The organism is Bacillus sp. LNXM12-1, from assembly GCF_003004375.1.
Classification (GTDB): Bacteria; Bacillota; Bacilli; order Bacillales; family Bacillaceae; genus Bacillus.
This window is the reverse complement of record NZ_PVWX01000003.1, coordinates 56,344-113,699: the sequence shown is the minus strand read 5'-3', so window position 1 is coordinate 113,699 and position 57,356 is coordinate 56,344. Positions and strand designations below refer to the sequence as shown.

At 42.1% G+C, this 57,356-nt stretch carries 61 protein-coding genes, 1 riboswitch and 1 other annotated feature (2 of these 63 only partly in view); of the genes, 47 read left to right on the top strand and 14 right to left on the bottom strand.

Annotated elements, in window-relative coordinates; genetic code table 11:
- On the bottom strand, positions 1-261 hold the start of the coding sequence (locus C6Y07_RS12840) for a LysR family transcriptional regulator (protein ID WP_106031527.1). 630 nt of this gene lie to the left of the window's left edge; 261 of the gene's 891 nt are visible here — the first part of the coding sequence; the start codon lies at positions 259-261; its stop codon lies off the left edge, out of view.
- 127 nt (positions 262-388) lie between these two features.
- Between C6Y07_RS12840 and C6Y07_RS12835 the strand changes: the two genes are divergently transcribed.
- The 10 genes from C6Y07_RS12835 (at position 389) to hag (C6Y07_RS12785) (ending at position 10,907) form a co-directional block, all read left to right on the top strand.
- Positions 389-1,546, top strand: coding sequence for an MFS transporter (locus tag C6Y07_RS12835; protein ID WP_106156798.1), 1,158 nt, complete (start codon positions 389-391; stop codon positions 1,544-1,546).
- 416 nt (positions 1,547-1,962) lie between these two features.
- A complete protein-coding gene (locus C6Y07_RS12830) occupies positions 1,963-2,484 on the top strand; it encodes a ClbS/DfsB family four-helix bundle protein (protein ID WP_060596056.1) in 522 nt (173 codons plus the stop codon).
- A 244-nt stretch (positions 2,485-2,728) separates the two neighbouring features.
- On the top strand, positions 2,729-3,862 hold the full coding sequence (locus C6Y07_RS12825) for a Rap family tetratricopeptide repeat protein (protein WP_034663131.1): 1,134 nt from the start codon (positions 2,729-2,731) through the stop codon (positions 3,860-3,862).
- Positions 3,863-4,086: 224 nt separating this feature from the next.
- Positions 4,087-4,320, top strand: a complete 234-nt coding sequence (locus C6Y07_RS12815) for a hypothetical protein (RefSeq protein WP_106071557.1) — start codon at positions 4,087-4,089, stop codon at positions 4,318-4,320.
- 228 nt (positions 4,321-4,548) lie between these two features.
- Positions 4,549-5,007: an AraC family transcriptional regulator gene (locus C6Y07_RS12810; RefSeq protein ID WP_106156796.1), complete on the top strand. Its 459-nt coding sequence runs from the start codon at positions 4,549-4,551 to the stop codon at positions 5,005-5,007.
- A 133-nt stretch (positions 5,008-5,140) separates the two neighbouring features.
- A complete protein-coding gene (locus C6Y07_RS12805; RefSeq protein WP_060596058.1) occupies positions 5,141-5,761 on the top strand; it encodes a hypothetical protein in 621 nt (206 codons plus the stop codon).
- Positions 5,762-5,927: 166 nt separating this feature from the next.
- Complete coding sequence (alr, locus tag C6Y07_RS12800) at positions 5,928-7,109, top strand: alanine racemase (RefSeq protein WP_106071554.1); 1,182 nt, start codon at positions 5,928-5,930, stop codon at positions 7,107-7,109.
- Between the two features lie 118 nt (positions 7,110-7,227).
- Entirely contained in the window at positions 7,228-8,727 is a 1,500-nt protein-coding gene (locus C6Y07_RS12795) for a Kelch repeat-containing protein (protein WP_106156794.1), read from the top strand.
- 228 nt (positions 8,728-8,955) lie between these two features.
- Complete coding sequence (gene hag / locus C6Y07_RS12790) at positions 8,956-9,795, top strand: flagellin Hag (protein ID WP_095285038.1); 840 nt, start codon at positions 8,956-8,958, stop codon at positions 9,793-9,795.
- A gap of 290 nt (positions 9,796-10,085) precedes the next feature.
- Positions 10,086-10,907, top strand: a complete 822-nt coding sequence (hag, locus tag C6Y07_RS12785; RefSeq protein ID WP_044141245.1) for a flagellin Hag — start codon at positions 10,086-10,088, stop codon at positions 10,905-10,907.
- Positions 10,908-10,939: 32 nt separating this feature from the next.
- On the opposite strand, the gene C6Y07_RS12780 is transcribed toward hag (C6Y07_RS12785), so the two are convergent.
- Positions 10,940-12,412, bottom strand: coding sequence for an NAD(P)/FAD-dependent oxidoreductase (locus C6Y07_RS12780; RefSeq protein ID WP_106156792.1), 1,473 nt, complete (start codon positions 12,410-12,412; stop codon positions 10,940-10,942).
- A gap of 221 nt (positions 12,413-12,633) precedes the next feature.
- Between C6Y07_RS12780 and C6Y07_RS12775 the strand changes: the two genes are divergently transcribed.
- Positions 12,634-13,458: a methyl-accepting chemotaxis protein gene (locus C6Y07_RS12775; RefSeq protein WP_106156790.1), complete on the top strand. Its 825-nt coding sequence runs from the start codon at positions 12,634-12,636 to the stop codon at positions 13,456-13,458.
- A 36-nt stretch (positions 13,459-13,494) separates the two neighbouring features.
- On the opposite strand, the gene C6Y07_RS12770 is transcribed toward C6Y07_RS12775, so the two are convergent.
- The gene (locus tag C6Y07_RS12770; protein ID WP_034663103.1) at positions 13,495-13,866 is read right to left on the bottom strand and encodes a DUF5412 domain-containing protein; all 372 of its coding nucleotides are present in this window, start codon (positions 13,864-13,866) and stop codon (positions 13,495-13,497) included.
- Positions 13,867-14,113: 247 nt separating this feature from the next.
- Here C6Y07_RS12770 and C6Y07_RS12765 point away from each other — a divergent pair, with 247 nt between their 5' ends.
- Positions 14,114-14,737 (top strand): poly-gamma-glutamate hydrolase family protein, encoded by a 624-nt coding sequence (locus C6Y07_RS12765; RefSeq protein WP_034663100.1) that lies wholly within the window; start codon positions 14,114-14,116, stop codon positions 14,735-14,737.
- A 26-nt stretch (positions 14,738-14,763) separates the two neighbouring features.
- Here the strand turns inward: C6Y07_RS12765 and C6Y07_RS12760 are convergent, their stop codons facing one another.
- A complete protein-coding gene (locus C6Y07_RS12760) occupies positions 14,764-15,312 on the bottom strand; it encodes an ImmA/IrrE family metallo-endopeptidase (protein ID WP_106156788.1) in 549 nt (182 codons plus the stop codon).
- A 309-nt stretch (positions 15,313-15,621) separates the two neighbouring features.
- Here C6Y07_RS12760 and C6Y07_RS12755 point away from each other — a divergent pair, with 309 nt between their 5' ends.
- The gene (locus C6Y07_RS12755; protein ID WP_106156787.1) at positions 15,622-16,521 is read left to right on the top strand and encodes an N-acetylmuramoyl-L-alanine amidase; all 900 of its coding nucleotides are present in this window, start codon (positions 15,622-15,624) and stop codon (positions 16,519-16,521) included.
- A 220-nt stretch (positions 16,522-16,741) separates the two neighbouring features.
- On the opposite strand, the gene C6Y07_RS12750 is transcribed toward C6Y07_RS12755, so the two are convergent.
- The 5 genes from C6Y07_RS12750 to C6Y07_RS12730 form a co-directional block, all read right to left on the bottom strand.
- Positions 16,742-16,912, bottom strand: coding sequence for a type II toxin-antitoxin system SpoIISB family antitoxin (locus tag C6Y07_RS12750; protein WP_012009650.1), 171 nt, complete (start codon positions 16,910-16,912; stop codon positions 16,742-16,744).
- Positions 16,887-17,657 carry a type II toxin-antitoxin system SpoIISA family toxin gene (locus C6Y07_RS12745; protein ID WP_003211137.1) on the bottom strand — a complete coding sequence of 257 codons (771 nt, stop codon included), beginning with the start codon at positions 17,655-17,657 and terminating at the stop codon, positions 16,887-16,889. Before C6Y07_RS12745 ends, C6Y07_RS12750 begins: the two co-directional genes overlap by 26 nt.
- Before the next feature lie 146 nt (positions 17,658-17,803).
- Positions 17,804-18,802, bottom strand: a complete 999-nt coding sequence (locus C6Y07_RS12740) for an inorganic phosphate transporter (protein ID WP_034663089.1) — start codon at positions 18,800-18,802, stop codon at positions 17,804-17,806.
- Between the two features lie 15 nt (positions 18,803-18,817).
- The gene (locus C6Y07_RS12735; RefSeq protein WP_003212390.1) at positions 18,818-19,435 is read right to left on the bottom strand and encodes a DUF47 domain-containing protein; all 618 of its coding nucleotides are present in this window, start codon (positions 19,433-19,435) and stop codon (positions 18,818-18,820) included.
- 206 nt (positions 19,436-19,641) lie between these two features.
- On the bottom strand, positions 19,642-20,100 hold the full coding sequence (locus C6Y07_RS12730; protein WP_106156785.1) for an ASCH domain-containing protein: 459 nt from the start codon (positions 20,098-20,100) through the stop codon (positions 19,642-19,644).
- A gap of 227 nt (positions 20,101-20,327) precedes the next feature.
- Here C6Y07_RS12730 and ggt point away from each other — a divergent pair, with 227 nt between their 5' ends.
- The 14 genes from ggt (at position 20,328) to C6Y07_RS12660 (ending at position 34,147) form a co-directional block, all read left to right on the top strand.
- Positions 20,328-22,079: a gamma-glutamyltransferase gene (gene ggt, locus C6Y07_RS12725; RefSeq protein WP_106061921.1), complete on the top strand. Its 1,752-nt coding sequence runs from the start codon at positions 20,328-20,330 to the stop codon at positions 22,077-22,079.
- Positions 22,080-22,573: 494 nt separating this feature from the next.
- Positions 22,574-23,041 (top strand): PTS sugar transporter subunit IIA, encoded by a 468-nt coding sequence (locus C6Y07_RS12720; RefSeq protein WP_060596068.1) that lies wholly within the window; start codon positions 22,574-22,576, stop codon positions 23,039-23,041.
- A 54-nt stretch (positions 23,042-23,095) separates the two neighbouring features.
- Positions 23,096-24,469, top strand: coding sequence for a PTS galactitol transporter subunit IIC (locus C6Y07_RS12715; protein ID WP_106071550.1), 1,374 nt, complete (start codon positions 23,096-23,098; stop codon positions 24,467-24,469).
- 19 nt (positions 24,470-24,488) lie between these two features.
- Positions 24,489-24,767 carry a PTS sugar transporter subunit IIB gene (locus tag C6Y07_RS12710; RefSeq protein WP_003212259.1) on the top strand — a complete coding sequence of 93 codons (279 nt, stop codon included), beginning with the start codon at positions 24,489-24,491 and terminating at the stop codon, positions 24,765-24,767.
- A gap of 61 nt (positions 24,768-24,828) precedes the next feature.
- Positions 24,829-25,275 (top strand): hypothetical protein, encoded by a 447-nt coding sequence (locus C6Y07_RS12705; protein WP_003211419.1) that lies wholly within the window; start codon positions 24,829-24,831, stop codon positions 25,273-25,275.
- A complete protein-coding gene (locus C6Y07_RS12700) occupies positions 25,272-26,303 on the top strand; it encodes an alcohol dehydrogenase catalytic domain-containing protein (RefSeq protein ID WP_106031538.1) in 1,032 nt (343 codons plus the stop codon). The genes C6Y07_RS12705 and C6Y07_RS12700 overlap by 4 nt, the downstream gene beginning before the upstream one ends.
- Positions 26,304-26,483: 180 nt before the next feature.
- A complete protein-coding gene (locus C6Y07_RS12695) occupies positions 26,484-27,467 on the top strand; it encodes a thiamine pyrophosphate-dependent dehydrogenase E1 component subunit alpha (protein WP_066031003.1) in 984 nt (327 codons plus the stop codon).
- 31 nt (positions 27,468-27,498) lie between these two features.
- Positions 27,499-28,479 carry an alpha-ketoacid dehydrogenase subunit beta gene (locus C6Y07_RS12690; RefSeq protein WP_034620051.1) on the top strand — a complete coding sequence of 327 codons (981 nt, stop codon included), beginning with the start codon at positions 27,499-27,501 and terminating at the stop codon, positions 28,477-28,479.
- 17 nt (positions 28,480-28,496) lie between these two features.
- Entirely contained in the window at positions 28,497-29,819 is a 1,323-nt protein-coding gene (locus tag C6Y07_RS12685; RefSeq protein ID WP_106047693.1) for a dihydrolipoamide acetyltransferase family protein, read from the top strand.
- Between the two features lie 12 nt (positions 29,820-29,831).
- Complete coding sequence (lpdA, locus tag C6Y07_RS12680; RefSeq protein WP_106072673.1) at positions 29,832-31,214, top strand: dihydrolipoyl dehydrogenase; 1,383 nt, start codon at positions 29,832-29,834, stop codon at positions 31,212-31,214.
- 25 nt (positions 31,215-31,239) lie between these two features.
- Complete coding sequence (locus C6Y07_RS12675; RefSeq protein WP_223250447.1) at positions 31,240-31,941, top strand: SDR family NAD(P)-dependent oxidoreductase; 702 nt, start codon at positions 31,240-31,242, stop codon at positions 31,939-31,941.
- The gene (locus C6Y07_RS12670) at positions 31,919-32,704 is read left to right on the top strand and encodes an SDR family NAD(P)-dependent oxidoreductase (RefSeq protein ID WP_066031001.1); all 786 of its coding nucleotides are present in this window, start codon (positions 31,919-31,921) and stop codon (positions 32,702-32,704) included. Before C6Y07_RS12675 ends, C6Y07_RS12670 begins: the two co-directional genes overlap by 23 nt.
- 93 nt (positions 32,705-32,797) lie before the next feature.
- A complete protein-coding gene (locus C6Y07_RS12665) occupies positions 32,798-33,754 on the top strand; it encodes a sugar-binding transcriptional regulator (protein ID WP_034663059.1) in 957 nt (318 codons plus the stop codon).
- A 63-nt stretch (positions 33,755-33,817) separates the two neighbouring features.
- Complete coding sequence (locus C6Y07_RS12660; RefSeq protein ID WP_008358910.1) at positions 33,818-34,147, top strand: hypothetical protein; 330 nt, start codon at positions 33,818-33,820, stop codon at positions 34,145-34,147.
- Positions 34,148-34,158: 11 nt separating this feature from the next.
- On the opposite strand, the gene C6Y07_RS12655 is transcribed toward C6Y07_RS12660, so the two are convergent.
- The gene (locus C6Y07_RS12655) at positions 34,159-35,484 is read right to left on the bottom strand and encodes an APC family permease (RefSeq protein ID WP_060596076.1); all 1,326 of its coding nucleotides are present in this window, start codon (positions 35,482-35,484) and stop codon (positions 34,159-34,161) included.
- A 318-nt stretch (positions 35,485-35,802) separates the two neighbouring features.
- On the opposite strand from C6Y07_RS12655, the gene C6Y07_RS12650 reads away from it, so the two are divergent.
- Positions 35,803-36,759: a ring-cleaving dioxygenase gene (locus tag C6Y07_RS12650; RefSeq protein WP_106071547.1), complete on the top strand. Its 957-nt coding sequence runs from the start codon at positions 35,803-35,805 to the stop codon at positions 36,757-36,759.
- A gap of 32 nt (positions 36,760-36,791) precedes the next feature.
- Here the strand turns inward: C6Y07_RS12650 and C6Y07_RS12645 are convergent, their stop codons facing one another.
- On the bottom strand, positions 36,792-38,108 hold the full coding sequence (locus C6Y07_RS12645) for a S1C family serine protease (RefSeq protein WP_106156783.1): 1,317 nt from the start codon (positions 38,106-38,108) through the stop codon (positions 36,792-36,794).
- Between the two features lie 167 nt (positions 38,109-38,275).
- Between C6Y07_RS12645 and proG the strand changes: the two genes are divergently transcribed.
- From proG to C6Y07_RS12595, 10 genes are all read left to right on the top strand, one after another.
- Positions 38,276-39,100, top strand: coding sequence for a pyrroline-5-carboxylate reductase ProG (gene proG, locus C6Y07_RS12640; RefSeq protein ID WP_060596078.1), 825 nt, complete (start codon positions 38,276-38,278; stop codon positions 39,098-39,100).
- 189 nt (positions 39,101-39,289) lie between these two features.
- Complete coding sequence (locus C6Y07_RS12635; protein ID WP_066030997.1) at positions 39,290-40,114, top strand: M55 family metallopeptidase; 825 nt, start codon at positions 39,290-39,292, stop codon at positions 40,112-40,114.
- Positions 40,115-40,132: 18 nt separating this feature from the next.
- Positions 40,133-41,068: an ABC transporter permease gene (locus tag C6Y07_RS12630; protein WP_034663045.1), complete on the top strand. Its 936-nt coding sequence runs from the start codon at positions 40,133-40,135 to the stop codon at positions 41,066-41,068.
- Entirely contained in the window at positions 41,065-42,027 is a 963-nt protein-coding gene (locus C6Y07_RS12625; protein ID WP_106156781.1) for an ABC transporter permease, read from the top strand. Before C6Y07_RS12630 ends, C6Y07_RS12625 begins: the two co-directional genes overlap by 4 nt.
- Positions 42,028-42,034: 7 nt before the next feature.
- The gene (locus tag C6Y07_RS12620; RefSeq protein WP_034663040.1) at positions 42,035-43,045 is read left to right on the top strand and encodes an ABC transporter ATP-binding protein; all 1,011 of its coding nucleotides are present in this window, start codon (positions 42,035-42,037) and stop codon (positions 43,043-43,045) included.
- Positions 43,045-44,667, top strand: coding sequence for a peptide ABC transporter substrate-binding protein (locus tag C6Y07_RS12615; protein WP_066030996.1), 1,623 nt, complete (start codon positions 43,045-43,047; stop codon positions 44,665-44,667). The genes C6Y07_RS12620 and C6Y07_RS12615 overlap by 1 nt, the downstream gene beginning before the upstream one ends.
- A gap of 111 nt (positions 44,668-44,778) precedes the next feature.
- Positions 44,779-45,720 (top strand): S66 peptidase family protein, encoded by a 942-nt coding sequence (locus C6Y07_RS12610; protein ID WP_060596080.1) that lies wholly within the window; start codon positions 44,779-44,781, stop codon positions 45,718-45,720.
- Positions 45,717-46,796, top strand: a complete 1,080-nt coding sequence (locus C6Y07_RS12605; RefSeq protein WP_034663034.1) for a mandelate racemase/muconate lactonizing enzyme family protein — start codon at positions 45,717-45,719, stop codon at positions 46,794-46,796. The genes C6Y07_RS12610 and C6Y07_RS12605 overlap by 4 nt, the downstream gene beginning before the upstream one ends.
- Entirely contained in the window at positions 46,796-47,713 is a 918-nt protein-coding gene (locus tag C6Y07_RS12600; protein WP_106071544.1) for a C40 family peptidase, read from the top strand. The genes C6Y07_RS12605 and C6Y07_RS12600 overlap by 1 nt, the downstream gene beginning before the upstream one ends.
- A complete protein-coding gene (locus tag C6Y07_RS12595; RefSeq protein WP_106156779.1) occupies positions 47,703-48,671 on the top strand; it encodes an ABC transporter ATP-binding protein in 969 nt (322 codons plus the stop codon). The genes C6Y07_RS12600 and C6Y07_RS12595 overlap by 11 nt, the downstream gene beginning before the upstream one ends.
- Positions 48,672-48,710: 39 nt before the next feature.
- Here C6Y07_RS12595 and C6Y07_RS12590 read toward each other — a convergent pair whose 3' ends face one another.
- Positions 48,711-49,592 (bottom strand): dimethylarginine dimethylaminohydrolase family protein, encoded by an 882-nt coding sequence (locus tag C6Y07_RS12590; RefSeq protein ID WP_060596083.1) that lies wholly within the window; start codon positions 49,590-49,592, stop codon positions 48,711-48,713.
- A gap of 179 nt (positions 49,593-49,771) precedes the next feature.
- Between C6Y07_RS12590 and C6Y07_RS12585 the strand changes: the two genes are divergently transcribed.
- The 5 genes from C6Y07_RS12585 (at position 49,772) to C6Y07_RS12565 (ending at position 52,664) form a co-directional block, all read left to right on the top strand.
- Positions 49,772-50,293, top strand: a complete 522-nt coding sequence (locus C6Y07_RS12585) for an acyl-CoA thioesterase (RefSeq protein ID WP_106071543.1) — start codon at positions 49,772-49,774, stop codon at positions 50,291-50,293.
- A gap of 114 nt (positions 50,294-50,407) precedes the next feature.
- Positions 50,408-50,734: a PadR family transcriptional regulator gene (locus tag C6Y07_RS12580; protein ID WP_106030745.1), complete on the top strand. Its 327-nt coding sequence runs from the start codon at positions 50,408-50,410 to the stop codon at positions 50,732-50,734.
- A 4-nt stretch (positions 50,735-50,738) separates the two neighbouring features.
- Positions 50,739-51,491: an HAAS domain-containing protein gene (locus C6Y07_RS12575; protein WP_066030995.1), complete on the top strand. Its 753-nt coding sequence runs from the start codon at positions 50,739-50,741 to the stop codon at positions 51,489-51,491.
- Positions 51,492-51,611: 120 nt separating this feature from the next.
- A complete protein-coding gene (locus C6Y07_RS12570) occupies positions 51,612-52,100 on the top strand; it encodes a small multi-drug export protein (protein ID WP_106071542.1) in 489 nt (162 codons plus the stop codon).
- A gap of 18 nt (positions 52,101-52,118) precedes the next feature.
- Entirely contained in the window at positions 52,119-52,664 is a 546-nt protein-coding gene (locus C6Y07_RS12565; RefSeq protein ID WP_106036730.1) for a GNAT family N-acetyltransferase, read from the top strand.
- A 17-nt stretch (positions 52,665-52,681) separates the two neighbouring features.
- Here C6Y07_RS12565 and C6Y07_RS12560 read toward each other — a convergent pair whose 3' ends face one another.
- The gene (locus tag C6Y07_RS12560; protein WP_060596089.1) at positions 52,682-53,725 is read right to left on the bottom strand and encodes a bifunctional transcriptional activator/DNA repair enzyme AdaA; all 1,044 of its coding nucleotides are present in this window, start codon (positions 53,723-53,725) and stop codon (positions 52,682-52,684) included.
- 279 nt (positions 53,726-54,004) lie between these two features.
- Positions 54,005-54,112: riboswitch (guanidine-I (ykkC/yxkD leader) on the top strand.
- A gap of 66 nt (positions 54,113-54,178) precedes the next feature.
- On the opposite strand from C6Y07_RS12560, the gene C6Y07_RS12555 reads away from it, so the two are divergent.
- Complete coding sequence (locus tag C6Y07_RS12555) at positions 54,179-54,508, top strand: DMT family transporter (protein ID WP_034663015.1); 330 nt, start codon at positions 54,179-54,181, stop codon at positions 54,506-54,508.
- Complete coding sequence (locus C6Y07_RS12550; protein WP_034663013.1) at positions 54,505-54,819, top strand: DMT family transporter; 315 nt, start codon at positions 54,505-54,507, stop codon at positions 54,817-54,819. Before C6Y07_RS12555 ends, C6Y07_RS12550 begins: the two co-directional genes overlap by 4 nt.
- A gap of 32 nt (positions 54,820-54,851) precedes the next feature.
- Here C6Y07_RS12550 and C6Y07_RS12545 read toward each other — a convergent pair whose 3' ends face one another.
- Positions 54,852-55,037 (bottom strand): hypothetical protein, encoded by a 186-nt coding sequence (locus tag C6Y07_RS12545; protein WP_060596091.1) that lies wholly within the window; start codon positions 55,035-55,037, stop codon positions 54,852-54,854.
- A gap of 162 nt (positions 55,038-55,199) precedes the next feature.
- Between C6Y07_RS12545 and purU the strand changes: the two genes are divergently transcribed.
- The gene (gene purU, locus C6Y07_RS12540) at positions 55,200-56,102 is read left to right on the top strand and encodes a formyltetrahydrofolate deformylase (protein WP_034663009.1); all 903 of its coding nucleotides are present in this window, start codon (positions 55,200-55,202) and stop codon (positions 56,100-56,102) included.
- Positions 56,103-56,145: 43 nt separating this feature from the next.
- Positions 56,146-56,364: a binding site (T-box leader), on the top strand.
- Positions 56,365-56,419: 55 nt separating this feature from the next.
- Positions 56,420-57,356, top strand: partial view of a glutamate 5-kinase gene (gene proB / locus C6Y07_RS12535; RefSeq protein WP_106061913.1) — the 5' portion only. Its footprint extends 161 nt past the window's final position; only the first 937 of its 1,098 coding nucleotides appear in the window; the start codon lies at positions 56,420-56,422; its stop codon lies off the right edge, out of view.

Below are 57,356 nucleotides of genomic sequence, written 5' to 3'. Positions count from 1 at the left end.
AGATAACAGTTCTTTCATCGCATTTTTTGCATCTCTTTCAGCTTGAAGCATTTTCATACCATATTGATAAAGCAGAGAACCCGCTTCAGTTGCAACGACTTTTTTACCGATTCGATCAAAGAGCGGCATCCCAACTTCAGCTTCAAGCAGCCGAATCTGTTGGCTTAATGTAGGTTGTGATATCCCTAATTGCTCAGCAGCTTTTGTAAAATGTAAATGATCGAATACAGCCATGAAATATGTAATATGACGAGTATCCATTTGTCATCCTTTCATAAATAATAGTTTTTTACTATCATCATAATACGAATTATTGTATTGATCAATGAATGCAGCAGATTTATACTCAAAGTAACTTCAACAAGATGAGAGAGGAAGAAGAGCATTGATGAAAAAAATATTTTATTTAACCGCTTTATTTTTAGCTGCACTAAACTTGCGCCCAATTATTACGTCCGTGGCTTCTATGATGAGCATGATCCAAACAGACCTTGGTGTCAGTGCACTGACAGCAAGTCTTCTAACTACTTTACCGGTCTTGTGCATGGGGGTCTTTGCACCTGTAGCAACTAAACTAAGCCGCCGTTTTGGTTTAGAGAGAACCCTCTTTTTCTCGATTCTTCTCATCACGATCGCTACTGGATTACGTGGGACGAGTCAAACGGTTGCCATCCTTCTCATCACTGCATTTGCAGGAGGAGTTGGAATTAGCTTTGCAGGACCATTGTTGTCTAGTTTTATCAAAAAGTATTTCCCGAAAAACCCGGGGATTGTGAGTGTCTATTCTATTTCGATGACGATTGGTGCAGCGCTTGCTTCTGGCTTCACCATTCCGATATATCTTCGCAGTGAGCATAACCTTCCGCTCGCCTTGTCTTGCTGGGCGGTTTTAGGGATCATCGCATTGATCTTATGGCTAGGGCTGGCTCGGAAAAAACAACAGGCTGATCATGCAGTTTTACCGCTAAGGCTACCGCTGCGAAACAAAAAAGCCATTCAATTCACCTTGTTCTTTGGCTTTATGTCCAGTATGTTCTATTCGTTAACAGCATGGATTTCACCCATCGCCCTTAGTTTTGGAAATAGTCCACAGTATGCCGCCATGCTGCTGACGATATTTACACTGATTCAGATTCCGGTGGCACTACTCGTTCCAGGAGTCGTCACTCGCTTAGGAAAACCGAAATTATTTCTTATTTTATGCAGCGTGTCAGAGCTGATCGGCCTTATTTTCCTTCTACTTCCAATGCCGATTTTGCCAGCCGTCATTTTTCTAGGGATTGGGGCAGGTGGATTATTTCCTTTAGCACTTATGCTGCCCATTATTGAGACGCTTACACCGGAGGAGGCTGGTACATGGTCCGCTATGTCGCAGATGGGCGGATACATCATGGGCGGGTTTGGTCCGTTTTTCATTGGCTTGGTTTTCGATCTAAGCGGACATTTTCAAGCTTCCATTGTCGCAATGCTCGTCATTGTCTCATTGATGATTGGTGTTCAGTTATCAATGAAATTAGGTAGAAAAGAGGAAGAAGTGTCGAGTTAAATCATGCTGCTTCACATTTCAATCAAAACGGGGAGGTTTTATTGCTTAAGAAGGGGAGCCTGGGTAGAGATACTGGGTGCTTGTTTATGATGGAACGTAAGGAATGTCTTCATTTTTCGCAGCCGCTTTTATAGCTTTTCTTTATTGAGTTTGCGCAATAATGGAATATTTCACAAAATAATAGAGTCACCTAAAGGAGGCAAGTATTGTCTCTCTTTTGTTGTTTTAGGAGTAAACACCAGTGATACATTCATTTAACCAGAAATGCTATTGCTTTTTTGCTCGATTAAGAGTTTGATTATAATAGAGACTGTAAAACAGAAGGCGATAGAATAATTCAGTATCATGAGCTCCAGTTATTTTTGCAAGATATGTTCCGAGAAAAATTTGCATAAAAAGAACTAGAGGTGAATAATATGACAAGCTATGAGTCGAAAGACATTTTAAAGCAAGCAATCATGAAGACGTACAATCAATACGATGAAGAATTCAATATGATTCCAGAAGAAATGAAAGATGATCGAATAGAGGATGTAAGCCGAACTCCTGCAGAAAATTTGGCCTATCAAGTTGGTTGGACAACCCTGCTGCTTCAATGGGAGCAACACGAAACTGAAGGAAAGGTTGTCCATACGCCAGCAGAAGGTTATAAATGGAATCAGCTTGGCACATTATATTCTCTTTTTAATGAGAAGTATGCCTGCCAATCACTAGTCGCATTAAGAGCTCAGCTCAAACAGAATGTTTTAACTATTTGTGATATGTTGGATCGTATGAGTGAAGAAGAAGTGTTTGAACCTCATCAACGAAAATGGGCGGATGATGCGACAGCAAAGGCTGTTTGGCCAGTTTATAAATTTATTCATGTGAATACCGTTGCTCCTTTTAAAAATTTCCGTACTCAAATTCGTAAATGGAAACGATTAAAACAAGTATGACGTGAAGGATATACGATGTACATATTTCGTTAGAACTAAACTTGATTGTATCATCTTATTTTAGAGAGAACAGGGGGTGCTGATTCGAGCCCAGTTATTCCTTCTTATCAAAATTACGATCACTCACATGGCTTCTTTACAGGAGCTTTTTTTCTTATTTTTGCGGTTTCTTTTCGGTGTCGGACGATTCACAAAATGATAATATATGTCATTATAGGGAAAATAGAGGGAGGGGTAAGGACGGATGGAGAAAGTGCTTTCTTCTCACGTCGGCTTGAAAATCAATGAATGGTATTATCATATTCAAAGATTTAACGTACCGGACGCCGAGGCATATAAAGAAGAAATCAAATCAATGCTTGATCATATGGAAGAGAATCAGGATTTATTATTGTATTTCTCACTTATGGAGTTCAGACATAAATTAATGCTTGATTACTTGAATCCTTTAGAAAATGGGAAAGAGCGGGCGAACTTTAGGGAACTCGCAATGAAGATCAAAAGGGATCAAGAGAAATTAACAGGTTTGCTCGAGTATTACTTCAATTTTTTCTACGGCATGTACGAATTTGAAAACTATGAATACCTCAATGCGATTACCTTCTATAAGCGGGCAGAAAAAAAGCTGTCTCTTGTCAGCGACGATATTGAACGTGCCGAGTTCAATTACAAGATGGCAGAAATCTATTACCACATGAAACAAACCCATATGTCGATGCACCATATCGCACAGGCAATAGAATGTTATCGAGAAAAAGATACATACACAGTAAGAGAAATCCAATGTTCTTTTGTCATTGGATTAAACTATATAGATATGGGCTGCCCCGAAAAAGCAATACCCCATTTTCAACACGCACTAGAAAAAGCCGCCGACAACTCAACAAAACGATTAAAAGGATCAGCACTGTATAATTTAGGGTTGAGTTATTTTCATAACAAAGAATTAGCACAAGCGATTATTCACTTTAATGACTCGATTAGAGCATTTAGAGAGCAGGGATACGAGCATTTAAATAGAATCTTAGATCCGCTCATTATGTTGTCAAAAGCCTACTTCAAAATGAAAGAACAGGATTTAGGTACATACGCTTTAAATAACGGAATAGAACTATCTGAAAAGCTGAAAGATCATGTTCTATTATTGATATTCAAGTTTTTAAGATCCCTATACATTGACAACAATTTTGAGCAGTTGGAAAAAATAATGGAATTGTTAGAAATAAAGTCAATGTATCCTGACCTGGAAGATTTAGCAAAAGATGCTGCAAAATATTATAATGAGATGGGAGATAAAGACAATGCGATGCATTTCTATGAAAAGATTCTTTATTTCCAAACTCAAGTGAAGCGGGGGGACTGTCAGTATGAAATTTAAAACGTTATCAGTAGTATTCGTGATGATTAGTGTCATAAGTGTTGTTAGTTATTTTACGTCAGAAGTGACAGCAAGTCATGATGAAGCTAGGAGAGGTCATACTGCAAGTATTGGTTATACTGCTTAAGTAAAAAGCCCTTTAAGGGCTTTTTACTATAAAACGGAATATATGCTATGAATAAAGAATATTTTTTCCATAGAAAACATACTGAGGAGGAAGTAAAATGACAATGTTAAAATCAACATTATTTCGAAGGATTTTCATTATATTTTTTGCTTTAACCTTTATGATTAGTCTGTTCAATATGGCTGTGTTTCCAGGGACGCCAGCGTCTTATTATGTTGGCCTGATTTGTAAGATGTTGTTTATCGGTTTGTTAAATGGTCTATTTTTCGGAACAATTATCTATTTGATTGTCACCCTTCTCTTTGCTAAATCTTCAAAGGAAAATCAATAAACAAGTGAGCGGCTAAAGACCGTTCTTTTTTATTTTTAAAAATTGGACATGCTATTTTAAGAGAAAATGAGATGACTTAATTTATGATCTAAATCGCAATTCCTGTAAATGTTTTTCCATCATATATTCAATTATTTTTAATAACTTACTGCATTATATTTTAAAGGGTGTTACCGTTGGATGTAAGGAATGATTGGCCAATCTTCCAATAAGAGTTGGAGGGAAATCATGAATTGCAAAATTGAAATAGTAAGCAATATGAAGATGGTGTATATGAGGAATATAGGACCGTATGGAAGCAAAATGAATATAGAAATGATGAAGCATTTTAAAAAATGGATCAATAAACATCAATTAAATGATGAATTAAAGAAACATGGCATATACGGGGTTCCTCAAGATGATCCTGCAAGGACTTTACCTGAAAAATGCAGATATGACCTCATGATCATGACAAATAGAGATTTCTCTAATGATCAAATGGTTCAGGCTGGTCATTTTGAAGGGGGAAAGTATGCTGTTTTTACAATGAGGCATACAACTGAAAAAGTGAATTTGTTTTGGAGTCAATTACCTGACTATATTCAGAACAATCAATTGAACATGCGTCAGGCACCTACTATAGAGCGATATAGAGAAGAGGAAGGCGAAGATAAGGTGTGTGAATTCTTACTGCCTATCTTTTAGACAATTTATCGAACGTCAATTAAAACAGACCTTTATGGTCTGTTTTTATGGTTAAATCATCTAGGACTCGTTGCTTCAAATGCTATACTAAGGCTAAACTATAAATGAAGGGTCATGATAGGAGGAGCATTGTGTGATATTCATCATAGGCATTGTCATTGCTTTTATGATTGCTATTTTAGGTTTTACTGTTTTCGTAGAAGTAGGAAATGGACTGGGAACGGCTCTCAGCATCATCGGAGGACTGGTCATTTTATTCATAGCCGGTAGATTACAAAGACGAAAAGAACAGAATGATCCCAACATATTATTAGATAAGATGATGATGTTTTTTCACGAAGATGGATTTCAGGCATCTACATATATCTTTTCAGAGCAGGTTGATAAGGGATTTGCGATTGATGATGAGCTAGAGAAATTGCGCTATATTGAACATCAACCTGGCGGCTCATCTAGAAAATATAGATTTGCAGTCACTGAGCTTTCCTTGAAAGATTTGAAACAAGTTGAGATGTTAGAAGATGGTGTGCCAATTGAATATTCAGCTGAGAGTGATGATAAAGAAGAGGTCTCGACGCTTGAATTAAGATTAACTATGAATGATCAAGAATCATCAACGATCACGATCAACTTCTTGCAATTTGATGGACCTGTTCGTAAAAGCAACGCTCATTACTTAGCTGAACGGGAAAATTTGCAGGAGGTTTATGATGATATTGAAGCAATGATGAAATCTGCTAATCACCGCTCATAGAGAAGAAATCACAGTTTGATGTGGTTTCTTTTTTTATGTGTACCCAAGAAAAGCTGGTCCGGTCATTGTAGTTGAATGTTTTTCTCAAAAATGAATAAAGATAGACTAGACGCGAAAGCGAACATGGAGATAGAAAGAACTCTCATGTGATGAGGAGGAAAAATAAATGAAAAAGCTATGCAGGGAAGTTTGGATCGAAGTCAACCTTGACGCGATTAAAAGAAATATCGGGGCCATTCAAGCGCATATTCCGAGGAAAAGTAAGATCATGGCTGTCGTGAAGGCGAATGCTTATGGACACGGTTCAGTGGAGGTAGCGCGGCAGGCACTGGAGAGCGGTGCGACGGAGCTCGCAGTTGCTAGCTTGGAAGAAGGCATTGTATTGAGGAGAGCAAAAATTGAAGCACCGATTCTGGTCCTTGGATTTACGCCGCTTGACTGTGTGAAAAGGGCTGCAGCCTGGAGAATTGACCTTTCAGGCCTTCGTGAAGACTGGATTGTTCAAGCAAATGAGATCTTAGCGGAAGAAGAAAGTCAGCGCCGGCTTGGGATTCATGTCAATGTCGACACAGGTATGGGGCGATTAGGTGTACGAACGAAGGAAGAGCTGTTAAGAGTGGTGGAAGCCCTTGAAAAGAGTGAAAACCTTAGATGGGATGGGATTTTTACGCATTTTTCCACTGCAGATGAGCCTGACCCTGATTTTACGCAGCTGCAGCACAGCATTTTTATTGATTTTCTTCGTTTTTTGAAAAAACAAGGAATTAAGCTGCCGACCGTACATATGAACAATACAGCGGCTGCCATCGCGTTTCCTGAATTTAGCGCCGATATGATTCGACTAGGCATCGGGCTATATGGGCTGTATCCTTCGCAATACATTGAAAGCTTAGACGCTGTTCAGCTAGAGCCCGCTCTCAGTTTAAAAGCAAGGATTGCGTTCGTGAAGGAAATGGTGACAGAGCCAAGGACCGTCAGCTATGGTGCAACGTATGTAGCAAAACCTGATGAAATCATTGCCACCATACCGATCGGTTACGCAGATGGGTACTCACGTGCTTTATCAAATCGGGGATTTATGCTTTTCCGCGGAAAACGAATGCCGATTGCTGGCCGAGTCACAATGGATATGACGATGATCAGTTTAGGAGAAATGAAAGCAAAGCAAGGCGAGGAAGTGGTCATTTACGGCCGTCAAAAGGACGGAGAAATTTCTGTCGATGAAATCGCCGAAATGCTCAATACGATCAACTACGAAGTCATCGCCACCTTAAGCCGCCGCGTCCCAAGGTTTTATCGTCGAGGCGGGAAGATTATTAAAATATCGACGCCGGTGATGTATGTGTGAGGGTAAATAACAGGTGCAATTTGAGGATATTTGTTCTGGTGTACAATGATAAAAATTAAATTTTATTACAAATATGTCGATAAAAGGAGGGATATTTAAGATATGGAGGAAAGAAACGATGAAAAAAGGTTTATTTTTAGTGCTTTTGACTATTTTTATGATGGTCACAATTCATCCGTTAAAAGCTCATGCAGCAGAGACAAATGGCTGGACGAAGCGAGCGGACTTACCAGAAGAGAGACTTCATCCTAGTTCTACAGTAGTAGATGGGAAAATTTTCGTTTTTGGGGGGAGTAGTGAAAAATCATATAGTAATAAAAATACCTATATGTATGATCCTCACAAAAATGAGTGGAGCTCAAAAGCTGACATGCCTAGAGAAAGAACAGATAGTACGGCAGTGGCGATAGGTAAAAAAGTATATGTCATTGGAGGAGCTTATCAAGATAGCACAAATACGATTGATACTTATGATGTAGAATTAGATACATGGGCAGAAACATCAATTAATATACCATACTATGCTGTGACAAAAGGTGATATAAGTGCGAGTGTTGTAAATGATAAGATTTATATTCTTGCAACGAATAAAAGCCCTTATCAAGAACATAATTTTTATAGTTATGATACAAAAACGGATACATGGCAACAATTAAAAATGTTTCCTCAGCAACTTACTGGTATGTCTATGTCAGAAGTCATTAACAACAAGATTTATGCCACAGGTGGAGAAAGAACAGTTAGTAATCTCCATAATGCCCAAGTATATGAATATAACATTGAAACAAATCAATGGGTACAAACGAAATCAAAGTTGAATTTTTATCAACTAGGGGCTGCATTTACGACATATCAGGGGAAATTGTTTATGGCTGGAGGTCAGTATGACGACAGATCCAGTCTATTATCACCATACACACAGTTTTATGATGCTAAAACGAATTCTGTGAAAAGAAGCTCGATCAATTTACCAGAAGCTAGAGTAGGTTCAAGTGCTGTAACGATTGAGGATACCATATATATCATAGGTGGACGAAATTTCAAGCAAGATTATCATTCAAAATCGATTAAAAGTGATTACAAATCAGTAATCTCTATCTCATTAAAAGACTTGCAAATTGCTGAAGGTGAAACAAAGCCAGACGATGGTTCAGCAGAAGAACCAAAAGATCGAGACGGGACAAAGCCAGGTGATAGCACAACCGAAGAACCAAAAGGTCAGGACGGGACAAAGCCAGGTGATAGCACAACCGAAGAACCAAAAGATCAGGACGGAACAAAGCCAGGTGATGGCACAACCGAAGAACCAAAAGATCAGGACGGAACAAAGCCTGGTGATGGCACAACAGAAGAACCAAAGGATCAGGACGGGACAAATCCTGGAGAAGAAACTGTTAAAGGTATTCTTTCCATCACCATGATCAATGGGTTACAAAAGGATTATCTGCTTTCAATGAAAGAAATCAATGATTTTCTAAATTGGTACAAAGAAAGAAGCTTTGGAATTGGTATGAACTTCTATGAAATCAATGATGAACACAATAAAGGTCCTTTCGCAAGTAAGAAGGATTATGTGGTCTACCAAAATATCCTAATGTTTGATATCAAGCAATACTGATATTTTTAAAATGGTAATGCTGCTGATTTTAAATCAGCAGCATTTTTTATAGAATTGTTAAAGTTAGGATCAACGTCATGAAAAAAAGCGATATTTTTTTAAAAATCTGCTAAACATCCTATAAACACGTCCGATAATAGAATTGTCAGGGTTGATAAGCCCTAGAATAACGGACTTTTTTCAGACAAGGACGTCTGTCAGGTCCCAAATACATGGAGGTAATAGGAAATGAGAATTAACCACAATATCGCAGCACTTAACACATTAAACCGTTTGTCTGCAAACAACGCTTCAAGCCAAAAGAACATGGAGAAGCTTTCTTCTGGTCTTAAAATCAACCGTGCAGGAGATGACGCAGCAGGTCTTGCGATTTCTGAAAAAATGCGTGGACAAATCCGCGGATTAGAAATGGCATCTAAAAACGCACAAGACGGTATCTCTCTTATCCAAACAGCTGAAGGTGCATTGACTGAAACTCACTCAATCCTTCAACGTGTTCGTGAACTAACTGTTCAAGCGGGTAACACTGGTACGCAAGATGCAACTACAGATCTTAAAGCAATCCAAGATGAGATCGACAACCTTTTAGATGAAGTAGATGGTATCTCTAATCGTACAGCATTCAACGGTAAAAAATTACTTGATGGTACGGCTACAGATGGATTTACTTTCCAAATCGGTGCTAACAAAACTCAACAATTAACTGTTAATATTGGTAACATGGGTACTGCTGCTACTGGTCTTGATATGTTGAAAGCAGATTATGTTGTAACAACTGCTACAGCTGCTAATACAGATGCTTTATTAGACAAAGTAGATGCTGCAATCAATAAAGTATCTTCTGAGCGTGGTAAACTTGGTGCAGTTCAAAACCGTCTAGAGCACACAATCAACAACCTTGGTGCTTCTGGTGAAAACTTAACAGCTGCTGAGTCTCGTATCCGTGACGTTGATATGGCGAAAGAAATGAGTGAGTTCACAAAGAACAACATTCTTTCTCAAGCTTCACAAGCAATGCTTGCACAAGCGAACCAACAGCCACAAAACGTACTTCAATTACTACGTTAATGAAGAGCCCCTTTTATGGGGCTTTTTTTTATGCTGTTTTTTTCTTCTCATTTTCTCCAGTCTTATGATTCTTAAATCCCTCTGATAAATCATGAAAAATGACCTTTAAATTTGGCATACTCTAGCGAAACTATCATAATGAATGAGACTTATTACTTATTTATTCCTTTTTTGTTAAACAAATTCCATCAGTGTTCGATAAATGGATTGTAAGGCTTACAAAAAAATTCTAATTTAGAACTTTTGGACAAGGATGTTCAATTGGTTCAAACACATGGAGGTAATAGGAAATGAGAATTAACCACAATATCGCAGCACTTAACACACTGAATCGTTTGTCTGCAAACAATGGAGCAGGGCAAAAGAACATGGAGAAGCTGTCTTCTGGTCTTCGCATCAACCGTGCAGGAGATGACGCAGCAGGTCTAGCAATCTCTGAAAAAATGCGTGGACAAATCCGCGGATTAGAAATGGCATCTAAAAACGCACAAGATGGTATCTCTCTTATTCAAACAGCTGAAGGTGCATTAACAGAAACACATGCGATTCTTCAACGTATGCGTGAACTAACTGTTCAAGCGGGTAACGTTGGTACTCAACAAACAGAAGATTTAACAGCGATTCAAGAAGAACTCACTGCTTTGGTGGATGAAATTGATGGGATTTCACAGCGTACAGCATTTAACGGAAAGAATCTGTTGGATGGTAGCGTAGAAGATGGATTCCAATTTCAAATTGGGGCAAACATTGAGCAAAATATCAACGTACAGATCGGCAAAATGGACGCTGAAACCTTGACTGTCAAAGATATTAAAGTGAATGAAGATGGTTTTGACTTTGACGTCGAAGTAGCAAAAATTGATGAAGCAATCGGCGCAGTATCTAAACAACGTTCAGCACTTGGTGCAGTACAAAACCGTCTAGAGCATACAATCAACAACCTTGGTGCTTCTGCTGAAAACTTAACAGCTGCTGAGTCTCGTATTCGTGACGTGGACATGGCGAAAGAAATGAGTGAGTTCACAAAGAACAACATTCTTTCTCAAGCGTCTCAAGCGATGCTAGCTCAAGCAAACCAACAGCCGCAAAACGTACTTCAATTATTACGTTAATGAAAAAGCCCCATGAAGGGGCTTTTTTTGTTTCAATCTAATGAAAGTAAGTGCTGCAAACGAAAGTCAGGAACCGCTTCATGGAAAAAAGCTCGATTGTCTTCATCATCCTCTTTATCCCACTGACTCCACCATTCAGCAGTTTCTCCAGAGGCGTCGGATTGAATCATGTCATGCAGCTGTTCTAAGTTGAGGATGTCTCTCGGTTCTGTTAAGAAAGAATGCATCCGGTGATACGTCTCAAGATGTTCAGGCTGTTTTGTTACTATGGCGTATTGTACGTAGCGATTTAAAAATCCTTGTACGAACGTCAAATGGGGGATGGCTGTTTCTCCTTTTAATTCGACACCTTCCCAAGCCATATCAGCAATCGCGCAAAGCCACCAGCCAAGTTCATTGGCGTGCTGCATTTTTTGTAATGTGTCCTTTTCAAAAGATAGCTGCTTCTTTTTTTGTGCTTGTTTGAGCATACGCTCAAGAGTTTGTGCTTCGAGCGCCGCCTTTGTCATTCCTTGCCCATGAATGGGATCTAACGTACACAAGGAATCGCCCATCACCAATAATCCACTTGGCCAATCGTGCATTTGTTCATAGTGATGTCTCACGCAAGAAGAGACTCTAAATCCTTTTGGTTTTGTATAGGGCGTTAAATGAGTGATGGCTTCTGCTATTGCGGGATGAGTCAGTGCAGCGGCTTCTGAATCAAATTGATCAGCGTCCGTTGTTGGATAATGTGAACCCCCGGCTGCAGAGAGAAGAACAGCCACTAAATCATGATCTACCCGTTCAAACAGGCCTGTTGGGATTTGCTGATCCGGCTGGCCAACGACGACCATTGATTGCTGGTGTGGCGCTTCTGGTGGTATTTGGTAGTATCTTGTGCTGTAACCGAGTGACACACTTAATTCATCTGTCTGTGGTAAGGTCAGTCCAGCATCCTTTAGCCATTTTGGCAATTTAGACATTCTTCCAGACGTATCAATCACTAAGTCTGCTTTCATTTCACGAATGCTTCCTGGCTTGTCATGCCGATCCTTCACGATCAGTCCGATGACTTGATTAGTTCCCTCTTTAAACTGAAGTGAGATGGCTTCATGTTTTTCTAAAAACTGCACACGTTCCTCATTTATCATTCTTTGTATTAGCATCCACTCTAGCATGGCGCGTCTTGTGACGGCTGTTTCTTCGGTATCGGTAAGCGTTAATTCACCATCTTTTGTGATAAATCGAGAGGTTTGATGCCATGTATTAAATCCGCCTATTGCCAGTAACTCTTTTGTATAACCAGGAAATAGACGTTCAACGATTTGCTTGCCTAGTGGCAGCATTCTATGTGGATGAAAAGCTTGAGGAGTGCCGAGACGATTCTTAGGAGCGTCTGGCAGTTCGTCCTTTTCGATAATGAAAACTTGATGATAGAACGTTGATAAAACTTTTGCAGCGAACATTCCCGTCATACCGCCGCCAATGACGATCGCCCGTTCATATGTCATGGATTGTGTCACAACATGCGCCTCCAGTAAATATATAAAATGGTTACATGACCATTTCATCATATGTTGATTCTTAAATTATAGCAAATTTACGTTTTATTGAATATAGAGAGGGAATCTCCTTCTTTTTACTCGTACATATGAGAAATAACTTTAAACATCATCATTATTTTTAAAAAATAACTATTATTTTAAGAAGGACGACCGATAAATAACATAAGGGGGTAGAGAAATTGGATATACTACAGAGTATTGTGACAGCAGCACCTTATATGATGCAGATTTTAAAAAATGAAGTGACGATGGGTATCATTGACCGAGAGAAATTTTTGCTGTATTTGCCATCGAAAGATGTTGATTTTCAAATTCGAGCTGGTGAACATATTAAACCAGATGATCTGAATATGAAAAAAGCGCTGAGAGGTGAGACATCAAGTATGTTTGTACCTGAATCAGTGTATGGAGTACCATTAAATGCAATGGGATTGCCAATTTTTGATGAAAATGGGCAAGTAATTGGTGCCCTCGCTTTAGGATTTCCGCTCAAAAATCAAATAGAGCTTGAAGCGTATATGGAATCATTAAATGACATTATTCAAAGTATTCAAGAAAAGGTGCACGTGGTGGCGGCACATTCAGAGGAGCTTTCTGCTACAAGTGAGGAGATGACCTTACAAACGCAGCAAACACTTGAAAGCTCGAAACAAACAGCCGATATTACAAAAATGATTAAAGGCATCTCGAAACAAACGAGTTTGCTAGGATTGAATGCGTCAATTGAAGCGGCCAGGGCAGGAAAAGAGGGAGCTGGTTTTAGTGTTGTAGCAAGTGAGGTTCAAAAGCTTTCAAGTGAAACTTCACGTGCAACAGAAAACATCGAAAGCTCATTACAAGGAATTTCCTCCAATATACATACATTACTTGAGAGTATGGGCCATATGAAAGGTTCTTCATCTGAACAGGCTTTACTTGTGACGGAGTTTAGCGAAATTGTGGAACGATTGACGATCGTAAGTAAAGAAATGAAAGAATTCATGCAGCATGTGATGTCAACGTAAAAAACGAATCCAAGAGGGATTCGTTTTTTTGATGCGCTATTTTCTCTTGTTCTGATCAAAGCGATAATCATACGTGTCGCCCTTCACCACATTTAAAAACTCATGTCCAATTTGAACAAGCTGTCCGTTTTTCCATTTGATGAGAGGGTCTTTGTCAGGGTATTTCCAGTAAATCGTCTTCTTACGGTGGGTCAGTTTGTTTTCAATTTCTGCTCTAACTGCGTTTTCCTTTAGCTTTCCTCCGCTATGCTGATAGGTGTTGATGATGTACATTCCGTCAGGTGATGACATCGAGCGGATGAATGTTCCGTGAGACACGCCTTGAAGAGAGAAGCATTTCCAATAAATAATGCCAGCGAAGCTAAGGAGTAAGATGATAAGGATGAGGGTGGTTTTCTTTTTTAACATGAAAAATTCCTCCAGATGTAGATCACAATATTTCTAATTTATGAGAGAGAATACAAAAAGATTCATATAGTCCAAAAGTTCTATTCGTTTCAATTATCGGTCATTTTTTCTCAAAATTCAACAGAAAGCCGTAAATGTAAGGAAAATTTAAGGAAGAATTCAAGTGGTGTATTTGATTCGAAACCTCTTTACAAAAGAATAAGGGATCAGTAGACTTATGCTCATATAGAGAAATGGGGCAGATGACATGAGACAAATCATCGATACGTATCAAAGTTATGAAGAGCTTTCCGCTCATGAAAGAATAGGAATTGATTATCGAATTCTTCACGAGCGGAAAGGTGACCAGCTTCTGGTTTTGTCGCCTCATGCCGGAGGAATTGAATCCGGCGTGAGTGAGCTCATTCATGAAATATCTAGTGATTATTCTATGTATTTATTTGAAGGCCTTAAAGTAAAAGGCAATCATGTTCTTCATATTACAAGTACACGTTTTGATGAGCCGGTTTGCCTTTCACAGGTGCATACCCATCATTATACGTTTGCACTCCATGGTTACGGAGAAACAGAGGTGCTTCAAACGTTAGTGGGAGGTACGGACAGAGAAAGAGCGGCAGAAACTGTGAAACGTTTAACGCTAAATGGCTTTCACGCATTGCTGCTATCTGAATCTGATCGTTTTTCTGGAACACATCCTGATAATATTAATAACCAATGTCTGACGGGAAAAAGTGTACAACTTGAAATTAGTCAGGCGCAAAGAAGAGCATTTTTTCAAGACTTTAGGCGTCGCTATCGGCGTGATACACAAACTGAACAATTTTATCGATACACAAATGTACTCAAACAAGTATTAGCCCTTTATGAATAAACTTTTATCGTTTTATGTCCGAGTATTTACGTTTGATAAACGGCTTCTTTTTCTGCGACCCTTTCTGCTTTCATTAAATAAGACGTAAACTCCTGTTGAAAGCGAATGCCTGCTTTTCGCTGTTCGAATAAGGCAAGCCGCTTTTCAGCAAAAGCTCTAGTGACGTGAAACGTTTGAGCAATATGCAAAACGGCTTGCTGCCGAAGGGTTGGAAGCTTCATTTGCAGCAGCATAAAGGTTGGAACACAAAAGTGATACATGAATTGTTTTGCCTGAAACTCCTGCAGTTCTCGAAAAAGTTTGTTCATTTTGAAATGATTGCCTGTATGCTTTAGCACATGACAAAGCTCGTGGGCAAAATCCTGCCATTGTTCTTCAGGTGATAGGGATCTGTTTAATATAATACTGTAAAGACCTTGATGTTGGATCATCATGCTGCCAGTCTCCTCGTAGTGGACCCATACATGAAATTCAGAAGCGATCCTTTGCATCTCTCTATAAGCAGGACCGCTTATTTGTAATTGAGCATATAACCGCTTAATATCTTCTTCTAAATGGGTTAAAAAACCAGTCATTTAAAAAACCTCCATACAAACGTATGTTCTATTTTTGGCGTAAAAGAAAAGTCCATATAGGACTAAATAGCTAATTGAGCTATTACTTACTTTTTATATCGGCTTATTTTTAACAATTTTAACATAAATTCAAGGAAAAATGGAAGTAATTCCTGTTTTTTCTGTATTTTTGCACTTTCCACTACTAAAAAGAGTGATTGAATTCAAATTTTACCATAGTCTTCTCATGAAAACAAACAAGTATTGTCTTACGAACGCCACCGATTGATGAGAAAGATCAATTCAATCTAGCAAAAGGGAGTGCAGAACATGGTACAAATTTATCAAGATTTTATTCCAGTTGGAAACGGAAACCGCCCAGGATATGCGATGACACCGGAGTATGTGACGGTGCATAACACAGCAAACACGTCAAAGGGAGCGGATGCGAAAAGTCATGCGGCCTATGTAAAACGCCCAACGACAGAGGTGAGCTGGCATTTTACAGTGGATGATCATGAAATCTTTCAGCATCTGCCGTTAAATGAAAATGGCTGGCATGCAGGGGATGGACATGGGAATGGTAACCGGAAGTCGATCGGAATTGAAATTTGTGAGAATGAAGATGGAAATTTTCAGCAAGCGGTCAAACATGCACAATGGCTTATTCAAAAGCTATTAAAAGAACATCACATTCCGCTAGCAAACGTGGTCACACATCAGTACTGGTCTGGAAAAGCATGTCCACGCCAGCTTCTTTCTACATGGGATGAATTTAAAAAAGGGATTGAAACGGCAGAAGATCCGGAGCCGGTCATCACGTATGTCGTGAAAAGCGGAGATACGTTAACGAGTATTGCGAAAGCTCATGGGGTCACAGTTCAAGATTTACAGAAGTGGAATGACATTAGTGATCCGAATAAGATTCAAATTGGACAGGTTCTCAAAATTTATCGTAACGATGCAAAGAGCACGTATGAGCTGCCAGATGGGGTTTTAAAGGTGACGTCTCCATTGACAAAGGGAGAGCACGTACGCCTCGTCCAACAGGCGCTTGCTGCTGTTTATTTTTATCCTGATAAAGCAGCTGCAAATAAAGGAATAGACGGAGTTTACGGAGAAAAAACGGCGAACGCGGTAGCGCGTTTTCAGCTGGTAAATGGTCTGACAAGTGATGGGGTATACGGACCTAAAACGAAGGAAAAACTTCTGAAGCTGTTAAGTAAGTGAGTGTTTCTGTTTGTATGATTGGATGACTGCTTCACTTTGCTCATTTAATCGACGCATATAAGGCGACGACTTATATTCAGCAAACTGAACATATCTCAATTGTTTGATTTTCTTTTTCATTTATTGGCACCTCAATCGTTGCAACGTATAGATTATTGTATGCAAGTCTATGTAAAAATGGAAGCAGGACGCGGATTTTGTTCCGCGTCCTTTAGTGTAATCAAGCCCTTTTATTTTTATACTCATCCAATAGCTGTTCATTCTTTTTAAAAATACGCTCTGTATGGGGACTTACCTTGTAATCCGCCATACTGATATGTTGCTTTTTCTTTAAAATCTTAAAAGGGTTTTTCTTGCGATTGTTGTTATCCCCTTGAAGTGCGTGGTCCATCTTCATCACCTTCCTCTTCGTCAGGCAAGATTAGGTCATAAATTGTTGTAAGTGACGTCATTAATAAATAGTCGAACTCAGTGACAATGTCATCAGAGGTAAGCTTAATGACGAAGTGATCATCTGCTACAGAAAACGGGATGAGCACCAATTTGCCGAAATCATCGTAATAGACTTCCTGCCTGTCAAGCTTCGCCTGAATAAGAGCTCGCTGGTCAAGTGTCCGCAGCAGGTCATCTTTTTGTTCCTGCGTATCGTATGGACAAAGAACCGCTTGAATATTCATCTTGTCGGCAAAAGAATAAATGAGCCGTTCAATTCCCTCTATATATGCCTCTACACTTCCATAATATACATGGATCGGTTCGTTTTTCAATAGGTATTGGTACGTTTTTAGTTTGTTGAGGTAAGAATGAAGTAGATCGTTATTTTGTTCTAGGAGTTGGTGGGTGTCGGTTTCCAGTTCGTGATTTCCGAGTTTTTTAATATAGGAGCTGAGAAAGATGAATGCATCGGTTAATGCAAAAAAAACAGCAATAATCAAGTAGTGCATCCAATCGGTGAAGATTGAAGAAGGGTCATTTGTCCAGTACACAACAGCACCAGCTACATAAATCCAATACCACGTTTTACGAATGGCAAACATCTTTTCTTTTACTTTTTGTTCAAAACGCCATACGGCAAATACATATACAGCAAGGGCACCTAGCAATAACCACACGGTCAATTGAAAAAATAATAGCATGTTCTTCTCTCCCATAGACAGATGGATACTTATTTATTTCTATGGATATGATTGGAAACCCTGCTTCATGAAAAAATGGCTTGTAGGAACAAGGTGTTGAAGTGTGCGGGCAAATAAAAAAAGACCTGTCAGACAGGTCTTTGATATTAGATAATCGCATTTAACACAAAGTATATAAGAGCCCCTAGAGTTCCTGAAATCGGTAATGTGATCACCCAAGTGACAAGCATGCGTTTTGCCGTACCCCAGTTTACTCCTTTTACTCTGTGTGCAGAACCTACACCTAGAATAGAAGATGAGATTACGTGAGTGGTACTAACAGGTAAGTGAATAAATGTCGCACCGAAGATAATCGCTGCACCCGTTAAATCGGCAGATACTCCGTTTACTGGACGAATTTTCATAATTTTACCGCCGACTGTTTTAATAATCTTCCAGCCGCCAATAGAAGTACCTAGTCCCATTGCAAGCGCACAAGAGAATTGTACCCAGAAAGGAATGTCGTCTGTTGTATGCAAATTACCTGCAATTAAAGCCATCGTAATAATTCCCATCGCTTTTTGCGCATCGTTTGTTCCGTGGGTATACGATTGCAGTGCAGCAGTTAAAATTTGAACACGTCGGAATTGTTTATTTGTTTTTGCGAGATTGTTGTTTCTGAATACAAATTTGATAATGGTATACACGATATATCCCAATACGAAAGCTAGGATAGGTGAAAGCAATAGTGCTTGAATGATTTTAATGAATCCCGAATAGTTTAAAGCGCCAAAACCAGCAGAGGCAATAACAGCTCCTGCAATTGATCCGATCAGTGCATGTGAAGAACTACTCGGAATCCCGTAATACCAAGTAAGCAAGTTCCAAGTAATGGCCGCAATTAAAGCAGCCAAAATGACAACAGAACCGTTTTGAAGTGTAAAAGGATCTGCGATGTCTTTTGTGATGGACTTTGCCACACCTGTAAATGTCATTGCTCCTAAGAAGTTCATGAACGCTGCCATAATAATAGCATGTCTAGGCTTTAACGCCTTTGTTGAAACCGAAGTGGCAATGGCATTTGCTGTATCGTGAAATCCGTTGATGAAATCAAAAGCAAGTGCACAAATGACAATAAATATGGTAAGGATGAGTAATGTGTCCATGTTTAACTAACCCCGTTACGCATTCTTCATAATGATTGTTTCTAGATTGTTGGCAACACTTTGACAGGAATCAGCGATTTCTTCAAGTGTTTCGTAAATTTCTTTGTATTGAATGACCTTGATTGGATCAGTCTCTTTTCCAAACAAGTTCTTTAGTGATTTACGATAAAGATTGTCACAATTATGCTCGATCTCTTTGATTTTGATTGCGTGTGGTTGAATATCTTTTAAGCGATTTTCAGCCAGTAAATCAATTGTAATTAAAATTTCCTTTGCACATTCTCTGATGTAGTGGCTGAATTTGTCGATATGTTCGTCAGAGCTTGTCATTGAATAAATTTCCATTGTCGCTGAAAAATGCTCAATTCCATCTAAAACATCGTCGAGGCTATTCGTCAATTGAAGAATGTCTTCACGTTCAATCGGTGTAATAAAGGCTTTGTTCAGCTCTTTAATCATAGTATGAACATGATTATCACCTTTTGTCTCATATTCCTTCAATGTGTCAGAAAATTCTTTCAGAGTGGTTTGATTTGTTACTTTATAGCTAACAAAATACTCAGCAGTTTCATCTAAATTTTTAGCAATTTCCGTTAACAAGACGGAAAACTTGTCTTTTTTCCTTTTTAACATGTAAAAACCCTCCATTGTATAAATGAGACAATGCACACATCAAATAATTATATATTCTTTTGTCGAAAAAAAACAGGTGTAGTCGAAAATTTCTTCACTTTTTCTATTTGATCTTATTCTGACCTAAAGATGTGTTCTCAACACACCTTTTTCAGAAAGGAGAAAAGAAATGAAAAAAGCGGTCCATTTTTGGCGCCGCTTAAAGCTTAAGAAGCTGAATAAACAAGTTTAAATCGCTCGCAAACAAGGAGCATGTCTTCTTTAAATTCTAATCCGTACGGTTTGAGTGCTTCTGTAAAAAATTCTTGATGGGCTCTGTACCAATAGTTATATGAAAGATCGCCTTCACCTTCTGCTTGTGCAAATGATTCTGGAACCTCATTCATTGGCATGACATCTACATGCGTGATCTCTATGATGGCTTTTGGTTCGTCATGGCTGTCCAAAATGACCGCATATTGTCCTGCCTTTGGAAGCAGCTCCTGTTCCTTTTCGTAAAAAAGGTGTCCAGAACAAGTCGCTGTTTTTTTCCCTCGCAGAACAAGGTCAAGCAAATGATCTGGGTCTGCTCCAAATGCCCAAGCGGAAACAGACGCGTCAATTGGTGCACTTTCTGATTTTTCTTCCCAATATGTTTCCCAAAATAAGGTGCTTTTCTGATTCATCATTCTTCCCCCTTTGTGATGTGTTTATTATACCGTGAAATCAAATACATGGAAGTATAGTGTCTTTATCCCTACTGAGTAAGTATGTCATATGTTTTGAAAATCCGATTTATATTTGATGAATATAGGATGATAGAATGAAAATTTTAGAAATTTTAGAATAATCTATTGTATTCTGGTCAAGAAGTCGGTATGGTCAAAGTAAGAATATGGAAGGGGTGTTGTGTATGAAACGCATTTCTTTAACTATTTTGTCCATATGTCTGCTGGTTTTCTCGTTTTTTCTGCCTGTCAGTCAGGTCACTGCAACCGAAACTCATGGGAATAAAGTAGCTGTTGGGAAAGATGGCATGGTGGCTACTGCCCATCCGCTCGCATCAGAAGTGGGGGCAGATGTTTTAAAGAAAGGTGGAAACGCTGTTGACGCTGCTGTTGCCATCCAGTACGCACTGAATGTGACAGAGCCAATGATGTCTGGAATTGGCGGCGGAGGATTTATGATGGTTTATGATGGGAAGACTAAAGAAACATCCATCATCAATAGTCGAGAAAGAGCACCACAAGGCGCAACACCAGACATGTTTTTAACAGATGAGGGGAAAGTCATCCCGTTCGATGAGCGATCCACACACGGTAATGCTGTTGGTGTTCCAGGGACTGTAAAAGGTCTTGAGGCGGCATTAGATAAGTGGGGGACCCGCTCGATGAAGGAATTGATTAAGCCTTCCATTCAGCTTGCAGAGGATGGATTTGAAATCGATTCTGTCCTGGCAAAAGCCATTGATGATCATCAAGGAAAATTGAAAAAAACGGCCGCAGCGCCAATCTTTCTTCCAGATGATCAGCCGCTCAAAGAAGGGGACCTCCTAGTTCAGCCAGGTCTTGCAAAAACATTTAAGCTCATTGCGAAAAAAGGAAGCAAAGCATTTTATGAAGGAAAAGTAGCAAAGGCACTTGCAAATACAGTCCAAGATTTTGGCGGAACGATGACAACTGATGACATTGATCGTTATGAGGTCAAGACTGACAAGCCTATCTGGGGAGACTATAAAGGATATCAGCTTGCAAGTATGCCTCCACCAAGCTCAGGCGGGGTGTTTATGCTGCAAATGCTCAAAATGCTTGATCACTTTAACCTATCTCAATATGACCCCAAATCATTCGAAAAATATCAGCTGCTTGCTGAAACGATGCATCTCTCCTATGCTGACCGTGCTGCATATGCCGGCGACCCCGAATTCGTAGATGTTCCACTAAAAGGACTATTAGACGATGATTACATTTCAGAAAGAGCCTCTCTTATTGAATTAGATCAAATGAATCGTAACCCGAAAGAAGGAGATCCATGGGCGTATGAGGATGAAAAAACCCCATCCCCTATTGTCCCGCAGCCAGAAGATAAAACCATTGGTGAGACCACACATTTTACTGTTGCCGATCAGTGGGGGAATGTTGTGTCATTCACAACAACCATTGAACAGTTATTTGGTACAGGGATTCTCGTCCCGGAATATGGATTTTTCTTAAACAATGAACTAACAGATTTTGATGCAAGACCTGGCGGAGCAAATGAAGTTCAGCCGAATAAACGTCCATTATCCAGTATGACACCGACCATCATATTTAAAGATAACGAGCCTGTCATGACAGTAGGTTCACCGGGAGGAACGACCATCATTGCTTCTGTTTCACAAACCATATTGAATTTGCTTGAATATGACATGGAGCTTCAGGATGCAGTTGAAGAACCAAGGATTTATACAAACAGCCCAACTTCTTATCGTTATGAAGTAGGTGTCCCTCTCGATGTGAGGACAAAGCTTAATGATATGGGGCATCGTTTTGGCAACTCGCCTATTGATATAGGAAATGTTCAAGCTCTACTCATTGATCGAAAAGCAGGAACCTTTACTGGAGTGGCTGACTCCTCGAGAAACGGGACTGCTGTTGGCGTCAATTTAAAGCTCTCTGCCCAATAAGAACATTTCCCGGGAAAAGAAGCGCCTCTTGAGGATGGCGTTTCTTTTTTGTCTAAATATAAGGAAAACAGTAGAAAACTGAGAATAGTTTGAATCATACATAGCTGATCAGACAACCGAAGGCTCTTGGCCATTTGAAGTACAGGACTGTGATGTATTTCAATGGCTAAGGGCCTTTTTTGCGTATGAATGACAAGGTTGTTGCTGACATCAAAGAGCAAGTACATGAGCTTTTAGAGAGAGGAAGTCACATTTAATAAGAAGTAGAGCATAGTTGAAGAAAGATGCAAAAAAGACTGCATCTTTTTTTATAAAATTTTTCCTAGGAACATTGACTTATAATTTAGAATATTATAATATCTTTACAAAGGTAACAACATTGAACATTTTTCGGTAATTATATTTGTAAGCGCTTTATAAAAGGTTCTATTCCAAAATGTTCTTTCTTTTTGTTACATGTGTTCATATTTATGCCAAATGAAAGGGGTGGTTGTTTGAACAACTTGTTTGAGTTAGATGAACAGCTGATCAAGCTGCAGTACGATGCATCTTCGAGAGAGGAGGTGACCACATATTTAGCGGAGCGATTAGAAGCGGGAGGATATATTAAATCGAGCTTTTTACCTGCCGTGCTTGAAAGAGAAAAAACATATCCTACGGGCCTTCCACTTGCGACCTTTGGGGTAGCAATTCCACATACAGATCCTGAGCATGTGAACAAACCTGCGATTAGTGTAGCCACTTTAAAGGAACCTGTTATCTTTCACAAGATGGGGAGCCCTGATGAAACTGTGCTAGCCAAAATTGTGTTCGTCCTAGCAATCTCTGAACCTAGTAAGCAGCTCGTGATGTTAGAGAAGCTCATGACACTTTTTAGAAAAGAAGAGGTGATGACGAGGCTGTCTCACATGACATCGTATGAAGAAGCGGTTGCCGTGCTTGAGCAAGAATTAAACCAATAGCCTTTCACAAAAATAATGTAAGCGCTTTATCTGAGAAATCCAGGAGGTGGATGTATGATCAAGCAAGTTGTCGATTTTATATTAGACCTTGGGCCAACTATTATGCTTCCGATTATTATGACGATTTTCGGTATGATTTTAAGGCAAGGCTTTAAGAAATCCTTCCGAGCCGGTATTACGATCGGAATTGGATTTGTCGGCGTCAACCTTGTCATTAATTTGCTTGTGAGCGGCCTTGGGCCAGCAGCAAAAGCCATGGTTAATTCCCTTGGGCTAAAGCTCGATATTTTGGATGTTGGATGGCCGATTGGAGCTGCTATATCCTTTGGTACACCCGTTGCCCCTTTGATGATTCCTCTTGTGCTTTTGTTAAATGTCATCTTATTGTCCGTTAACTTTACGAAAACGCTGAATGTGGATATTTGGAACTTTTGGCATTTGATTTTCGCAGCCTCCGTGACTTACTACGCTTATCATAATATGTTCTTGGCCCTTGCTGTTGGTTTAATCGTCTCTGCTATCACGCTTAAATTAGCCGATTGGACGGCACCGACAATCGAACACCATTTTGGATTAAAAGGCGTATCGATGGCTCATGCTGAAACGGTCAACTTCGCGCCGCTTATGTATGCGTCCAACCGTATCATTGACAAGATCCCTGGCTTAAACAAAATTCATGCTGATCCAGAAACATTGAAGAAACGTTTTGGCATTTTTGGCGAACCGCTTGTGATGGGTCTCATACTTGGTATCATTATTGGTCTTCTAGGCGGCTATGATGCGAAAGGCGTCATGACGCTTGGTATTCAAATGGCAGCAGTTCTTGTACTAATGCCAAGAATGGTTGCGTTATTAATGGAAGGTCTTATTCCAATCTCTGAGGGCGCTCGTTCTTATATTCAAAAGCGTTTCCCTGGGAAAAATGTCTATATTGGTTTAGATACAGCGATTGTGATTGGTCATCCGGCGAATATGGCGGTAGCCCTTCTCATGGTGCCGATTACGATTTTACTTGCTGTTGTTCTGCCTTACAATGGCATGCTCCCGTTTGCAGACTTATCGGTTCTTCCATTTACAGTTGTTTGGGCAGTAGCAGCCGCTCGTGGAAATATTATTCGCGGTCTTATTAACAGCATTTTTACATTGATGATTGTCTTCTTTATCGCAACGAATCTCGCACCGCTTGCGACAACAATGGGGAAAGCAGTCGGCTTTGATTTCCCAGAAGGGGCCAACATGATTTCAGGTATTGACCTTGGTTCCCACGTCATTCCTTGGATCATGGTGAGACTTCTTGATCCGAGCAACCCGTACTTTATTGCAGCCATCATCTGTGCTCTGGCTTATGCGCTTCTATGGTACTGGGTGCGAAATGATATTAAAAAGCAGTATGCGAAAGAAATGGGCTTAGATAATAAAGAACAATAAACGAGCTGGAGGGATTCTCATGGCAAAGAAAATATTGGTTTCATGCGGAACGGCAGTTGCCACATCGACGGTTGTTGCAAAGAAGGTCGAAGAGACGTTAAAGGAAAAAGGCTATGATGTCGTGGTGGAACAGTGTAAGGCATCTGAAGTCCCGCAAAAAGCGGAGGGCGCCGATTTAATCGTGACGACCACGCCAGTGAGTGACACAAAAGGAACGCCTGTGATTCAAACATTATCCTTTTTAACCGGATTTGGCATTGAAGATGATATTGAAAAAATCATAGATCATATTAAGTAAACACTCATTCCATTGAGGAGCTTTCGCGGCTCCTTCCATTTACCTGAAAGGAGGACGTCTCATGCAGCATCATGCTTATAGCCGAACGTCTGCAGTGTTGTCTATTTTTCTTCCAGCCGTGCTCATCTGTCTGTTTTTCCTCTGGTCTCTTTATACGTTAATGTCAGCAGGACCTGAGCCGTTAGCTGTGTTAGGCGTTTATACGCTGCCTATCCTCATGCTTTCTAGTATTACTGGACTGAACCAGCCGACAAACGTCATCATTAGTGAAGATAAGCTGAAAATCGGAGCTTTTGGCAGATGGCACACATATGCGGTCTCTGATATTAAAGGAAAGCTTTTTATCAAGCCGTATCCTCATATCGGGAAAGTCTATGTCAGGGTGGGCCCATCGCGCATATTCGGAGGACGTTACTGGATATCCAGTGAGATGAGTGAGTACAAGCAGCTTGTGCAAACGTTGCAGGATTTTGCGAAGGGTGATGAAAAGGAGGATGCAGCTACATGAAATCAGCTGTCTTTTATTCTTCAGAGAACATTCGGTATGAGGAGCGGAACCGGCCTGCGATTGGTGATGATGAAGTGCTATTAAGAATGCGTGCCTGCGGCTTATGCGGCACGGATATTTACAAGGCAACACATGAGACGGTACCCTCTGGAACGGTGCTAGGGCACGAAATCGCTGGTGATATTGTTGAAACCGGAAAGCATGTGACAAATATCCGAACGGGAGACAGGGTTTATGTTGCGCACCATGTACCTTGCTTTACCTGTGACTTTTGTCAAAAGGGATTTTATACAATGTGTCCGCAGTTTGCGGCCACTAATGTAGAGCCGGGCGGGTTTTCAGAGTATATCCGCGTACCTGCATTGCATGTCAAGCACACAATGGGTAAGCTCCCGAAGGACGTCTCATATGAGCAAGGGGCAATGGTGGAGCCAGTCGCCTGCTGTCTCCACGGGTTTGAACGAGCACCTGTTCATCCAGGAGATTCTGTGCTGATCCTTGGAGCAGGGCAAATTGGCTGTATCCAACTACAGCTCGCCAAACATTACTTGGCTGGAAAAGTGATGATAACGGATGTGAATGAGAACCGGCTGCTGCAAGCGAGAAATTTAGGTGCAGATGTTGCTTTTCATCCAGCCTCTGAGCCGGTGGAAGACCGGGTCATGAGAGAAACAAATGGAAAGGGAGCAGACCTCGTCATGATATCTGTTGGGAGCAGTGCGCTTTTAAAAGAAGCGTTTCAAGCGGTAGCGAGAGGTGGAACGATTTTAGTGTTTGCTCATTTTCCAAAGGGAGACGTCTCCATTCCGGCTGATCGGTTTTTCCATGATGAAGTGAAAGTCGTAGGAGCCTATTCCTCGCATCCTTATCACTATCGTGAAGCCCTTGAGCTTCTAAGGGCAAAAGTAGTCAACACAGAAAATATGGTGACGCACCGTTATCCGTTAAGTCAGCTGCTTCAGGCGATAGAATGTGCAAGGCACCCTGAAGGAGAAAGTGTCAAAATCATGATGTATCCAGATGAATGAGAACATGGGAGATTGGAAGAGAAAGAGAAGTTCTTTAGAAAAGGGCTTGCCTTTCTCTTTTTTCTGACAAAAAATGAAAACGCTTAAAAATGAAAGAGAATTGCTTGACTTCAATGATACTTAAACGTATGATAATTACAAATGTAACATATAAGAACAAATGTAAAGGGGAGAGAAGAAATGCAAAAACAAATCACTTTGCCTGAACAGATTAGTCATGAGAGATTAGCAGATTTATATAAACAAATGTGGTTAGTGAGATATTTTGATGAAAAGGTCGATCAATTCTTTGCCAAAGGACTTATCCATGGAACCACTCACTTATGTGTCGGACAGGAAGCGTCAGCTGTTGGATCGATTGCCGTATTAAAGAATGAAGATAAGATCGTCAGCACACACCGTGGACATGGTCACTGTATTGCAAAAGGTGCAGAGGTCAATAAAATGATGGCAGAACTATTCGGACGTGAGACTGGCTATTGCAAAGGAAAAGGCGGCTCGATGCATATTGCTGATTTAGAAAAAGGGAACCTTGGCGCAAATGGAATCGTTGGCGGCGGTATCCCGCTGGCAACAGGCGCGGCACTTACATCTAAAATGAAACAGGAAGGCTTTGTTGTTCTTTGTTTCTTCGGAGATGGTGCCACAAATGAAGGCAGCTTTCACGAAGCGCTAAATCTTGCATCCATTTGGGATCTGCCTGTTGTGTTCATTTGTGAAAACAACCAGTACGGCATGTCTGGCCCTGTAAAAGAAATGATCAACATTGAAGACATTTCAACAAGAGCAGAAAGCTACGGAATACCAGGAAAATCGATTGATGGAAATGACATGGTCGAGATTATGAACACAGTAGATGAAGCAGTCAGACGCGCAAGAGCTGGAGAAGGTCCATCACTTATTGAAATGAAAACGTATCGCTGGAAGGGTCACTCTAAGAGTGATGCGAAAAAATACCGTACACGTGAAGAAGAAACAGAGTGGAGACAAAAAGACGGAATCAAACGCTTTAAGTCTCTCTTGATTGAACTGAATGTTTTGACAGAAGAGCAGGCAGCGGTTTTACAGGAAGAAGCGAAACAGGAAATTGAAGCGTCTGTTGAATTCGCCAAAAACAGTAAAGAACCGTCAATCGATACACTATTAGAGGATGTATACGCCTAATTAGGAGGGGAATCACGTGACAAAAACAACAGTGAGAGAGATTTCATATTTAGAAGCCGTTCGAGAGGCTATGAGTCAGGAAATGAGAGAGAACCAAGATGTATTCATTTTAGGTGAGGATATCGGCGTATATGGCGGCGCTTTTGGGGTCACGCGCGGCATGATTGAAGAATTCGGTCCAGAGCGTGTACGTAATACACCGATCTCAGAGGCAGCCATCGCAGGAGGCGCAGTCGGAGCGGCTTTGACCGGTATGCGTCCGATTTTAGAACTTCAATTCTCTGACTTTATTACAATCGCGATGGATCAGCTTGTAAACCAAGCGGCCAAAACACGATACATGTTTGGCGGAAAAGGAAAAGTGCCGCTCGTTGTGAGAACACCAGCAGGATCAGGGACGGGTGCCGCAGCGCAGCATTCACAAAGCTTAGAAGCGTGGATGGCTCATATTCCGGGACTAAAGGTGGTTCAGCCTTCAACAGCTTATGATGCCAAAGGACTTTTAAAAGCAGCAATGGATGATGACAACCCTGTCATTTTCTACGAGCATAAGCTTTTATATAAAACAATCGGCGAAGTGCCTGAAGAGCCTTATTCGATTCCTTTAGGGAAAGCTGATGTGAAAAGAAGCGGGAAGGACGTCACGATTGTAGCAACAGCGATTATGGTACACAAAGCGTTAGAAGCGGCGAAGGAACTAGAAGCAGAGGGAATCGATGTTGAAATCATTGATCCAAGAACACTTGTCCCATTAGATGAAGAAACCATAATCGAATCTGTGAAGAAAACAGGTAAATGTATCGTGGTTCATGAGGCGGTCAAACGAGGCGGCTACGGCGGAGAGATTGCAAGTATGATAGCGGAAAGTGAAGCGTTTGACTACTTAGATGCGCCGATTAAACGACTTGGCGGTCTTGCAGTCCCAATACCATACAACCCGACACTGGAAAAAGCGGTCATTCCACAAGTACCAGATATTATTGAAGCAGCAAAAGAGCTTGTACGCTCTTAAATAAAGGGGAGAAGATCATGCCAAAAGAGATATTTATGCCGAAGCTAAGCAGTACGATGGAGATCGGAACCTTGCTTCAATGGTTTAAAGAAGAAGGAGATTCGGTTGAAATCGGTGAGCCTCTTTTTGAAATTATGACAGACAAGATCAACATCGAGGTGGAAGCCTATGATGACGGCATTTTTCTAAAGAAATACTACGAAGCTGATGATCAAATTCCAGTTAATGCTGTCATTGGATATATCGGAGAGGCAAATGAACAGGTACCAAGCGAGCCGCCAGCACAGGCAGATGAAGATTCCTCAGAAAGCGGCGAATCGTCTTCACCAGACACAGCTTCATCCAGTTCTACTGAAGCCCCAAAAACATCTGATGAAAAAGTACGTGCCACGCCCGCAGCGAGAAAAACGGCAAAGGATCATCATGTGGCGATTCAAGAGGTATCTGGCACAGGGCCAAAAGGCAGAGTCCAAAAGCGGGACGTCGAGGCAGTCGTTCATTCTAGCGAGAAAGACCAGCGCGTCTCACCGCTTGCAGAAAAAGTCGCTGCTCGTGAAGGAATCGATTTAGCAGCAGTTTCTGGATCTGGCGCTCATGGCAAAATCATGAAGAGTGATGTAAAAGCAGCAGCACAAACAGCAGAGGCTTCGCCTGTGAAAACACAAAAACTAGCTGGGATGAGAAAAGTGATTGCTGATCGCATGTCACAAAGTGCCTTTACAGCACCGCACGTCACATTAACAAGTGAAATTGATATGACGAAAGCAAAAGAAGTGCGTCAGCAGCTACTACCAGCGATTGAAAAAGAGACAGGCTACCGATTGTCGTTTACAGAAATCATCATTCATGCGGTCAGCCATGTACTCACGCGCCACCCGCATATCAATATGACATTTGAACAAAATGAGCTCCATTTCCATGAAGATGTACACATTGGTCTCGCTGTTGCGGTGAAAGACGGCTTGATGGTACCAGTCATTTCTCATGCGAATCAAAAAGGATTAAAACAACTGACAAAAGAAGCGAAAGAAATTGGCAAAAACGCACGTGATCAAAAACTGCTGCCAGACCAGCTGAAAGGGTCCACTTTTACGATTAGTAACTTAGGCATGTATGCCATTGATACTTTTACCCCGATTATTAATCAGCCAGAAGTGGCAATTTTAGGTGTAGGACGCATTCAAGATAAACCTGTTGTGGTAGATGGAGAGATTCAGGTGCGGCCAATGATGGGTGTCAGTTTATCGTTTGATCACCGAGTCGTAGATGGCGCACCAGCGGCTGCCTTTTTAACAGACCTTAAAAAAGTGCTTGAACAACCATTTGAATTGCTAATGTAGGAGATGAATCGGATGACGAAAACGTATGATCTGACAGTCATTGGCGGAGGACCTGGCGGGTATACTGCCGCCCTTCAAGCAGCTGAGCGCGGACGGAAGGTTGCTTTGATTGAAGAGGATTTTTTAGGCGGTACTTGTTTAAATCGAGGCTGTATCCCTTCAAAGACCCTGCTGAAACATGCAGAAGTGATTGAATCCATTGAAAAGGCGAAAAGCTGGGGAATCGAAACAGGTGACATGATCCTTTCCTTCGATAAAATGAGAAAGCGCAAAGATGACGTCATTGAAAAGCTCAGAGGCGGAATCGCCTTTTTATTAAAGCAAGGAAAGATTGATGTGTATAATGGCAGAGGCACAGCTGTGACAAAGCATCGGATTGAGATTGAAAAACAAGGTGGATCACAATCGATTGAAACGAAAGAACTGATCATTGCCACCGGATCTACACCGGCCATTCCGCCAATACCGGGGCTTAGAGACATTCAATTTGATACAAGTGATACGATCTTTGACATCTCAGATATCCCAGCTTCTGTCGTCATCATTGGCGGAGGTGTCATTGGGCTTGAGCTTGCATGTATTTTCCAGAGTCTTCAATCAAAAGTCACCATTATTGAAGCAGCACCGTCCATTATTCCGCAAGAGGATGAAGAAGCATCTAAGCTGCTAGAAAGAGAATTGAAGAAAAAGGGCATCCATATCGCGAAGAAAACCACTGTGACAGAGGTAACGGAAAGCGAAGGAGTCAAAGCGGTTCATGCAACAGATGATAAAGGGGAGACACACATCTTTACGGCGGAAAGACTGCTTGTCTGCGTTGGAAGAAGACCGAATGTATCAGCTGTTAGCCAGCTTGATCTTCAACTGGATGGTCCGTTTATCAAGGTGAATGATCAGATGCAGACAAGTGCTGAGGGTGTATATGCAGTTGGGGATGTCGCTGGCGGCTATCAGCTGGCTCATGCGGCGATGGCAGAGGCAGCCGTTGCAGTCAGCAATATTTGTGGTGAGCATGAAAAAATGAATGCTGATATTATGCCTAGATGTATTTATACATTACCAGAGGTAGCAAGTGTCGGTCTTACGGAGAAAGAGGCAAAAGCCAAAGGGCTTCACGTACAAACAGAACGATTTGATTTAGCGGCTAGCGGTAAAGCGCTAGCGGCAGGTGTTCAATCAGGCTTTATTAAATTGGTGTACGATACAGTATATGGTGAAGTAATCGGCGCGACGATGGTTGGTCCGCACGTCACAGAGATGATTTCAGAAGCTTCCTCCTTTATGTATTTAGAAGGAACAGCAGAAGAGATGGCGAAAATGATTCATCCGCATCCGACCATCTCAGAAGGTTTTTATGAAGCAGCTCTTGATATCGTGAGTAAGCTGAGAAAATAAATGCCAAACAAGGGATAGGGAGGAGATGCATGTGCACGTCCAGCTTCATCATAAAGCGGCACTTGTGACAGGTAGCACAGATGGATTTGGAGAAGCCATCTGCCTGGCTTTAGCCCGGGCAGGTGCACATGTTTTTTTACACACATTTTATGATGAATCAAAGGCTAGATCCATTTATGAAGACATTCAAAAAATGGGCGGTCAGGCGAGTATCATCATGAACCCGCTAGAAACACCGCGTGATGCCACGCGTATGCTGAGGCAAGTGATCGATACATGCGGGAAACTAGATATTTTGGTCAATCAAGCAGCGCAAGGAGCGGAAGCGGAGCTTGATGCCGCTCACCCTGATAAATGGGTGGACGAAGTGGAATCAGCTGTGAATACTGTCTTTCTTTCCAGTCAAGCCGCCGTATGGCACATGGTGGACCAGAAGCAAGGCTGTATTATTAATATATCGTCATCAGGCAGTATTACAGGTGATGGCGGGATCTCACATGCTACATCGAATTCTATGCTGAATGCCATGACAAAAGGGCTGGCGCGAGAATTTAAAGACAAAGGTATCCGTGTGCTCGCCCTATTGCCGCCTCCTCTCCATTTGGTTTCTGACACAGAGCAAATCAAGGAGACTGTGGCCCATATGACGGTCTTTTTAAGTACATCATATGGCGCATTTACAGATGGTGCAGCGATTATGCTTGATGGGGGTGAGAGTGCTGGATAATGATCAAAAACCAGTTCTCATCGTTGGCGGTGCCCAAGGGATTGGAAAGGAAATTGCCGAGCGTTTTTTAAAAGAAGGATACAGAGTGGCTGTGTCCGATATAGATGAACAAGGACTTTCACTTTTAAAAAAACAGCACTCTGAGCTGCTGACATTTCAAGCTGACGTTTCATCGTGGGAAAGTGTTCAGCAGATGATCTCAGCAGCTGAAAGGGAGCTAGGCGGCATTGCTCATCTTGTGTATTCAGCAGGGATGACAAAATCACTTCCTTTTTTAGAAGTCGATTTTTCACTTTGGAAAAAGACACTGGCTGTGAACTTGTATGGTCTTTATTATTGCATCAAAGCGTCAGCACCTTATATATGTGAGCGGCAAGAAGGAAGCATTGTCATGATTGGATCAGGATCTGCTATAACTGGCTCAGGCGGCGGAATTCAGTATTACGCCTCAAAAGCAGGTGCTTTTGGCCTGATGCGTTCGCTTGTAAAGGAATTAGGGGCACACCAGGTGCGTATCAATGTGATTGCACCCCGTGTGATTGAATCTCAAATGCTTGATACGCTCTATCCTACTGAGGAGGAGAAAAAGCAGCTGCAATCGCTTATACCTGTTGGGAGATTAGGAAGACCTGAGGATATCGCAGGACTCACTTTATTTCTCACAAGTGACGAGGGAAGCTATTTGCACGGACAAATTATCCTGCTAGACGGCGGGAGAACGTATCAGCCAAAATATACGGAGGGAAAAAGAGCGAAGAGGTAATCGCTCTTTTTGTCATTTTCGTAACAATTGTTCCAATTAGAAACGAATGTTTGGTATACTGGGAATCATAGTATATTAAAAGGATGATGTCACATGCTGAATTGGGAAGAAAGACGACAGCTCGTCAAAGTTGCTCATCTTTATTATACAGACGGGTGGACGCAGCAGGAAATCGCAAAAAAGCTCAATGTCTCAAGACCAGTCATTTCAAAGCTCTTACAAAAAGCAAAAGATGTGGGAATCGTTGAGGTGTACATTAAGGACGAAAGTATTCATACGGTGGAGCTGGAAAAGCAGCTAGAAACAACATTTCAATTAACAGATGCTGTCGTTGTCCCAAGTGTCGGGACAATGTCTGAGATGGTGAAACGGGCAGTCGGTCAAGCAGGCGCCTATTATCTATCTAAAAACATGAAAGATGCGGAGAAAATCGGCATTTCATGGGGAACCACACTGGCTGAGCTTGTAAAGGAATACCCGTTTGAGCGAAGAAACGATGTGAAGGTCATTCCATTAGAGGGCGGAATGGGCAGGCAGGCAGTCGACATTCATGCCAATCAGCTGGCATATGAGCTGGCAAAGAAAATGAATGGCACGTGTTCCTATTTATATGCCCCGGCGATTTTAGAAACAGAAGAATTAAAAGAGCGGCTTATGGCAATGCAGGATATAGAAGCTGTGCTTGAAGAAGGTAGAAATGTAGATATTGCCCTCATCGGTATTGGCAACCCGCATAAAGGTTCAACGTTAAAAACAGTTGGTTACTTAAAGGAAGAGGATTTATCTGGTTTAAGGCAATCAGGGGCTGTTGGTGATATTGGCTTTCGTTTCTTTGACGGTCAAGGCAAACCTGTCCAAGATGAACTGAACCAAAAGGTCATTGGTTTATCACTGGAGCAGTTAAAGAGTGTCAAAACGGTCATCGCTGTTGTAGAAGGAACCCATAAAGCTGAAAGTATTTTAGGGGCTTTAAATGGCGGCTTCATACAAGTGCTGGTGACAGACGAACTAACGGCGGCAGCCATTTTAAAGGAAGCTTCCGTCCAATAAACGGCTGATAGCAATCGAATTGTATAAAAAGAGCAACATCAAACGAGAAAGGAGCTGTGTATCTTGAAGAAAACCGAAATGGAAGCAAACCTACATTGTACTCGGTGCCAAGAAGAGACCCTCCACAGCATCGTTTATGTGAATGATCAGATGAAAAGCGTTGAGTGTACAGAGTGTCATCAGAAGATCAGTGTGCAAGTCGACATCATGAAGGAATTTTACAAAGAAGTATACGAAAAAATTGCGACAAAGCCGAAGCGGATGACGCAGGAATATAAGGCGAATTTGAATGGATTTATCTCAAGACTCCCAATCCGCGTGCTTAGTAAGCCATACCGGCTCATGAGATATTTAAACGAATCATACAAAGTGATCAAGCAATATAAAAAATAGCAGAGCGCTGTTTAGCGCTCTGCTTTTTTTTGTGCTTTTTTCATATAATAATAAATAGGCAGTCCAGCAATCCCGATCAGCATGGAGATTAGACAGCTTTTCCAGTCGGTGATCATGGTGCTGATTAAAACGAATAAAGAACCGATAATCGCAACGATCGGTGTGAGCGGGTAAAGTGGTACGCTATAAGCACGCTCCATTCCGCTATTTTGTTTTCTCAGCTTAAAGACTGCGAAAAAGGCCATGACATAAAAGATGTAGATCATGAAGATCGAAACCTCTGACAGCTTTTCTGGATTACTGACGATCATAAACACAATGGCGATCAAAATTTGCACAAATACAGCAATCCAAGGTGTTTTGAAGGTAGGGTGAATACGCGAAATCGCGTTTGCGAAAGGAATTTGCTTTCGTTCAGCCATCGCGAAAATCACACGTGGGAATGAAAGAACCTTTCCGTTCAAACAGCCAAAGATACTAATGATGATTCCGATACTAATGACCTTACCGCCGATTGGTCCAAAGAGCATTGTCGCAGCAGTACTTGTCGCATTTTCACCTAGCTGGACGATTTGATCTGCTGGTAACACGTGCAAAAGAGCGACATTAATAAAGAGATAACAAGCCGTGACGATTAAAATCCCGCCTGCCATTGCACGAGGAAGCAGCTTCTCTGGGTTTTTCATTTCACCGCCAAGTGCTGCAAGCAATATCCAGCCATCATAGGCAAACAACGTAGCCAAAATCGCTGCACCGAAGTTCATTTGAGCGATACTATCGTTGACAGCCATAAAGATATTTTCGTTTCCTTTCCATAAGCCAAACACAATAATAGCGGCAATCGGGACAAGCTTTCCGATGGTGGTCAGCCCTTGTACAAAACCGCCGTATTTCGTTCCCATAATATTGATCAAACATAAAAATAAAACAGTGATAATGCCAATTGTTGTCGACCATAAAGAAGAAAGAGAAAATAAATTGGCTAATAATGAACCAAAATAAAGACCGAGCGCTCCAATGATGGCAGGTCCGTAAATGATAATCTGCACCCAGCCGCATAAGTAGCCCCAAAACTCACCGTACACTTCTTCAAGATAAGCGTACAATCCGCCAGTCCGAGGGATTTGTGTACCAATTTCAGCAACAGTTAGTCCGCCTGCAAGGGTTAAAATTCCACCTAGCAGCCAAGCAAATAAGGCGATGTCTGAGCTTCCTGAATAGGAAAGGACGTTGCCTGGCTTCATAAAGACGCCGGACCCGATAATGGTCCCGATGACAAGAGATAGGGCAAAAAATAAGCCGATGTCCTGTTTTAACGCTGGTTGTTCTTTGTTCATTACACACGACCTCCTGCATCACTTTCGTACGTTACTGTGACATGTATTTTGTTCATTGTAATACGATTTTAGGAAAACAAGAATTAAAAAAATTTTCTGATTTTCGCATTTGTATTTAAAAGTGTTCGTTTATTGGAGATATCAGGATGAACGTTGCTTTAAAAACGAACGATAAAAGATTATTTTTGATTTAATGTTAATTTTATCGTCAGAAACCGAACTTCTAGCCAAATGGTTGACTTTTCTTGAAAAATGACCTATTTTATTCATAAGGGTATTATCTTGAATTCGAGATATTTTGAAATAGGAGTGAACGTAATGAAAATCAATGGGATTCACCACGTATCTGCATTAACAGCCAATGCTCAAAAAAATGTTGATTTCTACCGCCAGATTCTTGGCTTAAAACTTGTAAAGAAAACTGTCAATCAGGATGACCCATCTATGTATCATTTGTTTTATGGAGATGAGGTTGCTTCACCGGGTACGGAGCTCACCTTCTTTGAAATTCCAATGCTTGCCCGTCGTTTGAAAGGAACAAACGCCATCACAAGCACAGGCCTTCTCGTTTCTTCTGAAGAAGCACTTTCATTTTGGGAAAAGCGGTTTGATGAGACAGGTGTGCAGCAAGAAACGGCTTCCTTGAGAGGCGGAAGACTTGCCTTGCGTTTTCAAGATCCAGAAGGGCAGCAGCTATTTTTAACAGTAGAACCGAACGCACAAGAAGCGGGCTCACCGCCAGTGCATGACGATATTCCGGCAGAGTTTGCAATTAGAGGCTTGGGTCCAGTTGAATTAACCGTTGCAGAAGCGGACAAAACGATCCGTGTTTTAACAGACATCCTTGGCTTCACTGAAAGAGCGCGTGAACAATCAAATGATGGTGAGATCGTGACCATTTTTGAGTCAGGAAATGGCGGTGCTGGAACAGAAATTCATGTGATCGAAAAAGCTGAAGGACCTTCTGAGCGTTCCGGCAGAGGAAGTGTGCATCACGTAGCTTTTCGCGTGGAAGATGCAGAGGAGCTGGAAAAATGGTATGACAAAATATCAAAAGCAGGCTTCACGAACTCTGGTGTTGTGGAACGTTTCTACTTTAAAGCCCTTTACTTTAGAGAGCCGAATGGTATCTTATTTGAAATTTCAACAGACGGCCCTGGGTTTACAGTCGATGAAGGGGTAGATGAGCTTGGTGATCAATTAGCCCTTCCGCCATTTCTAGAGCACAAACGAGCAGAAATAGAACAAAGATTAACGCCAATTCAGTCATCATAAAAAAGCAGCTCATTCATGAGCTGCTTTTTGCTTTAGGAACTTACCTGCTTAGATTCAGATTGTATTAATGTAACCTTCTTTGTTTCTTCTTTTTCGTTTCGAATGAGTGTGATGCTCACGGTGTCTCCTACTTTTGTATTCGTGTATAGCTCATGACGTAATTCACTTCCGGTTTTGATTTGTTTCCCATCGATGGCGGTAATGACATCCTCTGACTTAAAGCCAGCTTTGGCGGCAGGTGAGCCTGCGGCAATTTCTTTGACGTACACACCTTTATCCCGCTGACTATTTTTGAGCCCGAGTGTTTCTTTCTGATACACGTCCGGGACTTGTTCGAGATCCAGCATGCTGATGCCGATATATGGACGTTCAATCTTTCCTTTTGCGAGAAGCTGATCGGCGATTGGTTTGACATCATTGATTGGAAGTGCGAATCCAATGCCTTCAACACCTGTTTCAGAGATTTTCATACTCGTGATCCCCACAACCTTTCCGTCTGTCGTAAGAAGCGGGCCGCCGCTATTACCTGGGTTAATGGCTGCATCTGTTTGAATGACATTAATGCTGCTTTCGCCAGCTGATGTATTCATAGAGACTGTTCGGTCGACACCGCTGACAATTCCTTGTGTCACCGTTCTTGATAGATCTTCACCAAGCGGGTTTCCGATCGCGATGACGGTTTCCCCAGCACGCAGCGAGGAGGAATCGCCTAATGCCGCGACCTTTGTCACATGACTGCTGCTAATTTCTACAACTGCTAGGTCAGTCAGGGGGTCAGCTCCGACCAGTTTTCCTTCAACAGTTTTGCCATCGTGCAAGGAAACCATTAGTTTATTTGCCCCTTCAATGACGTGGTTGTTTGTTAAGACATAGGCTTTACTTCCGGATTTTTTGAAAATCACCCCTGAGCCTGTACCTGTTTTTTCCTCTTGACTGTTTTTGTTTTGCTGTGATTCATCAAAAGGCGTATTGAAATCGCCAAAGCTCATGTCTGTTTGACTTTGCGCTTGGTAGTTTGTAATGCCGACAATGGCTGGTGATATATTTTCGACCATGCTTGAAATACTGCTCGATGAATGTGATGTTTGGACGGCGGTTGTTTTTGACGAATTGGCACTCGTATCATTTGTCGATACAGCTTCTGTTTTTGCTGCTGAATCGTTTGCTGTGTTGTCTGATGCGTGCTGGGCATATGGCGTAAGGACGTAGACACCTAATGCTAGCGTACCACCCACAATGCCGCTGACGAATGGCTTAAACCAGCCACTGGGCTTCTTCTTTTGTTTTTGTGGCTGTTCAATTGTTTGAAGTTCATGAGAAGGGTGTTTTTCATTTTTGTGATGTGTCATTCGAATCACTCTCTTTCTTCAATTTTTCATGTATGGTTCGAGGGATTTTACCTTATGTGGTGGATACTGACTATATCGTAAGAAAAAAGTGTGGGATAAAAATGAAAACATTGTGGGAAATTGTTAAAATAAGTAGTGAATCTAAGCAAAATAGAGGAGATTAAACTGTGGAGACAATTGGAATGATTGGATATGGAAGCATGGCTGATATGATGGTGCAAAAATGGCTGGAAAAAGAGGTACTCAATGCCCATCAAATCATGATCCATACAAGAAGTGAAACGGACCGCCTGCATCAGCTCAAAGACAAGCATCAAGAAATAAATATCTGCTCATTAGACGAACTTTCTGCCTCATGTGATGTACTTTTTGTCTGCGTGCCGCCGCTTGTTGTACTTGATGTGCTCGATCAACTGCCTTCAGCAGCCAAATCGGTACATATTGTGTCAGTAGCCGCGGCTGTGACGTTAGACAAGTTATCAAAGCATACGACTCAACCAGTTTCCAGATACATCCCAACGCTCACGTCAGCTGTTGGAACGGGCGTATCCCTCGTTGCGCATGGTGAAACCGCAGGTCAGGAAGAAAAGGCGCGTTTGCACCGTCTCCTTTCAGCTTTTAGCATCGTCCGTGAAGTAGAGGAAGACCGGTTTGATGCGGCGAGTAATTTGACGAGCTCTTCTCCTGGTTTTATCGCTGCTCTTTTTGAAGAAATGGCGAGAGCGGCTGTGAGAAATAGTGAGCTTTCCTTAGAGGAAGCGTATGAATTTTTAACGTATGCCCTCTTAGGCACAGGTCAAGTCCTTGTAGAACGCGGCCTCACCTTTGCTGAAACCGTCAATAGAGTGGCGACAAAAGGGGGCATTACAGGTGAAGGCGCTGAGGTCATTCAAAAGCAGGCACCTCAGATGTTTGATGATCTATTTACACAAACCATGAAGAAATATGAACAGCTGAAATCACAGATTAACGAAGCTGACAAACACCACTAAAGACATAGTTAGTGGTGTTTTATTTGTTAAAAAAATCCTTTGCCATACAGTCTTTTGACCTGTATTAACTGAGTCTAATTTCCTTATTTTCAGACATTGTATTGAAAAATCAATCAAGTAATCATATAATTTTTTAGAAAATTTAGAAAAATATACACAAATTTTAAGTTTAATTAAAGGGGGATGGGGATGAAACTCTATGTATCTGTTGATATGGAGGGGATTACTGGTCTAGCTGATCATACATTTGTCGATGCCCGTCAGCACAATTATGAACGGGGCAGAAAGATCATGACAGGTGAAGTGAATGCCTGTGTAGAGGCACTTCTTCAGCATGGCGCAACCGATATTTTGGTCAATGACAGTCATTCTAAAATGAATAATCTGTTGATCGAAGAGCTGCATGAAGAGGCTGCTCTTATATCTGGTGACGTCAAGCCTTATTCCATGGTGCAAGGATTAGATCAAACCTATGACGCTGCTGTTTTTTTAGGCTATCATGCGAGGGCATCTATGAAAGGCGTGATGTCTCACAGTATGATTTTTGGTGTCAGACATTTTTACATAAATGATCACCCAATTGGTGAAATGGGCTTTAATGCGTATGTTGCAGGCTACTATGGTGTGCCGGTGATTCTTGTTTGCGGAGATGATCAAGCAGCACTTGAAGCGGAAAAGCTGATGCCTGGTGTGAAAACAGTAGCAGTGAAAGAGACCATATCAAGGTCTGCTGTGAAATGTTTCACGCCTGCCAAAGTCAATCAACAAATCTCGCAGCAAGTGGAAGCCGCAATGAAACAGATTCATCACATCAAGCCGCTGACGCCTCCTGATCAGCCGCTGCTGAAGATTGAGTTTGCCAATTATGGACAAGCTGAATGGGCGAATTTAATGCCGGGTACTGCCATCATAGAAGGAACAACAACGGTGACGTATCAAGCAGAGAATATATTAGAAGCCTACCAAGCGATGCTTGTCATGACAGAGCTTGCCGCACGTACAACATTTTGTTAAGCGAGGGGGAGACGGCAGATGACCAGCTTTTTGCTCAAGCGTTTTATTGCGATGATTGCCACGATCTTAACGATTACGACTTTAACGTTTATTTTAATGAAGGTCATCCCAGGATCGCCCTTCAATGAAGAACGAAATACAAACGAAACCGTCCAGCGAAACCTCGAAAGCTACTATCACTTAGATGAACCACTGTATGTTCAATATGTCATCTATTTAAAATCCATCGTTACCTTTGATTTTGGTCCTTCCATTAAAAAGCCTTCAGAAAGTGTCAATGATCTATTGGCAAGAGGCTTCCCAGTCTCATTAGAACTTGGTCTTATCTCAATATTGATTGCTGTCATCTCCGGCATCCTGCTCGGGGTCATGGCTGCCCTCCGGCATAATGGCTTGATTGATTATATCGCCATGACCATTGCTGTTTTCGGTATATCCATTCCAAACTTTATCTTTGCTACCTTATTAATTCAGCAGCTTGCTGTGAATTTGAAACTCTTTCCTACAGCGATGTGGACAAGTCCGATGCACATGGTGCTGCCAACCATCGCTCTTGCTGTCGGTCCAATGGCCATTATTGCCCGGTTAACAAGATCGAGCATGATTGAAGTGCTGTCGCAGGACTATATTCGCACTGCCAAGGCAAAAGGACTTTCTCCCTTTAAAATTGTATTTAAACATGCGCTTCGAAATGCGCTTTTGCCCGTTGTGACCATTCTTGGGACACTTGTCGCAAGCATTTTAACAGGAAGTTTTGTCATTGAAAAAATATTTGCGATTCCTGGAATGGGAAAATACTTTGTCGAGAGTATTAACAACCGTGATTATCCTGTCATCATGGGGACCACTGTTTTTTACAGCATTATTTTAATCACACTTCTTTTCATTGTCGATGTGGCGTATCGCCTGCTTGATCCAAGGATTCAGCTGCATCAGAAAGGAGGAAAGGCATGAGTATACACCTACAGCAGGATCAACCGAATCCGCATCATGAATTGCCAGACGAATGGTTTTCTCCGAGAGAGCAAAAGAAAACGGAGGCCCATGCCATTAAAAGACCCTCTCTTTCGTATTGGGCAGACACGTGGAGACGGCTGAAGCAAAATAAGCTTGCGATGTTTAGTCTATCGGTACTGATTTTTCTTTTTATCATGGCGCTATTAGGCCCATTGCTTGCGCCTAATAGTGTGACAGAGCAACGTCTTTCGATGCAAAATCAGCCTCCATCAGCTGCTCACTGGTTCGGAACGGATGAGCTTGGACGAGATGTGTTTACGCGTACATGGTACGGGGCGCGTATTTCGTTATTCGTAGGCGTCATGGCAGCCCTTATTGATTTTGCCATCGGCGTGATTTATGGAGGGATTGCCGGTTATAAGGGCGGGAGATATGACCATGTCATGATGCGAATTGTCGAGGTGCTCTACGGTCTTCCTTATTTACTCGTTGTCATTTTATTAATGGTCCTGATGGGGCCAGGGCTTGTCACCATTATTGTAGCGCTCACTGTCACCGGATGGATTGGAATGGCAAGAATCGTAAGAGGTCAAGTTCTTCAGCTGAAAAGCCAGGAATATGTCCTTGCCTCAAAAACCTTTGGTGCAAAGAGCCTGCGTATCATTCGCCGCAACCTGCTGCCGAATACGATGGGGCCGATTATCGTTCAGATGACCTTGACTGTGCCGACCGCGATATTTGCTGAAGCGTTCTTAAGCTTTCTTGGTTTAGGCATTCAAGCACCGTTTGCAAGCTGGGGCGTGATGGCCAATGATGCGCTGCCGACAGTACTGTCAGATAACGGACATTGGTGGCGTTTATTTTTCCCTGCGTTTTTTATTTCACTCACGATGTTTTGCTTTAACAATTTAGGTGATGGCTTGCAAGATGCGCTTGATCCAAAGATGAAGAGGTGATGGCGCTTTGAAAAAAGTTCTACAAATCATCGATCTGCACGTCAGCTTTCGGACATATGGCGGCTCAGTTCGAGCGGTACGCGGAGTGAATGTGGATGTATATGAAAAAGAAACCCTTGCCATTGTGGGAGAATCAGGCTGCGGGAAAAGTGTGACTTCACAAAGCATTATGAGGCTGCTGCCAGCTTACAGCGCTCATGTCGATCAGGGAGAAATCTGGTTTGAAGACCGCAATTTGCTGTCATTATCTGAAAAAGAAATGCGCGCCATACGAGGTGTCGATATCTCGATGATCTTTCAAGATCCAATGACCGCACTGAACCCAACCTTGACAATAGGGGATCAGCTCATGGAGGCGGCAAAGGAGCATCAAAAGCTGACGAAAAAAGAAGTGAAAGAAGCCGCCATTCGGATGCTTGATTTGGTCGGCATTCCGCAGCCGAAGGAAAGGTTAAAGCAATACCCTCACCAGTTCAGCGGGGGAATGAGGCAGCGGCTCATGATTGCCATGGCACTGATTTGCGAGCCCAAAGTGCTGATTGCAGATGAACCGACGACCGCGCTGGATGTGACCATACAGGCACAAATATTAGAGCTGTTTAAAGAGATTCAGAGAAAAACAGGTGTCACCATTATTTTAATCACACATGATTTAGGGGTCGTAGCCCAAGTCGCAGACCGAGTGGCGGTCATGTACGGGGGGAAAATGGTGGAGGTCGGAACGAGGCGAGATATTTTTTACAGTCCGCAGCATCCTTATACAAAAGGACTTCTACAATCCGTTCCAAGACTTGATATGAAAGATGAACTCATTCCAATTGAAGGAAGCCCGCCTGATTTATTTGCTCCACCAAAGGGCTGTCCGTATACAGATCGCTGTCCGGCCGCCATGAAGGTGTGTGATCATATCATGCCGCATGAAACGCAGCGGTCACCTACCCATACAGTGCATTGCTGGCTCCAAGATGAGCGAGCGAATCAAACGGTTTTATCTTCAACACAAAGGGGGAGTTTTTGATGAGAAAAAAAGGGTGGATCATCAGTGTATGTTTGTTCACGATCATGCTGCTCGCAGGATGTACAGCCAATGAGCAAGCAGGGAAAGGATCATCAAGCAATAAAGGTGAAAAGAAAGTGTTAACCTTAAATAACGAAAATGAACCGACGTCGTTTGATCCGCCGATTGGTTTTAATAATGTATCGTGGCAAGGACTCAATAACTTAATGGAGGGATTAACAAGACTGAATGAAAAACACGAACCATCTCCTGCAATGGCGGAAAAATGGGAGATATCAGAGGATGGAAAAACGTACACGTTTCATTTAAGAGATGGCATCAAGTGGTCAAATGGTGATCCAGTGAAAGCGAGTGATTTTGAATATGCGTGGAAGCGGCTGCTTGATCCGAAAACAGGCTCTTCTGCATCGTTCTTAGCGTACATGATTGAAGGCGGAGAGGCATTTAACAGTGGAAAAGGCAAGAAAGAAGACGTGAAAGTCAGCGCTGTAAATGACAAAACGCTTAAGGTCACACTGGCTTATCCGCAGAAATCGTTCTTAAATATGACCGCAAACCCTGCCTTTTTCCCAGTCAATGAACAGGTAGCTAAGAAGGACCCAAATTGGGCAAAAGACGCCAAAACCTTTGTCGGAAATGGACCGTTCAAGCTGACAGAGTGGAAGCATGATGAGAGCTTCACAATGGAAAAAAGTGAGACGTATTGGGACAAAAAAACAGTCAAGCTGGATCAAGTGAAGTGGCTGATGATCAGTGATCGAAACACAGACTATCAAATGTATCAATCAGGAGATTTAGATACTGCCTTTGTTCCAGCAGAGCAAAGTGAAAATCTGCTGAAAAATAAAGATGTACAAATTGAAGACCAGGCTGGATTGTTCTTTTATCGTCTGAATGTGAACATAGAACCATTTCAAAATAAGAACATTCGCAAAGCTTTTCAAATGGCGATCAACCCGCAAGATATTGTGGATTATGTGACGAAAAATGAAGAGAAGCCAGCACGCGCTTTCGTCTCGCCAGGCATCCTAGATTCAAAGGGTGAGGATTTCAGAGAAGCTGGCGGTGATCTTGTGAAGAATGATAAGAGTGAAGCTGCGAAGCTATTAGAAAAAGGGCTGAAAGAAGAGAACTATTCGAAACTGCCAGCCGTCACATTAACATATAGTACAAAGCCTGAGAACAAGAAAAAAGCGGAAGCCATCCAGCAGCAGCTGAAAGAAGCGTTAGGTGTAGATGTGAAGCTTGCAAACATGGAAGCCAATGTATTTGCAGAAGATCAAAAGGCGCTGAAATTCCAATTCTCACAAAGTTCATTTTTAGCAGACTATGCAGATCCGATCAACTTCCTAGAGAGCTTCCAAACAGGGAATGCCATGAACCGGACAGGATGGTCTAATGATACCTATGATCAGCTGATCAAAAAAGCGAGCCAGGAAGCAGACGAACAAAAGAGAAACAGCTTCCTTCATGATGCAGAGGCACTTCTCATTGAAGAAGCACCGATCATTCCGATTCATTTTTATAACCAAGTCCATTTACAAAAAGAAGGCGTGAAGGGAATTGTCCGCCACCCCGTTGGGTATATCGATTTGAAATGGGCACAGGTAGATGGAGAGTGATATTAGGATCAAAAGACGCTTTTAGATAAAAGCGTCTGTTCCTTTATTCGTTCATGTTATGAAGCAGAAGCCCATAGATTGAAAGAAACAAAGAGAAAGAGGGGATATGGCATGAGCCAGCTGCCAGTGGCACTTCAAACAGGGGATACGGTGGGGATTATTGCACCAGCAAGCCCGCCTGATGAGCTGAAATTAGCAAAAGGGATTGCCTTTTTAGAAAGCCTCGGGCTAAAGGTGAAAAAAGGAAAGTATATCGACTGCCGGTATGGGTATTTAGCAGGCTATGATCATGAAAGAGTGGAGGATCTTCATCGCATGTTTCAAGATCCAGAAGTGAAGGCGGTTATTTGTGCTTGCGGAGGATATGGGACTGGAAGACTTGCGGAAGTCATTGACTATGACCTGATTCGCCGGAATCCAAAAATCTTTTGGGGCTATAGTGATATTACGTTTTTACATACGGCCATCCAGCAGCAGACTGGTCTTGTGACCTTTCATGGTCCAATGCTTTCCTCTGATGTGGGACTTGAGGAGGTTCATCCTTATACGAAAGATACCTTTTTACAGCTGTTTGCACCGAAAGCCTTTACGTATGCGCACCACTTGTCACCCCTTCATACTTTCTATCCGGGCACCGCTTCAGGTGAGATTGTAGGAGGAAATCTTGCCCTCATCGTGACAACACTTGGTACACCTTTTGAAATCGATACGAAGGGAAAGCTTTTGTTCATTGAAGATATTGACGAAGAGCCCTATAAAATTGATCGAATGATGCAGCACCTCACATCTGCTGGGAAATTGGATGATGCGGCTGGATTCATCATTGGAGATTTTCATCAATGTGAGCCAAAAAAGAAAGATCAGTCCCTTACATTGAATCAAGTATGGGGCACCTATATTGTCCCGCAAAAGAAACCTGCACTTGGGGGCTTCCGGATCGGTCATTCTTCGCCGAACTTTGCTATTCCAATGGGCACGCAGGCTACATTAGATGCGACAGGAAAAAAACTGCACATTTCTCCAGGCGTTGCAGCGAAAGAGGCGATCAAATGAAAATCGTCGATGTTCGTACATGCAGAATGAGTGTACCGCTAAAAAAGCCTTTCAAAACCGCTTTACGAACGGTGTATGACGCAGCATCTCTGATCGTTATCATCACATATGATCAAGGTGACGTCAGCTACGGAGAAGCAGTCCCGACAACGGTGATTACAGGTGAAACGCTGGAAAGCATCGACTATGCCATATGCGAAGTGATCAGACCGATTTTGCTTGGAGCTTCCTTGTCAGAATATGAACAAATTTTTTCTCATATGAACCGAGTGCTCGCTTGCAACACAAGCGCAAAGGCAGCGGTTGACATGGCCATTTATGATGGCTTAGCGAAGCAGGCAGGACTTCCGCTTTATCAATACCTTGGCGGATATCGCAGTCAGCTTGAAACCGATTATACGGTCAGTGTAAACCGTCCGCTTGAGATGGCGGAAGATGCGAAGCAATACGCAGCTGAAGGCTTTCAGACGTTAAAGATCAAGGTAGGAAAAGATGACATAGATACGGATATTCAGCGTATCAAGCGAATTCGAGAAAAGGTCGGGCCGGATATTCAGATCAGACTCGATGCGAACCAAGGATGGACGTGGAAGGAAGCGATCATAGCCATTCGGAAAATGGAGGCGCTGAATATCGAACTAGTAGAGCAGCCGGTTCCGAAAGAAGATATCGAAGGCCTGCGCCGTGTGACAGAAGCAACAGATACATTGATTATGGCAGACGAAAGCATTTTCAGTTTTCATGATGCGATCAAGGTGCTTGAAACGAGAAGCTGTGATCTGATCAATTTAAAATTAATGAAATCAGGCGGCATAAAAGAAGCCCTAAAAATCAATGCTCTAGCAGAAGCATATGGCGTAAAGTGCATGGTTGGCAGTATGATTGAGTCAAAACTTGGCATTACAGCAGCCGCTCATCTCGCCGCCAGCCAGCCGAATATCACCCGCTATGATTTTGATGCCCCGCTGATGCTAAAAGAGGACATGGTAGACGGAGGAATCGTGTACAAAGGAAAAGATATCTTTTTCCCGCCGCATCATGGGTTAGGCATTCAAGGGGTGAAAGGAGTCTCATGATGATATTTGAATCAAAGGTTGCAGTTGCGAACGTATGGACAGCGCCGCAGTCACCGAGAGAAATCGATCAAAAGGTACTTCAGGGCTCCTTCAAAATCAAAGAGTGGATTGACAAGCAAACATATGAAGAAAAACTGGCTTTATGTGAAGAAAATCTGATCCAATCGCAAGTACTGCTCGGCGAACGAGTCATTGGATTAGAAGAGACAGACGGCTGGATGAAAGTCGTCATTCCGCAGCAGGCCAGCCGGAAACATCCGCAAGGCTATCCTGGCTATATACCTACGAACCATCTAAAGCAAGTGACAGAAGGAAGTGCGCCAGCTATATCTCATATCGTTTGTCAGAAAAAAGCCATGCTCTATCGAAATGGGCAAGCGGACATGAAAATTAGTTTTTTAACAGAGCTCGCAGCTGTAGAAGAAACGAGTGATTGCTTTCGCGTTGTCACACCAGCAGGGACGAGAGAAATCAATAAAGTAGATGTGCAGTCAGTTTCATCCATTTCTTCTATGACCGGCAAAGATGTTGTAGAGAAGGGAAAACAATTTATTGGTCTTTCGTATTTATGGGGCGGCATGAGCAGCTTTGGCTATGACTGTTCAGGCTTTGCTTACAGCATGTATAAAGCGTGCGGATATCTTTTGCCGAGGGACGCAAGTGACCAAGCAGTGCAAGGAACACCGGTCGCATCAAGCCATTTAGAACAAGGCGACTTATTGTTTTTTGCCAATGACAACGGAAAGGGAGCTGTCCGCCATGTTGGGATCTACGCAGGTGACTGTATGATGCTTCATTCGCCTAAAACCGGCAGAGAAATTGAACTTCTTTCCCTTTCTGGCACTTCATATGAAAAAGAATGGGCAGGTGCAAGACGGTATTTGCCAAGCGAGAGGAGGAATGGTCATGGCAGTTGAACCACTTTTACAAGTAAACAATCTCAAAAAACATTTTCATCTATCGAAAGGAAGAACGCTTAAAGCGCTAGACGGTGTCTCCTTTCAGCTGAAACAAGGCGAAACGTTTGGCCTTGTTGGCGAGTCTGGCTGCGGAAAATCCACACTTGGAAAAGTGCTTATGCGTCTTTATGAACCGACAGATGGGGAAGCCTTATATGAAGGGAAAAGTCTTCATCACCTTTCTAAAAAAGAATCATTTGATTTTAATCGGCAAATTCAAATGGTGTTTCAAGATCCGTATTCCTCCTTAAATCCGCGGCTGTCTGTAAAAGATATTATGCTGGAGCCAATGGAGATTCACAACCTTTACGGGAGTCAAAAGAAAAGAGTTGCCCGGGTGAAAGAACTACTTGAAGCTGTTGGACTTAGCTATGACTTTGCGACTCGCTATCCTCATGAATTCAGCGGAGGGCAGAGGCAGAGAATCGGTATTGCAAGAGCCCTCGCCTTAGCGCCGAAATTTATTGTGGCAGATGAGCCAATTTCTGCACTAGATGTCTCCGTTCAAGCGCAGGTTGTGAATTTGCTGAAGAAACTGCAAAAGGAGGAAGGGCAGACATTTCTCTTTATTGCGCATGACTTGTCGATGGTCAAATATATCAGCGACCGAATCGGTGTCATGTATTTAGGTCATCTCGTCGAATTGACCAGCAGTGATATGTTATATCAAACACCGCTGCACCCATATACACAAGCCTTGCTGTCAGCGATCCCCATTCCAGATCCTGACGTGGAGGACAAGCGCAAAAGGTTCATTTTAAAAGGAGAAATTCCAAGTCCAGTGAACCCGCCAAGCGGCTGTGTATTTCGAACAAGGTGTCCTGCAGCGATGGATGTGTGTGCTGAAAAAAAGCCAACATTACAAGCAGTAGAAGAAGGACATGATGTCGCCTGTCATTTATACGATCGAACATAAAAATAGACAGAAAAAAAGCCAGCAAGTAGACAAGCTGTTCTACACGCTGGCTTTTTTAGTGGATGAACGCCGAATCGGCAATGTGCAGCATCTAAAAGAGCCGCCAGATTTAATGATTTCTGAAAAATCCACTTCAATGACAGTGTACCCGTGAGCGGTTAATGCAGCATTTGTTTGTTGATTGATGGGCAAACTGATCACTTTTTTCTGTCCAAGGGATAAAACGTTTGGTCCGAGTGTGAATTGCTCTTGTTCGCTTATTTCAATTAGATGATAATGCATTTGAAGCAGGTGAAGATCCTCTTTTTTGAACGCTTCAGGATAAATCAATATCTCATCATGAGAGAGAATATTCATCACACAATCGAGATGCAAAATGTGAGGAGGAAGATGAATGGGAATGATGTCATGATCAGGCAGTCCTTTTTTGAGCTCATGGATAGCGGCTGGGTTTGTTCTCTTGCTCGTTCCGACAAATACGCGTGTTTGATCCACAAGTACATCGCCGCCTTCAATCGTTCCATTTGTCAGTGTGACAGTTTTCCAGCCTTTTCCCTGTGCCCACTCTTTTAATAATTGTTCTTCTCCTTGCCGAACTGGAGCGGCCATGCTTGAAACAAAGAGTGTATGTCCAATCGTAAACCCAATATCCCGAGTAAAGACTTGCTCAGGAAAGCGGTCATTTGCAGGAAGCATAATGGGGCGTACTTGATGGTCTTTTAGTGTTTGGATCAATTGCTTATGCTGAGCAATGGCTTTCATTTGAGAAATATTTTCTCTTGCAAAATGTTTTTGGGTTTCGTTGATGATCTGTTTGATTTCCATATAGATGGGACTGCATAAAAGGACTTCTTGTAAATCGTCATATTCACTCATGCATTGCGGCATTTTGTGTATTTGTTCTGCTCTCATAGAATCCATCAAATGGCCTCCTTGTTTATTCATAGTTCTATTATTCCTCGTTCTAGTCATAGTTGAAACATTTCCGAAAGAAAATCTCTCACAAGAGACTAAAGCAAAAAGTTTAGACAAACCTAAAAGAATAGTGTTTAATAAAAGTCGTTCCGCATTCACGAAAACAGCATGAAGGAGCTATGATGATGAGTGAAGAAAATTTCAAATACTGCAAGGAATCGAAAGTTGTCAAAACCAGCAGGGTATTCCCTCTCGATACGAATAACCACCAAACCTTATTTGGCGGGAAATTAATGAGTTATATAGATGACATTGCATCCATCTCGGCAGCAAGACACAGCCGCAGTGAAACGGTCACGGCGTCGATGGATTCTGTTGACTTTTTAGAGCCGATTGGACAAAAAGAGTCAGTATGCTTGGAATCCTATGTGACGTGGGTCGGCACGTCTTCCATGGAAGTGTTCGTCAAAGTCATGAAAGAAAACTTGATGTCTGGAGAGCGCAGACTTGCAGCGACTTCATTTCTGACTTTTGTCTCGCTAGATGAAAACGGAAAGCCAAAACGAGTTCTACAAGTCGTACCGGAAACAGAGGAAGAAATCATGCTGCATCAAACAGCGAAGCAGCGGGCAGAAGAAAGAAAAAGCCGCCGAAAGCATAGCAAGGCACTGGCTGACGCACTTGGAACAGATAAACCATGGGCGTAAAAATCACCCTTTCAGCGGTGATTTTTTTCTAGGATAGTATCTTGCATGACAAGATAGTGTGTGGTAAGATGATGCTATCTTGTGATGCAAGGTACTGGAATCGGAGGAACAAAGATGACAACATCCACACAAATGTTAAAAGGAATTTTGGAAGGCTGCCTGCTGTCGATTATTTCTGAGGGTGAGATTTATGGATATGAAATGACAAAGAAGCTCGCGCATTACGGGTTTGATCAAATTAGTGAAGGAAGTATCTACCCGATTTTGCTGCGTATGCAAAAGGAACAGCTGGTGACTACTGTCACAAAAACATCAGCGAGCGGACCGAAAAGGAAATACTATACGCTCACACAAGCTGGAGAACAAGCGCTCACAGAGTTTATGACCCGCTGGAGTGAGCTTTCAAAAAATGTAAACTGCTTATTACAAAAAGGGAAGTGAGATTATGGTATCAAAAGAAACAAGACACATCCTACTAGAGCTGAAATTATATCTCATATCAAAGGGAAAAAATGTGGACGAAATTGATGAGCTGATGGATGAATTGACGACACACGCGGTAGAGGCTGAAAAAGATGGTAAAACAGGGGAGGCTGTGTTTGGCGGAGATCCGCGGAGCTATGCTGATGAACTCGCAAAAGAGCTGTCAGGACACCATAAAGACTGGGTTCCATTCATCAGTGCCTTCTTAATCGGGTCTCTCTTCTACATGATTTTATCAGATGCGATCAGTCAAAGCTTATCCTATTCTTGGTATGCATTGATTGGCTATCCGCTCGTTTTAGTGGCCAATGTCATCATGATCATTGTGATGTTTAGAGCGTCTGCCTTTCAGACAAGCCGCCGGGCATTTCTTTACTTTTGGATCTTAGGAATCTTTCAGCTGACCGCGATGGTCACAATCAAACTATTGGATCAAAAACTCGGCACACCATTACTTGTCCTGACCTCAGGTCAAAGATGGGGCGTCATCCTGCTCATGCTGCTATGTATCATTGTCTTTAATGCGATCTTAAAGGCGAATGTCGTTTCATTGATTCCGATCATCTTTTTCGGACCGCAGCTCATATTCGAATGGATTGGCTGGACATCACCAAGCGTGCTTCTCTTGCAAAGTCTACTATCGGTTGTGATCTTAATAGGGCTTATGCTCATTGTCTTACGCCGGGCGAACAAGAAAAGTGAAAACACGATGTAAAAAACAGAGCACATCTATAATCCTATAAGATGTGCTTTTCTTTTTCTAAAAAAATGTAGAAATGGTATCATGTTTTTCATTACAATGGGAAGAGGACAAAAATGAAAAGGGGTTCTGTGCTTGGATATTTTATGGGGATATGTACTTGTGTTTGTATTGGCTGCTTTGCCTTTTTTTGAAGTGGTAGGGGTCGTTCCGTTGGCCATTTTAAGTGGCATGCATCCTGTACCGACTGCGGTCATTGGATTCATCGGCAATTTTTTTACCGTTTTACTTCTCATTGTTTTCGTAGACCGCTTCAAAGCATGGCGGTTGAAGAGAAAAGAGGACAAAAGTGATGAAAAAGGAGAGAAAAAGCAGCTGCGGGCCAGAAGAATTTGGGAACGATATGGTCTCCCGGGATTAGCGCTCGTCGGACCTTTTATCATCGGCAGTCATCTAGCGGCATTTATGTGCATGAGCTTCGGGACGAAAAGAAAGCAAGTCGCAGTGTGGATGACAGTCAGTTTAATGATGTGGACAGCGCTGGCAGCTAGTTTAACCGGTGCGGGAATCCATTACTTTGCCCCAGATTCAAATGGATTGTTCGGAGATATTTTTAGTAAGTAAGTGAGGGGAGGATCATAAATGAAACTTCAAACACGGACAGTGCTTGAAACAGATCGGCTCAGGCTAAGAACGATGAATGAACATGATGCGCCATTTTTATATGATATGTTGTTCCAAGATGAAGAAGTGATGAAGTATTATCCTTCTTTGAAGGATGAGCAGCAGACGAAAGAGTGGATTGCATGGAATCAAAAGAATGACCGTATGTATCATACTTCCCTCTGGATCATTGAAGACAAAGAAACGAATGAACCACTTGGACAAAGCGGCATTGTTCTGCAAAACATTGAAGGACAAACCGAACTTGAAATCGGCTACATGCTAAAGAAAGAAGCGTGGGGAAATGGCTATGCTGCTGAAGCCGCAAAAGGCTGTCTCACCTATGGCTTTGATGAAATGAAAGTCAGACGAATGGTGAGCTTAATCCGCCCAGACAATGAAGCATCGGTAAAGGTCGCTTTAAAAATGGGCATGAAAAAAGAAAAAACCATTTCGAAATGGGACCAAATCATTGATGTCTACAGCATCACCCGCAACGAAGAAAACGGCTCGCTTACAAAATAAGCAGAGCCGTTTTTATTTTATATCCGCTGTTCTAGCTGAAGTAAATATTTCTTCCGTTCTATCCCGCCGCCGTAGCCGCCGAGCTCACCACTTGTTTGAATGACGCGGTGGCATGGAATGATGATCGCCAATTGATTGGCACCATTTGCATTCCCTACCGCCCGGACCAAATGCGGATCGCCCAGCATCACAGCAAGCTCGCGGTAAGAACTTGTTTCGCCTGATGGAATGCGTGTGAGCAGGTCCCACACCTTCATTTGAAAAGGGGTGCCATGTAAGGAAAGTGGTACCGAGAACTGCGTGAGTTTTTTCTCAAAATATAAGGTCAATTCCTTTGCTAATTGCTGATGGACGTTTGTTTCCCCGACTAAAATACGGGCTTGATGCTTTTTTCTCATGTTTTCAATTTCCTTTTCGAGTCCCCGCCTGTCCACAAATTCCAGTAAATACACATGCGTCGCATCTGTCACGCTGATCATCCGCCCGATCGGTGTAGAAATAAAATTAGCGTGGAGAATCTTGGTTTGCGTCTTTTTAGGGGGATTTCCCATAATTTTCGTAAATGCATCATTGAAGGCACTCGAAGATTCATAGCCCAAGGCGACCTGCTGATCAATCACTTTTTTTCCATTCAGAATTTCTTTAAAGGCAAGTCCCATTCGGCGTGATCTCGCATATTGAACAAAGGTCATGCCGTAGATTTCTTTGAATTTCCGCCGTGCCGTTGCAGAGTGAATCCCTAATTGATGAAAGTCTTCTTCTTTCCAGCGTTTTTCAGGATGTGTTTCAACTGCAGAAACGAGTGTTTTGACTTCTTCCGGAATGCTGTTAGGATATGTTAATGGTGTGCAGCGCTTGCACGGACGATATCCTGCAAGCAGTGCTTCTTCTGCTGTAAAGAAAAACTCACAGTTCTCATATTTTGGTTTTCTAGCGGTACATGTGGCATGGCAGAAGATACCAGTGGTCTTAATGCCGGCAAAGAATGTGCCGTCATATTGCGGGTTCTTGTCAACCAGTGCTTGATAAAATTCATGTTTCTGTTCGTCGGTTATCATCATACGATCCACCTCTTGGTTTCCTATAAAATGTGATTCAGCGTACTTTGGGCTGGTAAACAAAGCGTCATCTTGGATCGTTCATCACATCAATCTTATTTCATTATATCAGCGATGTGATCATTTCTCTGTCTATCATTTAGTATACGCCGGTCTCATATCATTTCTTTCGAAAAATGAACAAGTATATTTGAAGAGGGAGAGCAAACTGGTAGACCGGCATATCGGGGTGTGATAAGATTTTTAATACAGAATCTGCTCTAAGTCAGGTCTGTATATCATGAATTGGTTTTCTAGGGTTCCGTGCGCTGGTGCAGTCTGGTCCGAGAGAAAACACATAGGGTCTTAGAAGAGGCCATATGGACACGGAGGGATAAAAGCCCGGGAGATTTGATCAAACGATCGATTTCCAGGCTTTTTTTGTTGGTTGGAATCGTTCAGAAAGGAGAAGATCAGATGAAATGGGGAAATGTCTTTATTGCGGCCATCTTTGAGGTCGGCTGGGTGATGGGGCTGAAATATGCCCACTCGCTCATAGAATGGGGCGCAACCATCGTTTGTATTATCGTGAGCTTTTATTTACTCATGAAAGCAACAAGTGTACTGCCAGTTGGCACACTTTATGCCGTTTTTACCGGGCTTGGGACAGCAGGTACCGTCCTCATAGGCATGGTGCTTGGTGAGCCGGTTCAGCTTGTCAAACTGCTTTTGATTGTCATGCTTTTGTGCGGTGTATTAGGACTGAAGCTGACAACAGGTGAAAAGAAGGGAGAGGCTGAATCATGAGCTGGCTTTTACTCATTGGAGCAGGCATCTTAGAAATGCTTTGTGTGACCATGATGAATCAATTCCAAAAAGACCGGCATGTCAAATGGATTTTATTCATTGCAGCTGGCTTTTCGATGTCCTTTCTGATGCTGTCTCTTGCGATGAATACGATTCCGATGGGAACGGCGTACGCTATTTGGACTGGAATCGGAGCTGCTGGAGGCGCCATGGTCGGTATGCTGTTTTACGGAGAGTCGAAAGACGCAAAACGTATTTTCTTCATCGCCCTGATTTTATCTGCGGCAGTAGGATTGAAAATCATTGAATAAGAAAAGGCTGGCAGATAGATGCCAGCCTTTTGTTACATTGAATGATGATTGGAATCGTTTTCATTTTTGCGGTAAAGCTGGCTCGCAAGCAGAAAACACACACCAAATGTGAGAAAAGGAATGAGTCTTTCACCGGCTATAAAAAGGGAAATACCTGTGATCAGACAAACGATGCCGAGCCAAAAGCTCACTTTACCAAACAAGGTCATACTTTTCATCTCCATCACTCCTTTTATGATAAAAGGTCTATTCACATTATATCATGCCAGGTGCAGAATTGAATGAATATTCAATAAAAAACAGGACTCTACATTGCTTTTTCTCTTTCCAGTCCAGTATAATATTTCATTAGAATGAAAACGTAAATGAGGTCATGATACATGAGAACTTTGATAACAGAGAAACTTGAATTACACAGACAAAAGCATGAGCAAAAAGGAAGGTTGCTTGTCAGCTGTCCGGATCAGCCTGGAATTGTATCAGCTGTTTCTTCCTTTTTATTTGAGCACGGAGCGAATATCATTGAATCCAGCCAATACACAACAGATCATGAAAGCGGCCGGTTCTTTTTAAGAATTGAATTTGATTGGAAAGACATCTCGGCAAATATGGATCAGCTGAAGCATCAGTTTGAGCCAATTGCAGCATCATTTCAAATGACGTGGAGCATGTCGCGTGCAAGTGAGCTTAAAAAGCTGGCGATCTTTGTGTCAAAAGAGCTTCATTGTTTACATGAGCTGCTATGGGAATGGCAAAGTGGAAATGTCATGGCTGAAATTGCGGTCGTGATCAGCAATCATGAAACGGCAAAAGATACAGTAGAATCGCTTGGAATCCCGTTCCATTTTGTGAAGGCGAACAAAGACATTCGCAAAGAAGCGGAAAAACAGCAGCTCGCATTATTAGAAGAGTATGATATTGATGCCATTGTGCTTGCTAGATACATGCAAATTTTAACGCCTGAATTTATTGAACAGCACCCGAACAAAATCATTAATATTCATCATTCTTTTCTGCCAGCGTTTATTGGTGCAAATCCATATAAGCGGGCATATGAGCGGGGAGTCAAATTAATTGGCGCGACTTCTCATTATGTGACCAATGATTTAGACGAAGGACCGATCATTGAACAGGATATTGAGCGTGTAGATCACCGGGATGATGCAGAAGCATTAAAAAATATTGGCCGAACAATTGAGCGGAGTGTGCTAGCACGTGCCGTCAAATGGCATCTAGAAGATCGAATTATTGTGCATGAGAATAAAACGATTGTATTTAATTGACGGCTTGACTTTTCCTGAGCAATTGGTGATAATATAAAAAAATTAACGAGCGTTGAAAAGGAATAGTAAGCAGGAACTGATGCGTAAAGAGAGCAAATGACATGCTGAAACATTTGCCGCAGACAGCTGCTGAACCTGCCCTTTGAGCCTTAGAGGAAAAATCTAAGCGCGTGCCTGGCGTTACAGGAGTTGAGTGGAATAAGCTAGATGTATGCTTATTCAATGAAGGTGGTACCACGGAAAATCCCTTTTCGTCCTTTAAACAAGGAGAAAAAGGGATTTTTTTGTGCCTAAAGGTATAGCGGAGGGAATCAATAATGAAAAAGCAAAGGATCGTCATCAAAATTGGCAGCAGTTCATTAACAGAGCAAAAAGGAGCCATTGATGAACAAAAAATGCAGGATCATGTGAAAGCGATAGCAAAACTGAAAGAGGCTGGGCATGAAATCATTTTAATTTCATCAGGAGCCGTTGCAGCAGGGTTTGGCAGCTTAGGGTATCCATCAAGACCTGTGACCTTAAAGGGGAAACAGGCAGCAGCTGCCGTTGGTCAAGGCTTGTTAATGCAGAAATATACAGAGCTATTTTCACAGTTTCACATGACACCTGCACAAATGCTTTTAACCCGTAATGACTTTTCAGATCGAACAAGATATCGAAATGCTTACGCAACGATGATGGAGCTGCTAGAAAGAAAAATATTACCAATTATCAATGAAAACGATTCAGTTTCGATCGAGGAGCTTACCTTTGGGGATAATGACATGCTGTCAGCTCTTGTCAGTGGATTAATTCATGCAGACCAATTGATCATCTTAACAGACATAAATGGAATTTATAATGCAAATCCAAATGAGCATCCTGAGGCGAAGCGATTTGATGTACTAACACACATTTCAGAAGAATTGTTTTCATATGCGAAGAGCACAGGCTCAAAGGTGGGAACAGGCGGGATGAAATCAAAGCTGTCTGCTGCACAAACCGCACTTTCACTTGGCGTGAAAGTCTTCATTGGCACAGGTACTGGAGAAGACAAGCTGCTTCACATTCTTGCGGGTCAAGGAGACGGAACGTATATCGGAGAACAGGACTTATCAGCGATCAACAACCGCCGTCAATGGATTCAATTCCATTCACCCGTTTCTGGCAAAATCATGATAGATGCAGGAGCAGAAGCGGCGATTTTGCATCATGGCAGAAGTCTTCTTCCAGCTGGCGTCATTGATGTCGCTGGTGACTTTTCTAAAGGAGAGG

Excerpts from the sequence above, each read along its gene's own strand:
- C6Y07_RS12835 (WP_106156798.1), top strand. The coding sequence starts at position 389 with ATGAAAAAAATATTTTATTTAACCGCTTTATTTTTAGCTGCACTAAAC.
- C6Y07_RS12830 (WP_060596056.1), top strand. The coding sequence starts at position 1,963 with ATGACAAGCTATGAGTCGAAAGACATTTTAAAGCAAGCAATCATGAAG.
- C6Y07_RS12825 (WP_034663131.1), top strand. The coding sequence starts at position 2,729 with ATGGAGAAAGTGCTTTCTTCTCACGTCGGCTTGAAAATCAATGAATGG.
- C6Y07_RS12815 (WP_106071557.1), top strand. The coding sequence starts at position 4,087 with ATGACAATGTTAAAATCAACATTATTTCGAAGGATTTTCATTATATTT.
- C6Y07_RS12810 (WP_106156796.1), top strand. The coding sequence starts at position 4,549 with ATGAATTGCAAAATTGAAATAGTAAGCAATATGAAGATGGTGTATATG.
- alr (WP_106071554.1), top strand. The coding sequence starts at position 5,928 with ATGAAAAAGCTATGCAGGGAAGTTTGGATCGAAGTCAACCTTGACGCG.
- C6Y07_RS12795 (WP_106156794.1), top strand. The coding sequence starts at position 7,228 with ATGAAAAAAGGTTTATTTTTAGTGCTTTTGACTATTTTTATGATGGTC.
- hag (WP_095285038.1), top strand. The coding sequence starts at position 8,956 with ATGAGAATTAACCACAATATCGCAGCACTTAACACATTAAACCGTTTG.
- hag (WP_044141245.1), top strand. The coding sequence starts at position 10,086 with ATGAGAATTAACCACAATATCGCAGCACTTAACACACTGAATCGTTTG.
- C6Y07_RS12770 (WP_034663103.1), bottom strand. The coding sequence starts at position 13,866 with ATGTTAAAAAAGAAAACCACCCTCATCCTTATCATCTTACTCCTTAGC.
- C6Y07_RS12765 (WP_034663100.1), top strand. The coding sequence starts at position 14,114 with ATGAGACAAATCATCGATACGTATCAAAGTTATGAAGAGCTTTCCGCT.
- C6Y07_RS12760 (WP_106156788.1), bottom strand. The coding sequence starts at position 15,312 with ATGACTGGTTTTTTAACCCATTTAGAAGAAGATATTAAGCGGTTATAT.
- C6Y07_RS12755 (WP_106156787.1), top strand. The coding sequence starts at position 15,622 with ATGGTACAAATTTATCAAGATTTTATTCCAGTTGGAAACGGAAACCGC.
- C6Y07_RS12750 (WP_012009650.1), bottom strand. The coding sequence starts at position 16,912 with ATGGACCACGCACTTCAAGGGGATAACAACAATCGCAAGAAAAACCCT.
- C6Y07_RS12745 (WP_003211137.1), bottom strand. The coding sequence starts at position 17,657 with ATGCTATTATTTTTTCAATTGACCGTGTGGTTATTGCTAGGTGCCCTT.
- C6Y07_RS12740 (WP_034663089.1), bottom strand. The coding sequence starts at position 18,802 with ATGGACACATTACTCATCCTTACCATATTTATTGTCATTTGTGCACTT.
- C6Y07_RS12735 (WP_003212390.1), bottom strand. The coding sequence starts at position 19,435 with ATGTTAAAAAGGAAAAAAGACAAGTTTTCCGTCTTGTTAACGGAAATT.
- C6Y07_RS12730 (WP_106156785.1), bottom strand. The coding sequence starts at position 20,100 with ATGAATCAGAAAAGCACCTTATTTTGGGAAACATATTGGGAAGAAAAA.
- ggt (WP_106061921.1), top strand. The coding sequence starts at position 20,328 with ATGAAACGCATTTCTTTAACTATTTTGTCCATATGTCTGCTGGTTTTC.
- C6Y07_RS12715 (WP_106071550.1), top strand. The coding sequence starts at position 23,096 with ATGATCAAGCAAGTTGTCGATTTTATATTAGACCTTGGGCCAACTATT.
- C6Y07_RS12710 (WP_003212259.1), top strand. The coding sequence starts at position 24,489 with ATGGCAAAGAAAATATTGGTTTCATGCGGAACGGCAGTTGCCACATCG.
- C6Y07_RS12705 (WP_003211419.1), top strand. The coding sequence starts at position 24,829 with ATGCAGCATCATGCTTATAGCCGAACGTCTGCAGTGTTGTCTATTTTT.
- C6Y07_RS12700 (WP_106031538.1), top strand. The coding sequence starts at position 25,272 with ATGAAATCAGCTGTCTTTTATTCTTCAGAGAACATTCGGTATGAGGAG.
- C6Y07_RS12695 (WP_066031003.1), top strand. The coding sequence starts at position 26,484 with ATGCAAAAACAAATCACTTTGCCTGAACAGATTAGTCATGAGAGATTA.
- C6Y07_RS12685 (WP_106047693.1), top strand. The coding sequence starts at position 28,497 with ATGCCAAAAGAGATATTTATGCCGAAGCTAAGCAGTACGATGGAGATC.
- lpdA (WP_106072673.1), top strand. The coding sequence starts at position 29,832 with ATGACGAAAACGTATGATCTGACAGTCATTGGCGGAGGACCTGGCGGG.
- C6Y07_RS12675 (WP_223250447.1), top strand. The coding sequence starts at position 31,240 with ATGCATGTGCACGTCCAGCTTCATCATAAAGCGGCACTTGTGACAGGT.
- C6Y07_RS12670 (WP_066031001.1), top strand. The coding sequence starts at position 31,919 with ATGGGGGTGAGAGTGCTGGATAATGATCAAAAACCAGTTCTCATCGTT.
- C6Y07_RS12665 (WP_034663059.1), top strand. The coding sequence starts at position 32,798 with ATGCTGAATTGGGAAGAAAGACGACAGCTCGTCAAAGTTGCTCATCTT.
- C6Y07_RS12655 (WP_060596076.1), bottom strand. The coding sequence starts at position 35,484 with ATGAACAAAGAACAACCAGCGTTAAAACAGGACATCGGCTTATTTTTT.
- C6Y07_RS12650 (WP_106071547.1), top strand. The coding sequence starts at position 35,803 with ATGAAAATCAATGGGATTCACCACGTATCTGCATTAACAGCCAATGCT.
- C6Y07_RS12645 (WP_106156783.1), bottom strand. The coding sequence starts at position 38,108 with ATGACACATCACAAAAATGAAAAACACCCTTCTCATGAACTTCAAACA.
- C6Y07_RS12635 (WP_066030997.1), top strand. The coding sequence starts at position 39,290 with ATGAAACTCTATGTATCTGTTGATATGGAGGGGATTACTGGTCTAGCT.
- C6Y07_RS12630 (WP_034663045.1), top strand. The coding sequence starts at position 40,133 with ATGACCAGCTTTTTGCTCAAGCGTTTTATTGCGATGATTGCCACGATC.
- C6Y07_RS12625 (WP_106156781.1), top strand. The coding sequence starts at position 41,065 with ATGAGTATACACCTACAGCAGGATCAACCGAATCCGCATCATGAATTG.
- C6Y07_RS12615 (WP_066030996.1), top strand. The coding sequence starts at position 43,045 with ATGAGAAAAAAAGGGTGGATCATCAGTGTATGTTTGTTCACGATCATG.
- C6Y07_RS12610 (WP_060596080.1), top strand. The coding sequence starts at position 44,779 with ATGAGCCAGCTGCCAGTGGCACTTCAAACAGGGGATACGGTGGGGATT.
- C6Y07_RS12605 (WP_034663034.1), top strand. The coding sequence starts at position 45,717 with ATGAAAATCGTCGATGTTCGTACATGCAGAATGAGTGTACCGCTAAAA.
- C6Y07_RS12600 (WP_106071544.1), top strand. The coding sequence starts at position 46,796 with ATGATATTTGAATCAAAGGTTGCAGTTGCGAACGTATGGACAGCGCCG.
- C6Y07_RS12595 (WP_106156779.1), top strand. The coding sequence starts at position 47,703 with ATGGCAGTTGAACCACTTTTACAAGTAAACAATCTCAAAAAACATTTT.
- C6Y07_RS12590 (WP_060596083.1), bottom strand. The coding sequence starts at position 49,592 with ATGGATTCTATGAGAGCAGAACAAATACACAAAATGCCGCAATGCATG.
- C6Y07_RS12585 (WP_106071543.1), top strand. The coding sequence starts at position 49,772 with ATGAGTGAAGAAAATTTCAAATACTGCAAGGAATCGAAAGTTGTCAAA.
- C6Y07_RS12580 (WP_106030745.1), top strand. The coding sequence starts at position 50,408 with ATGACAACATCCACACAAATGTTAAAAGGAATTTTGGAAGGCTGCCTG.
- C6Y07_RS12575 (WP_066030995.1), top strand. The coding sequence starts at position 50,739 with ATGGTATCAAAAGAAACAAGACACATCCTACTAGAGCTGAAATTATAT.
- C6Y07_RS12565 (WP_106036730.1), top strand. The coding sequence starts at position 52,119 with ATGAAACTTCAAACACGGACAGTGCTTGAAACAGATCGGCTCAGGCTA.
- C6Y07_RS12560 (WP_060596089.1), bottom strand. The coding sequence starts at position 53,725 with ATGATGATAACCGACGAACAGAAACATGAATTTTATCAAGCACTGGTT.
- C6Y07_RS12555 (WP_034663015.1), top strand. The coding sequence starts at position 54,179 with ATGAAATGGGGAAATGTCTTTATTGCGGCCATCTTTGAGGTCGGCTGG.
- C6Y07_RS12550 (WP_034663013.1), top strand. The coding sequence starts at position 54,505 with ATGAGCTGGCTTTTACTCATTGGAGCAGGCATCTTAGAAATGCTTTGT.
- C6Y07_RS12545 (WP_060596091.1), bottom strand. The coding sequence starts at position 55,037 with ATGAAAAGTATGACCTTGTTTGGTAAAGTGAGCTTTTGGCTCGGCATC.
- purU (WP_034663009.1), top strand. The coding sequence starts at position 55,200 with ATGAGAACTTTGATAACAGAGAAACTTGAATTACACAGACAAAAGCAT.